Genomic DNA, 57,325 nt, shown 5'->3' with positions numbered 1-57,325 from the left:
TCTCCGCGGTACGGGCCTGGCCCTCCTCGTCGATGGTGAGCGCGATGAGGGCGGCCCCGTGCTCCCGGGCGAGGGCGGTGACCTTGGCGAAGCGCGAGTCGGGGCCGTCGCCGTCCTCGTAGTTCACGGAGTTGATCACCGCACGGCCGCCGAGCTTCTCCAGCCCGGCGCGGATGACCTCGACCTCGGTGGAGTCCAGCACGATCGGCAGCGTGGAGGCGGTGGCGAAGCGGCCGGCCAGCTCCTCCATGTCGGCCACGCCGTCCCGGCCGACGTAGTCCACGCACAGGTCGAGCATGTGCGCGCCCTCGCGGATCTGCTCCCGGGCCATCTCCACGCAGTCGTCCCAGCGGGCCTGCAGCATGGCCTCGCGGAACTTCTTCGACCCGTTGGCGTTGGTGCGCTCGCCGATGGCCAGGTAGGAGGTGTCCTGGCGGAAGGGGACGGTCTGGTACAGCGACGCCGCGCCCGGCTCGGGCTGCGGCCGGCGCTCGGCGGGCGCAAGGGCGCGGACCCGCTCGACGACCTGCCGCAGGTGCTCCGGCGTCGTACCGCAGCAGCCGCCGACCAGGGACAGGCCGTAGTCCCGGACGAAGTTCTCCTGGGCGTCGGCCAGGCCCTCGGGGTCGAGCGGGAAGTGGGCGCCGTCCTTGGTGAGGATCGGCAGGCCGGCGTTCGGCATGCACAGCAGCGGGATGCGCGAGTGGCGCGTCAGGTAGCGCAGGTGCTCGCTCATCTCGGCGGGGCCGGTGGAGCAGTTCAGCCCGATCATGTCGATGCCGAGCGGCTCCAGCGCGGTCAGCGCGGCGCCGATCTCGGAGCCGAGCAGCATGGTGCCGGTGGTCTCGAAGGCCATCGAGCACAGCAGGGGCACCTCGATGCCGGTCGCCTCCATGGCGCGCCGGGCGCCCACGATGGAGGCCTTCGACTGCAGCAGGTCCTGGGTGGTCTCCACGATCAGCGCGTCGGCGCCGCCCGCGAGCAGGCCCTCGGCGTTCTGCTGGAAGCCGTCGCGGATCGTGGTGAAGGGGACGTGGCCGAGGGTGGGCAGCTTGGTGCCCGGGCCGATCGAGCCCAGCACCCAGCGGGTGCGGCCGTCCCGGGCGGTGTGCGCGTCGGCGACCTCGCGGGCGATCCGGGCACCCGCCTCGGACAGCTCGTACACCCGGTGGGCGATGTCGTACTCGGCCATGGCCGCGTGGTTGGCGCCGAAGGTGTTGGTCTCGACGCAGTCCACGCCCGCGTCGAAGTACGCCTCGTGCACGGAGCGCACGATGTCCGGCCGGGTGACGTTGAGGACCTCGTTGCAGCCTTCGAGCTGCTGGAAGTCCTCCAGGGTGGGCTCCTGCGCCTGGAGCATCGTCCCCATCGCCCCGTCGGCCACCACCACGCGGGTGGCGAGCGCCTCGCGCAGATGCGCGACTCGGGCTGGGCGGGCGGGCGATGGCGTGTACGAGGCCATGGGTGTGCTCCCGGGTGTGCGACGGCTGTCGGCTTTGCGCCCTCCCTGCGGTGGGCGCACGCCGCAAGCGTATCCGCAGGGCGGCCCGGGGACAGGGGCGTCCCACGGTTCGGACGGGCGTCCGGGACGACCCGCGGGCGGGGCATATCGCCGCCATCCGGGACGGAAGCCCCCGGGGGCGGGGAGCGGGCGGGTGGCCGGTTTCGGGCCGGTGCCCCACCTCGGTGATCATGGTGAAGCCCTGCTGTCGGGTATCCCCTGGTCGGCAACGGCCGATAGTGTTCAGCAATGCCGAACGGGGAAAGTGCCGGTCGGCAGGTGAGGGAGGTTGCTCGATGGCACGGACCATCCAGTCGCTGGAGCGGGCGGCGGCGATGCTGCGGCTGCTCGCCGGCGGTGAGCGGCGGCTCGGGCTGTCCGACGTCGCCTCGGCCCTGGGCCTGGCGAAGGGTACCGCGCACGGCATCCTGCGCACACTGCAGCAGGAGGGCTTCGTCGAGCAGGATCCGGCCTCCGGCCGCTACCAGCTGGGCGCCGAGCTGCTGCGCCTGGGCAACAGCTACCTGGACGTCCACGAGCTGCGCGCCCGCGCCCTGGTCTGGGCGGACGACCTGGCCCGCTCCAGCGGCGAGAGCGTGTACCTGGGCGTGCTGCACCAGCAGGGCGTCCTGATCGTCCACCACGTCTTCCGGCCCGACGATAGCCGCCAGGTGCTGGAGGTCGGTGCGATGCAGCCGCTGCACAGCACGGCCCTGGGTAAGGTGCTGTGCGCCTACGACCCCGTGGCCCACGCCGAGGTGGCCGACGCCGAGCGCGAGGCCTTCACCCCGCGGACGGTCACGGCGCTGCCGGAGCTGGAGTCCGTACTGGACCTCACGCGCGCCCGCGGCTGGGCGGCGGACGTGGAGGAGACCTGGGCGGGGCTGGCCTCCATCGCCGCCCCCATCCACGACCGGCGGCGGATGCCGGTCGGCGCGGTCGGCATCACGGGTGCCGTCGAGCGGGTGTGCGAGGACGGCGAGCTGCGGGCGCGCCTGGTGGCCGCGGTGCGCGACTGCGCCCGCGCGGTCTCTCGCGACCTGGGCGCCGGGCGCTTCTAGATCCCGCTAGATCCCGCTTCGGGATCCCGCTGCCGATCCCGCGCTTCCCGGCGCTCTCGCGGGCGCCGTCCGGGGTGCTTCCGGGCCCGCGCGCGGTAGAGGGGGCCGGCTTCGGGGAAGGGGTACCGGCGGGTGTCGAGACCAGCTCGTTACCCGTCGGTATCCGAACGTAGATTTCCGGCCAGTTGGCCGAGAGTTTCCGGTCACACAAGCCTTGACGTGCCCTTAACCGTCCAGAAAACTGCCGTGCATCGGTCGGCATTGTCGAACACCTACCGACAATATTCGCTATGGTGTGCAGTGCCGCGGGACCGATCACCGCCCTCTCGGAGGGCGCGGACCACCGGAGGGACCCGGGGTTCGCCTTCCCCCTGGACGAAGGACAAAGGAGTCGCGGGTGTCCAGCTCCGACATCTTCACCGGCGAGACCATCGGTACCGCCGTACTGATCCTGCTCGGCGGCGGCGTATGCGCCGCCGTCACCCTGAAGCGTTCGAAGGCGCAGAACGCGGGCTGGCTGGCCATCACGTTCGGCTGGGGCTTCGCGGTGCTCGCCGGTGCCTACATCGGCACCAAGTCCGGCGCGCACCTGAACCCGGCCGTCACCATCGGCCTCGCCCTCGACGGCGCGGTCGACTGGAGCGACGTACCGCTCTACATCGGCTCCCAGCTGCTGGGCGCGATGATCGGCGCGACGCTGGTGTGGCTCGCCTACTACGGCCAGTTCAAGGCCCACCTGACCGACCCGGAGATCGTCGCGAGCCTCAACCCGCACGAGGGCATGGTCGACCAGACGGCCGAGCCGCAGGCCGGCCCGGTGCTGGGCATCTTCTCCACCGGCCCCGAGGTCCGCAACGCGGTCCAGAACCTGGTCACCGAGATCATCGCCACCGCGGCGCTGGTGCTCTTCATCCTCACCATGGGCCTGACGAAGGGCCTCGCCACCAGCGGCACGGGCACCCTCATGGTCGCCTTCGTCGTCGTCGGCATCGGCCTCTCCCTCGGCGGCCCCACCGGATACGCCATCAACCCCGCCCGCGACCTCGGTCCGCGCATCGTGCACGCACTGCTCCCGCTGCCCAACAAGGGCGGTTCGGACTGGGGCTATGCGTGGGTCCCCGTGGTCGGCCCGATCATCGGCGCCGCCCTCGCTGCAGGCATTCACAAGATCGCGTTCTGACCCCCGCCCGCCGAGACCACCACGACTTCAGGAGAGCCACCCCATGACCGACACCCACGGCCAGGGCCCGTTCATCGCGGCCATCGACCAGGGCACCACCTCCTCGCGCTGCATCGTCTTCGACCGCGACGGGCGCATCGTCTCCGTCGACCAGAAGGAGCACGAGCAGATCTTCCCCAAGCCGGGCTGGGTCGAGCACGACGCGATGGAGATCTGGACCAACGTCCAGGAGGTCGTCGCCGGCGCCGTCGAGAAGGCGGGCATCACCGCCGCCGACGTCAAGGCGATCGGCATCACCAACCAGCGTGAGACCACGCTGATGTGGGACAAGAACACCGGCCGGCCGGTGTACAACGCCATCGTCTGGCAGGACACCCGCACCGACTCCCTGTGCAAGGAGCTCGGCCGCAACGTCGGCCAGGACCGCTTCCGCCGCGAGACGGGCCTGCCGCTGGCCTCCTACTTCTCCGGCCCCAAGGTCCGCTGGCTGCTGGACAACGTCGAGGGCCTGCGCGAGAAGGCCGAGGCCGGCGACATCCTCTTCGGCACCATGGACTCCTGGGTCATCTGGAACCTGACCGGCGGCGTCGACGGCGGTGTCCACGTCACCGACGTCACCAACGCCTCGCGCACCATGCTGATGAACCTGCGCACCCTGGCCTGGGACGAGCGCATCCTGTCCTCCATGGAGATCCCGGCCGCCGTGCTGCCGGAGATCCGCTCCTCCGCCGAGGTCTACGGCACCGCCAAGGGCGGCGCCCTGGCCGGCGTGCCCGTCGCCTCCGCGCTCGGCGACCAGCAGGCGGCCCTCTTCGGCCAGACCTGCTACGACAAGGGCGAGGCCAAGTCCACCTACGGCACCGGCACGTTCATGCTCATGAACACCGGCGACGAGCCCGTCCAGTCCTACAACGGCCTGCTGACCACCGTCGGCTACCGCATCGGCGACCAGAAGCCGGTCTACGCCCTCGAGGGCTCCATCGCCGTCACCGGCTCCCTGGTGCAGTGGATGCGCGACCAGATGGGCCTGATCAAGAGCGCGGCCGAGATCGAGACGCTCGCCAGCTCCGTCGAGGACAACGGCGGCGCGTACTTCGTGCCGGCCTTCTCCGGCCTGTTCGCCCCCTACTGGCGCTCCGACGCGCGCGGTGTCATCGCGGGCCTGACCCGCTACGTCACCAAGGCGCACATCGCCCGCGCCGTGCTCGAGGCCACCGCCTGGCAGACCCGCGAGATCACCGACGCCATGACCAAGGACTCCGGCGTCGAGCTGACCGCCCTGAAGGTCGACGGCGGCATGACCTCCAACAACTTGCTGATGCAGACCCTCTCGGACTTCCTGGACGCACCCGTGGTGCGCCCGATGGTCGCCGAGACGACCTGCCTCGGCGCCGCCTACGCCGCCGGCCTGGCCGTCGGCTTCTGGCCGGACACCGACGCCCTGCGCGCCAACTGGCGCAGGGCCGCCGAGTGGACCCCCCGCATGGACGCGGCCACGCGTGACCGCGAGTACAAGAACTGGCTCAAGGCCGTCGAGCGGACCATGGGCTGGATCGACGACGAGAGCTGACGAGGAGCAACTCATGACTACCCCGCAGAGCGTCCCCACCCTGGGTACGCACCCGGCCGCCGGCGTCAACCCGGGTCGAGCCGAGACCCGGGAGAGACTGTCCAACGCTACGTACGACCTCCTGGTCATCGGCGGCGGCATCCTGGGCACCTCGGTCGCCTGGCACGCCGCGCAGTCCGGGCTGCGGGTCGCCATGGTGGACGCCGGCGACTTCGCCGGCGCCACCTCCTCCGCGTCCTCCAAGCTCGTCCACGGCGGTCTGCGCTACCTGCAGACCGGCGCGGTCAAGCTGGTCGCGGAGAACCACCACGAGCGCCGGGTGCTGGCCAAGGACGTGGCCCCGCACCTGGTCAACCCGCTCACCTTCTACCTGCCCGTCTACAAGGGCGGCCCGGTGGGCGCGGCCAAGCTCGGCGCCGGTGTGTTCGCCTACTCGGCGCTGTCCGCCTTCGGCGACGGCGTCGGCAAGGTCATCTCCCCGGCCCGCGCCAAGGCCGACAACCCCGGTCTGCGCACGGACAACCTCAAGGCCGTGGCGGTCTACTACGACCACCAGATGAACGACTCGCGCGTGGCCGTCATGACCGTGCGCGCCGCCGTCGAGTCCGGCGCGGTCGTCCTCAACCACGCCGAGGTCACCGGTCTGCGCTTCACCCACGGCAAGGTCACCGGCGCCGAGATCAAGGACCGCATCGACGGCACCGAGTTCGGCATCGACGCGCGCGTCGTCCTCAACGCCACCGGCCCGTGGGTGGACCACCTGCGCAAGCTGGAAGACAAGGGCGCCGCGCCGTCGATCCGCCTCTCCAAGGGCGCGCACATCGTGATGAAGCGCAAGTCGCCCTGGAAGGCCGCCATGGCCACCCCGATCGACAAGTACCGCATCACCTTCGCCCTGCCGTGGGAGGACCAGCTCCTGCTGGGCACCACCGACACCCAGTACGAGGGTGACCCGGCGGACGTGCGCGCCACCGAGGAGGACATCCAGCAGATCCTCGACGAGGCCGCGTTCTCCATCCAGGACGCCGACCTCGACCGCGACCTGATGACGTACGCCTTCGCCGGCCTGCGCGTGCTGCCCGGCGGCCCCGGCGACGTCGCCCAGGCCAAGCGCGAGACGGTCGTCAGCGAGGGCAAGGGCGGCATGCTGTCGGTCGCCGGCGGCAAGTGGACCACCTACCGCCACATCGGCCGCACCGTAATGAAGAAGCTCGCCCAGGTGCCGGGCAGCCCGCTCACCGAGGACATGGAGCCCGTCTCCAGCCTGGTGCGCCGCACCCCGCTGCCGGGCGTGGCCAACCCCAACGCGGTCGCCCACCGCCTGCTCGTCGACCGCGAGCCGGGCAGCCGCATGGACCCGCTGACCGCCCGTCACCTCGCCACCCACTACGGCTCGCTGTCCTTCGACATCGCCCGCATGGTCAACGAGAACCCCGAGCTCGGCGAGCGGATCCACCCCGACGGCCCGGAGATCTGGGCCCAGGTCGTCTACGCCCGCGACCACGAGTGGGCCGAGACGGTCGACGACGTGCTGCGCCGCCGCACCACCCTGACGATCCGCGGCCTGGACACGGAGGACGTCCGCACCCGCGTCAAGGACATCCTCGGCGACAAGCACTGACGCCCCGGACGCACTGACGCCCCGGCGGCCGGTGCCCTGACGAGGCAGTGAAGGGGAGGGACACCCCGAGCGTCCCTCCCCTTCCGCATGCCCGCACCACGCAACCGTCCCGCGCTCGAACACGTCCCTCGAAAAGAATGAGGGGGACGCGATGAAACGGTCGAACACCGGCCGCAGGGCACTGCTCAAACGGATCGCGCTGCGCCTGGCGGTCGCCGTGGCGCTGCTGGTGCTGGTGCCGGTCGTCACGGCCGGCAGCGCGCTGCGGGCCTCGTACGCCGGTTCGCCTGCGCAGGACGCCGTCACCCGGGGCAGGGACGCGCTCTGGCTCGGCCACGCCTGGGTGGACGGCCGCAAGTGCGACGCGGACCTCGCCGCGCTCAAGCAGAGGATCGCCGGCACCGGCATCCACGACCTGTACGTGCACGCAGGCCCCCTGGAGCACGACGGCAGCCTGCCGGCCTCCGCCTACCGGGGCGCCGGCTGGCTGCTGGCCGCCGTGCACCGCGAGCTGCCCGGGGTGCGGGTGCAGGCCTGGCTGGGCGACAAGCTGACCGGCCGCGGCCAGGGCGGCGGCCTGTGGCTGGGCTCGCCCACCGCCCGCGGGAAGGTCGTCGCCAGCGCCCGGCAGGTGATGCGTGCCGGCTTCGAGGGCGTGCACCTGGACGTCGAACCGGTGCGCACCGGGGACCGCGACTACCTCGCCCTGCTGGACGCCCTGCACCCGGCCGTACGGGCCGAGGGCGGAGTGCTGTCGGTGGCGGCCCAGCAGATCGACCCGCTGCCCTCGATGCACACGGCCTCCGGGGCGCTGGGCAGCCCCAAGTGGTGGACGCAGTCCTACTTCGGCCGGGTGGCCCGGCGCGTGGACCAGATCGCCGTCATGTCGTACGACACGGGGCTGCCGTGGGAGAACCTCTACGGTGGCTACGTGGCCCAGCAGACCCGGCTCGCCCTGCAGGTCACGCCCGCGGGCACCGACCTGCTGATGGGCGTGCCCTTCTACCACACCGACAACTGGGGCCATCAAAGTCGCGCGGAGACCGCGGCGGCCGCCGTGCGCGGCACCCGGCTGGGCTTGACCCGCGAGGACCGCCACCGCCGCACCTTCGGCCTCGCGCTGTACGTGGACTTCGCGGCCACCGAGGCGGACTGGCGCGCCTACCGGGCCGGATGGGGCATGCGTGGCTGAAAGTGCCTCCCCCTTGGGGGCTGCGAAGGGGGGTCGCCGAAGTCGTAGGCTTGGGGCACACGCAAGACGACGGCAATTGGCACGAACGGCAACCGGAAGTGGCGCGGCAACGGGCCGCCCGCCCCGGTCGGAAGGAGGCGCTGGGTGATCGAGCTTGAGGGGGTTCCCGAGCTGATCGACCCGGTCATGATCTGTGCCTTCGAGGGCTGGAACGACGCCGGTGACGCCGCCTCCGGCGCGGTGGCACACCTCGACCGGGAGTGGAAGGGCGAGGTCTTCGCCGCGCTCGACGCGGAGGACTACTACGACTTCCAGGTCAACCGGCCGACCGTCTGGCTGGACGGCGGAGTCCGCAGGATCACCTGGCCGACCACCCGGCTGTCCGTGGTGCGCGCCCAGGACGCCGGCGGCGGCAGCCCGCGCGACCTCGTCCTGGTGCGCGGTATCGAACCCAGCATGCGCTGGCGGTCGTTCTGCAACGAGATCCTGGGTTTCGCCCACGAGCTGGGCGTGGAGATGGTGGTGATCCTCGGTTCGCTGCTGGGGGACACCCCGCACACCCGGCCGGTGCCGGTCAGCGGTGTGACCTCCGACCCGGACCTGGCCCGCACCATGGATCTGGAGGAGTCCCGCTACGAGGGCCCGACCGGCATCGTCGGCATTCTCCAGGAGGCGTGCACGCACGCCGGGGTCCCGGCGGTGAGCCTGTGGGCCGCGGTGCCACACTACGTCTCCCAGCCGCCGAACCCGAAGGCGACCCTGGCCCTGCTCAACCGCCTGGAGGACCTGATCGACCTGCGCATCCCGCAGGGCGAGCTGCCCGAGGACGCGCGCGCCTGGCAGCGCGGCGTGGACCAGCTGGCGGCGGAGGACAGCGAGGTCGCCGAGTACGTCCAGTCGCTGGAGGAGGCCCGTGACACCGCGGACCTGCCCGAGGCGTCCGGCGAGGCCATCGCCCGCGAGTTCGAGCGGTACCTGCGCCGCCGGGACGGTCAGCCGGGGCAGCCGGGCCAGCCCGGGACGCCGGGCGGGCTGGCCGCCGAGCCGGGGCTGGGCGAGGGCGGCAAGGACTCCTCGTACCTGCGGGACACCGCCAGTGGCCGTACGCGGCCCTCGCGGCCGCCGGCCAAGGACGACGAGGGCGAGTCCGCGGGGCCCGAGGAGGGCCCGGAGGGGCGCGGCAAGGGCAGGGGCGAGGGCCGGGGCGAGGACTGACCGCACGGGCCCGCCCCGCGGCCGCGCAGAGCGTCGCAGGTGGTCCCGGTCGTGTGCAGATATCGACGGGACACGCCGAGGGGGGCCGCCGTACACTTGTCTGCCCGGTGAAGGCCGGTTCGTCACCCGATGCGGGTGGGGGGCCGGCCTTCTGGCCCCTCAGGAGGTGTGCGGATGACCAGCAGCATTCCCGCAGTGGACGCTCGCTCGACGACGCCCGCCCTGCAGGCCGTCCTGCTCGACATGGACGGCACGCTGGTCGACACCGAGGGCTTCTGGTGGGAGGTGGAGGTCGCCGTCTTCGAGGAGCTGGGGCATCAGCTGCTGGAGGAGTGGCGGGAAGTGGTCGTCGGCGGGCCGATGGCCCGCAGCGCCGCCTTCCTGATCAAGGCGACGGGCGCCCGGATCGCCCTGGCCGAGCTCAGCGCGCTGCTGAACACCCGTTTCTCCCAGATGATCGGGCGGGGCGTGCCGCTGATGCCGGGCGCCCGCCGGCTGCTGGCCGAGCTGGCCGCCCATGAGGTGCCCACGGCCCTGGTCTCGGCCTCCCACCGGCACATCATCGACCGCGTGCTGGCGACCCTGGGCCCCGAGCACTTCACGCTGACGGTGGCGGGCGACGAGATGACCCGCACCAAGCCGCACCCCGATCCCTACCTCCTGGCCGCCGCCCGGCTCGGGGCGGACCCGGCGCGGTGCGCGGTCATCGAGGACACGATGACCGGTGTCACCGCGGCGGAGGCGGCGGGCTGCCGGGTGGTGGCGGTGCCCTCGGTGGCACCGATCCCGCCGGCGGCCGGGCGCACCGTCGTCGGTTCGCTCGAGGAAGTGGATCTCTCTTTTCTCCGGGGTCTGATCACCGCCGGTTGATCCACAGTGGCGTGATCACTTGCGGGCTTGATCATCGAGCACCGCGGAGAAACTCTGGGCGTTTGAACGAGTGTTTTCCGTGACGAATGTGCTGGCTGAATTCCCGCGGCCGGTGAAGGTCCCCGCGGCGTGACGTTCGTCACCGCCCGTGGGGGCGGCGCGGCGGCTTGCGTGGGTCCGTGCGGGGTGTCACGGGGCTTCCGGCGGGCCCTTCTGTCCCAATTGATCATCCAGTGCCGGAATCGTTCCGCCGTCCGGATATCGGACATCCCTCGGGTGTTATCAGTGCGTGATATTGCATCAACTTCACCGTGTTCCGGATGCAGTGGCCATGCGCACTAATCTCTTCGCGAGAACTTCACGGCTGCCCGTTTGACCGACACTCCGCAATCGGTAGGGTCCGGGCACCGAACGCACCACAGGGAGAACCCCGACAATGAACCGCAAGACGCTGGTCCTGCCGACCGTGGCAGGCCTGCTGGCACCCGTACTCGTCGCCTGTGGCGGGACGGGGGCCGGCAAGGACAACGCCATCGTCATCGGAACGACCGACCGGTTCGAGGAGACCACGGACGCGCCCGCGCCCTTCGACCCCGCCGCCGCGTACGACATCGGCGCCTGGAACGTGCTCCACAGCACCTTCCAGACGCTGCTGCGGCTGCCGCGCTCGGGCACCGCGCCCGTCGCCGACGCCGCCGAGAAGTGCGCCTTCGGCGACCGCAACAGCGAGCAGTTCCGCTGCACCCTGCGCGAGGGACTGAAGTTCACCAACGGCCACGCGCTCACCGCCGAGGACGTCAAGTTCTCCATCGACCGCGCCCGGGCCATCAACTTCGAGAACGGCCCCGTCTCCCTGCTGAGCAACATCGACAAGGTGGAGACCCCCAGCGAGCGCGAGGTCGTCTTCCACCTCAAGTCGCCGGACGCCACCTTCCCGCAGAAGATAGCCACCCCGGCCGCCGCCATCGTCGACAGCGAGTCGTACGCCAAGGACAAGCTCGACAACGGCTTCAAGACCGTCGGCTCCGGCCCGTACAGCCTGAAGACCGACGTCAAGGACGACCGCGTCGTCAAGGCCACCCTGACGAAGAACCCGGACTACAAGGGCCCGCTGAAGCTGCAGAACGACAAGGTCGAGCTGCGCTTCTACGACGACTCCAAGGCCATGGAGAAGGCGCTGAAGTCCGGTGAGATCGACATGATGAACCGGGCCCTGCTGCCCGAGCAGATCAGCCGCCTGCGCGCCGGCAACGACAAGAGCATCCGCCTGCTGGAGTCGCCCGGCCAGGAGATCAGCTACCTGGCGTTCAACACCGACGACTCCTCGGTCAAGAACAAGGCCGTGCGCCAGGCCGTCGCCCAGCTGGTCGACCGCCAGGCGCTGACCCGTGACGACTACCACCGCACCAGCGAGCCGCTGTACTCCGTGGTGCCCGTGGGCCTCACGGGTCACCAGAACTCGTTCTCCAACAAGTACGGCGAGCCCAGCGCGGCCAAGGCGCGCGCCATCCTGCAGAGCGCGAACATCACCACCCCCGTGCCGCTGACGCTCACCTACACCACCGACCACTACGGCGAGACGACGGAGAAGTCGTTCAAGACGCTGCAGAAGCAGCTGAACGGCAGCGGCCTGTTCGACGCCAAGCTGCAGGGCGTGAAGTGGGCCGACTTCCGGCCGGAGGCCGCCAAGGGCAAGTACGCCGTCTACGGCATGGGCTGGTTCCCCGACTTCCCGGACCCCGACAACTACGTCGACCCCTTCGTCGGCAAGAACAACTTCCTCGGGTCCAGCTACAAGAACCCGAAGATCATCAACGACCTGATCCCCCAGTCGCGGCTGTCCTCGCAGCGCGACGCCGCCGCCCGCATCTTCCAGCAGGTGCAGGACATCGTCGCCGACGACGTCCCGGTGCTGCCGCTGTGGCAGGGCAAGCAGTACGTGGCGGTGGGGGAGAAGGTCACCGGGGCGGAGTGGGCACTCAACGCCGCCTCCGAGCTGCAGCCGTGGGAGCTCGGCAGCGGTTCCTGACCCCGTAACCCCCGCGTATCACCCGACACGCACCCAGCATCACCAGCACCACCGCACCACCAGCTCCACACGCTTTACAGCTCAACACCGTTCAAGACCGTCTCTTCAGCGAACAAAGAACTGTGAGGAACGTGCACGTGAGGAAACGTGACCAGTGGCTCGCCGCCCCGCTCACCGCGGGGCTCGCCGCCGCCCTGCTCAGCGGGTGCGGATCGGAGGACGGCAAGGCGGCCGGCACCGGGGAGTCGGTGGTCATGGGGATGTCGGACGAGGTGCTCGCCACCGACCCGGCCTCCGGTTACGACCCGGGATCCTGGCTGCTGTTCAACAACGTCTTCCAGTCGCTGATGAGCTTCCCCAAGGGCAGCACCACGCCCCAGCCGGACGCCGCCAAGCAGTGCAAGTTCAAGGACGAGGGCAGCACCGTCTACCAGTGCACCCTCCAGGACGGGCTGAAGTTCAGCAACGGCCACCCCCTCACCTCCGAGGACGTCGCCTTCTCCTTCCGCCGCACGCTGAAGATCAACGACAAGGACGGTCCGGCGGGTCCGATGCTCTCCTCCATCGGGGACATCCAGACGCCGGACAAGTCGACCGTCGTCTTCAAGCTCAAGCGCTCGGACGCCACCTTCCCCCAGAAGATCGCCTCCGGTGCCGGCTCGATCGTCGACCACACCGAGTACCCGGCCGACAAGCTGCGCACCGACGGCAAGGCGGTGGGCTCCGGCGTCTACACGCTGGCCTCCTTCGACAAGTCGAAGGCCGTCTTCAAGGTCAACGGCTCCTACAAGGGCCCGGCCACCGTGCAGAACAAGGGCATGACCCTCAAGTTCTTCCACGGCGACCAGGGCTCCTTGAAGTCCGCCGTGCAGAAGGGCGACGTCGACCTCGCCTACCGAGGCCTCGCCATGAAGGACCTCGCCGACCTGGAGACCACCTCCGGCGCCAAGGGCGCCCTGACGGTCGTCGAGGGCAACAGTGCCGAGGTCCAGCACCTGGTCTTCAACCTCAAGGACCCGGTCGTCGGCAAGGCCGGCGTGCGCAAGGCCATCGCCTACCTCATCGACCGCAGCGCCCTGGTGCGCGACGTCTACAAGCGCACCGCCGAGCCGCTGTACTCGGTGGTCCCCAGCGGCATCACCGGCCACAAGACGCCGTTCTTCGACATCTACGGCGACCGGCCGCAGCCCGCGAAGGCCGCCGACGCCCTGCACTCGGCGGGCATCAGCGGCAAGGTCAAGCTCACCCTGTGGGCCACCCCTGTCCGTTACGGCCCGGCCACCGTCGCGGAGTTCCAGGAGATAGCCAAGCAGCTCAACGCGAGCGGCCTGTTCGAGGCGGACGTCCAGACCGCCCCCATCGACCAGTACGAGAAGGACATCGCGGCCGGCAAGTACGCCGTCTACGTCAAGGGCTGGGTGCCCGACTTCCCGGACCCCGACAACTTCACCGCCCCGTTCTTCGGCGACGACAACGTCCTCGCCAACAACTACCAGTCGAAGGACATCTCGGCGATCCTGCCGGCCACCGCCGCCCAGGGCAGCCGCGCCGCCACCGTCGGCGACTTCGCCAAGCTGCAGACGACCGTCGCCCAGGACCTGCCGGTCCTCCCGCTGTGGCAGGGCAAGCAGTACGCGGTGGCCAACGAGAACGTCTCCGGCCTGCAGTGGACCCTCGACGCCTCGACCGTCTTCCGGTTCTGGGAGATCAGCAAGTCCAAGAAGGACTGAGCCGGGCCGGCACGCACCACGCCGGCACAGCGCGAAGGGCGGGCCCCCGACCGGGGGCCCGCCCTTCGCGCGTTCGCCGCTGCGCTCACTGCGCGCCGGGGCGCACCAGACCGCTCTCGTAGGCGTACACCGCCGCCTGCACCCGGTCGCGCAGCCCCAGCTTCGTCAGCACGTGCCCCACGTGGGTCTTGACCGTGGTCTCGCTCACGAACAGATCGGCGGCGATCTCCGCGTTCGACAGGCCGCGGGCCACCAGCTTGAGCACCTCGACCTCGCGCTCGGTGAGCGTGCCCAGGTTGTCCGGCAGCGGCTCCTCGCCCGAGGGCAGGTGACCGGCGTACTTGTCCAACAGCCGCCGCGTGATGCTCGGCGCCAGCATCGCCTCGCCGCCGGCCACCACCCGGATCGCCTGCACCAGCTCATGGGCGGGGGCGTCCTTGAGCAGGAAGCCGCTCGCGCCCGCGCGCAGCGCCTCCACCACGTACTCGTCCAGATCGAACGTGGTCAGCACCAGCACCTTCGCCGGGCCCTTGCGGTCCGGCCCGGTGATCTGGCGGGTGGCCTCCACACCGTCCATGCGGGGCATCCGGATGTCCATCAGCACCACGTCCGGCTGCAGCGCACGGACCTGGTCCAGCGCCTGCAGGCCGTCGCCGGCCTCGCCGACCACGACCAGATCCTGCTCGGCCTCCAGGATCATGCGGAAGCCGGTGCGCAGCAGCGGCTGGTCGTCGACCAATAGGACCCGGATCGCCACAGGAACACTCCTTCGCTAGACCGTGTCCATTCTGCCCTGACCGTCCTCGGCCGGGGCAGCCGGTCCGTCCTCGCCCGCCGGGCGCTGCGCCGGCAGCGGCAGCGGGTACGGCGGGGGAGTGCCGCCGAACTCCGGGCAGTGCGCCTGGTGGTCGCACCAGCCGCACAGCTTCGTCGGCCGAGGCCGCCAGTCGCCCGTCTCGGTCGCCAGCGAGATGGCCTCCCACAGGGCGCGCAGCTTGCGCTCCACCGCCAGCAGCTCCGCCTCGACCGGGTCGTACGTCAGCACGTCCCCGCTGCCCAGGTAGACCAGCTGCAGCCGGCGCGGCACCCGGCCGCCGGTGCGCCACATCACCAGCGCGTAGAACTTCATCTGGAACAGCGGCTCGTCCCGGTACTGCGGCCCGGGCGCCTTGCCCGTCTTGTAGTCGACGATCCGTACGTCGCCGCTCGGCGCCACGTCCACCCGGTCGACGATGCCGCGCAGCGTCAGCCCCGCCTCCCCGACGTCCGGCAGCACCGTCTCCACGTACAGCTCCCGCTCGGCGGGCTCCAGCCGGGTCGGGTCCTCCAGGGTGAACCACCGCTCGACCAGGCGGCCGGCCTCCGCCAGCCACCCGGCCAGCCGCTCGGGGTCGTGGGCGCCGTCCTCGCCGAGGAAGAGCTCCGCCAGCTCCGGCCGCGCCGCCAGCAGCTTCTCCCACTCGCCCGGCAGCAGACCCCGGGCCCGCTCCGGCGTCCGCTCGGCGGCCGGGGCATCGAACAGTCGTTCAAGCGCCGCGTGCACCACCGTGCCCCGCGTGGCCGCGGCGCTCGGCTTCTCCGGCAGCCGGTCGATCACCCGGAAGCGGTACAGCAGCGGGCACCGCATGAAATCGGCCGCGCGCGACGGCGACAGCGCGGCCTTGCGCCCGGTACGGGCGAGGGCGGCGGAAGGGTCGGTGGCGCTCTCCATGACAGAGAACCCTACGGCCCACCGGCGGCTGCAGTCCGCATACCATCGACCGTAGGCGTCCGAAGACTGCATGATGATCTTGAAAGCGCCCGGGACGGGCGGCGGGAGCCGGACGGAACGAGGGGACACCGTGGACAACAGCGGCCAGGGGCGCAACGGCGGCGAAGAAGCCGGCCGACCGGCCGGACCCGAGGACCCCAAACCACCCCGCCCCCGCGAGAGCGGCGGCGGCATCCTCATGGGCCGGCCCTTCGGTGTGCCCGTCTACGTCGCGCCCAGCTGGTTCCTGGTCGCCGCCCTGATCACCTGGGTCTTCGGCGGCCAGCTCGAACGCGTGCTGCCCGACCTCGGCGCGGTCCGCTACCTGGTCGCCCTCTTCTTCGCGGTTGCCTTCTACGCCTCCGTCCTCGTCCACGAGCTCGCCCACACCGTCGCCGCCCTCTGCTTCAAACTGCCGGTGCGCCGCATCAAGCTGCAGTTCTTCGGTGGCGTCTCCGAGATCGAGAAGGAGAGCGAGAGCCCCGGCCGCGAATTCGTCCTCGCCTTCGTCGGCCCCCTGCTCTCCCTCGCCCTCGCCGGCCTCTTCTACCTCGGCATGCGCGGCGTCGAGGCCGGCACCGTCCCCGGCGTGCTGCTCGGCGGCCTGATGATCTCCAACCTCCTCGTCGCCGCCTTCAACCTGCTGCCCGGCCTGCCGCTGGACGGCGGCCGCATGCTGCGCGCCGTCGTCTGGAAGATCAGCGGACGCCCCATGACCGGCACCGTCGCCGCCGCCTGGGTCGGCCGCGCCCTCGCCGTCGCCGTCCTCATAGGCCTGCCCCTGCTCACCCGCGGCGGCGACACCGAGAACCTCCGCGGCGTCGACGTGCTCACCGACGCCATGCTCGCCGCCATCCTCGCCGCGATCATCTGGACCGGCGCCGGCAACAGCCTGCGCATGGCCCGCCTGCGCGAACACCTGCCCGGACTGCGCGCCCGCACCCTGACCCGGCGCGCCGTGCCCGTCACCGCCGCCACACCGCTGTCGGAGGCCCTGCGCCGGGCCCACGAGGCGGGGGCCCGCGCGCTGGTCGTCGTCGACGGGCAGGGCACCCCCACCGCCATCGTCCGCGAGGCCGCCATCGGCGGCGTCCCCGAGCACCGGCGCCCGTGGGTGCAGTCCGGCTCCCTCGCCCAGGAGATCACCGACGGCATGCGCCTGCCGGCCGCCCTGGCGGGCGAGGACCTGCTCGACGCGCTGCGGACGGTGCCGGCGACGGAGTACCTGGTGGTGGAGGAGGGCGGCGAGATCTACGGCGTGCTGTCCACGACGGACGTCGAACGCGCCTTCGTAGCCGCAATGGCCCGCCCCTCGTCCTAGCCGGGGCGCCCCGTAGGGGCGCGGGGAACTGCGCGACAAGCCACGACGTGCCCGCAGTCGCCCCCCGGGGTGGCGTATCAGCTGCGGGCCGTCGCCGGCCGATCGCGCAGTTCCCCGCGCCCCTTCGGGGCGCCGTGGTGGCGCGTGACGACAATCCGCCGGACACGGGGCCCAGGGGCGGGGCGCGGCCCCGCGCTCCCTGGGGGCGCAGCCCCCGGGGCGGGGGCGCCGGGCCCGTAGGGCGGCTGTGTGGTCAGCTGCTCGCAGAGCACCCGGTAGGCTGGTCACATGTCCGAACCGACCGGTGCCGCCCGCCGTCGCGGGCCCTTCCAGGTCGGGGACCAGGTCCAGCTCACCGACCCCAAGGGGCGCCACTACACGTTCACTCTCGAGGCCGGGAAGAACTTCCACACCCACAAGGGTTCCTTCCCCCACGACGAGCTGATCGGCGCGCCCGAGGGCAGTGTTGTCCGCACCACGGGGAACGTCGCGTACCTCGCGCTGCGTCCCCTGCTCCCCGACTACGTCCTGTCCATGCCCCGCGGTGCCGCCGTGGTCTACCCGAAGGACGCGGGGCAGATCCTGGCCTTCGCCGACATCTTCCCCGGCGCGCGCGTCGTGGAGGCCGGCGTGGGCTCCGGCTCGCTGTCGAGCTTCCTGCTGCGCGCCATCGGCGACCAGGGCATGCTGCACTCCTACGAGCGCCGTGCCGACTTCGCCGAGATCGCCCAGGCAAATGTGGAGCGCTACTTCGGCGGCCCGCACCCCGCCTGGCAGCTGACCGTCGGCGATCTGCAGGACAACCTGTCGGACACCGACGTCGACCGCGTGATCCTCGACATGCTCGCCCCCTGGGAGTGCCTGGAGGCCGTCTCCAAGGCGCTGGTCCCCGGCGGCATCCTGTGCTGCTACGTGGCCACGACCACGCAGCTGGCGCGGACGGTGGAGTCCATCCGGGAGATCGGCTGCTTCGCCGAGCCGCAGCCCTGGGAATCCATGATCCGCAACTGGCACGTCGAGGGTCTGGCCGTGCGCCCCGACCATCGCATGATCGGCCACACCGGCTTCCTGGTCACCGCCCGTCGCCTGGCCGACGGCGTGGAGCCCCCGATGCGCCGCCGCCGGCCCGCCAAGGGCGCCTACGGCGAGGACTACGAGGGCCCGAACAAGGGCTGACGTCCACCACGGCACGCACGACACGCGCCGCCGCCGGGTACCGCGCACCGCGGAACTCGGCGGCGGCGCGCGTACGTTGGGCGGCATGCGGTCCGGGCCCGCTGCTTTCGCGCCGCGGGCCCGTGTGGCACGATGCGGAAGATTTCCGTCCTTGCAGAGTCCCACCTCGTCAGGAGTCAGCGCGCGTGCAGCCGTCGGCGTCCCTCCCGCACACCCGCTCCCGGCCCGTGCACTGGGTGGTCACCGCCGCCGCGGTGGCCTGCACCGTCCTCGGCGCCGCGTTGGTCGGACCCGCCGAGGACCGCGCCGAGCCCGTCGCGACCGCAAAGGCGCCCGCTGCGCCGGCGCCGCTGCCGGCTCCCGATCCGGCCGCCGCCCGCTACCCGCTGGAGTGCGGGCCGGCGGGCGTGGAGGTGACCGGCAGGGTCGCGGCCGACCTCGACCGGGACGGGCGGCCGGAGACGGCCGTGGCGGTGCGCTGCCACTCGGGGGCGGGCACCCCGCCCAGCGGTGTGTACGTCCTCGGGGCGCCGCAGACGCCCGGTGGCGCGCCCCGGGTGCTGGCCACCCTGGTGGACCCCCGGCAGCGGATGAGCGTGACGGGCCTGCAGGCGGCCGCGGGGACGGTTTCGGCCACCCTGCTCGGCTACTCCTCGGCCGGGGTGCCGCGCTGCTGCCCGGATCTGCGCCGGGCGGTCAAGTGGCACTGGCGCGGCGGGAAGTTCGTCCTGGGCGCCCTGCCGGCGCCCGAGGCGGCGTGAGCGGTCACCGACCGTCACACGCGACCGGTGCCCGGCTACGGAGCGTCGGGCCCGTACACCTCGACCTTGTCGGCGACGCGGCGGACGTGGATGCAGTCGCCGGGGCACTCCTTCGCCGAGTCGCGCACGTCGTTCAGCAGCGGCAGCGGGACGGGCGTGGTGGCACCCTTGTCCTGGAGCAGCTCGTCGTCGGGGCTCTTCACGTAGGCCAGCCCGTCGATGTCGAGCTCGAAGATCTCGGGGGCGTACTGCGCGCAGATGCCGTCACCGGTGCACAGGTCCTGGTCGATCCAGACCTCGAGCTCGTCGAGTCCGTCGTCCCGCACAGTCATCTCGCCTGCCGTTTCCTGCATTCGTGAACCAATTGGAGCCAGCCCTGACGGGTGTTGACCGAGTCGACGATACAACCGCCCGCTTTCCGATGTTGATGGGTGGGTATTCCCCTCACGTGAGGACGTGCGCAAGGGTGAAGATCGGACACACTCCTACCGGGTTTGTGATCTAGGGGTTTCAACCTGCACCGGCCCAGGTAGGGTCAGGAAGCGTCCAGCTCCCCTTGGAGGAGGTGAGGACCGTGGCAGCCCACGACGACGACATCAACCGCGGCATCCGGCCGGGGCGGGGGTCCGAAGACCCCGCGGGCCAGGTTGCCTATCTCGAGCAGGAGATCGCCGTCCTGCGACGCAAGCTCGCCGACTCTCCGCGTCACACGAGGATTCTCGAGGAGCGGATCGTCGAGCTCCAGACCAACCTGGCCGGCGTCTCCGCTCAGAACGAACGGCTCGCGAACACGCTCCGTGAGGCCCGCGACCAGATCGTGGCCCTCAAGGAGGAGGTCGACCGGCTCGCCCAGCCGCCGGCCGGCTTCGGCGTCTTCCTGACGGCCAACGAGGACGGCACCGCCGACGTCTTCACCGGGGGCCGCAAGCTCCGGGTGAACGTCAGCCCCAGCGTCGAGGCGGAGGACCTGCGCCCCGGCCAGGAGGTCATGCTCAACGAGGCGCTCAACGTGGTCGAGGCCATGGCGTTCGAGCGGCACGGCGACATCGTCACCCTCAAGGAGGTCCTCGAGGACGGCGAACGCGCCCTGGTGATAGGGCACACCGACGAGGAGCGGGTGGTGCGGCTCGCCGAGCCGCTCCTGGACATGACCATCCGCCCCGGCGACGCCCTGCTGCTGGAGCCCCGTTCCGGCTACGTCTACGAGGTCATCCCCAAGAGCGAGGTCGAGGAACTCGTCCTCGAAGAGGTCCCGGACATCGACTACAGCAAGATCGGCGGCCTGGGCAACCAGATCGAGCTGATCCGCGACGCGGTCGAGCTGCCGTACCTCTACCCGGACCTGTTCAAGGAGCACGAACTGCGGCCGCCCAAGGGCGTGCTGCTGTACGGGCCGCCCGGCTGCGGCAAGACGCTCATCGCCAAGGCCGTGGCCAACTCCCTTGCCAAGAAGGTCGCCGAGGTCACCGGCAAGCCCGCGGGGAAGAGCTTCTTCCTGAACATCAAGGGCCCCGAGCTGCTCAACAAGTACGTCGGCGAGACCGAGCGGCACATCCGGCTGATCTTCCAGCGCGCCCGGGAGAAGGCCAGCGAGGGCACGCCCGTGATCGTCTTCTTCGACGAGATGGACTCCCTCTTCCGCACCCGCGGCTCCGGGGTCAGCTCGGACGTGGAGAACACCATCGTCCCCCAGCTGCTCTCCGAGATCGACGGCGTGGAGGGCCTGGAGAACGTGATCGTGATCGGCGCCTCCAACCGGGAGGACATGATCGATCCGGCCATCCTGCGCCCCGGCCGGCTCGACGTGAAGATCAAGATCGAGCGCCCGGACGCCGAGGCCGCCAAGGACATCTTCTCGAAGTACCTGACCGAGACCCTGCCCCTGCACTCCGACGACCTCGCCGAGCACGGCGGGGACGCCAGGGCCACCATCGAGGGCATGATCCAGTCGGTCGTCGAGCAGATGTACGCCGAGTCCGAGGAGAACCGCTTCCTGGAGGTCACCTACGCCAACGGTGACAAGGAAGTCCTCTACTTCAAGGACTTCAACTCCGGCGCGATGATCCAGAACATCGTCGACCGGGCCAAGAAGATGGCGATCAAGGCGTTCCTGGACCACAACCAGAAGGGCCTGCGCGTCTCCCACCTGCTCGCCGCCTGCGTGGACGAGTTCAAGGAGAACGAGGACCTGCCGAACACCACCAACCCGGACGACTGGGCCCGCATCTCCGGAAAGAAGGGCGAGCGGATCGTCTTCATCCGCACCCTGGTCACCGGCAAGCAGGGCGCGGACACCGGCCGCTCCATCGACACCGTGGCCAGTACCGGCCAGTACCTGTAACACCGCCGTCCGGCTGCGGATGTCCCTGTTGCTCCTCCTTCCCCCGCCCCCGGTGGGGGAAGGGCCAGGGCGTCCGCAGCCGGACGTGTTTTGCCAGGGATCGTCACCGGGATCCCACCGGGGTCCCACCGGGATCGCCCCGGGCGATCCTCCCGCATGCTCCTGCACCACCTGCGGGACTCTGCGGCGCCGCCGCCGCGCGCCGTGCGAACCGCAGGAATGACTGTAATGATCTCCCCAGCGCCGCAAACCCGTTCTAGGCTCTTCGGTACCGCCGCAGAAGCGCCGTGGGGGGATCGGGGACCGTACACGGACCGGAAGCGCAGCGGTACTTGAGCGCCGACCCCACCGGGGGGCGCCGCCGGGCAAGGAGGGCCGCATGACCGTACGGCGAGTAATGGGCATCGAGACGGAGTACGGGATCTCCGTCCCCGGTCACCCGAACGCCAATGCCATGCTCACCTCGTCCCAGATCGTCAACGCCTACGCGGCCGCGATGCACCGGGCACGCCGTGCCCGCTGGGACTTCGAGGAGGAGAACCCGCTGCGGGACGCCCGCGGCTTCGACCTCGCCCGCGAGGCCGCGGACGCCAGCCAGCTCACCGACGAGGACATCGGCCTGGCCAATGTCATCCTCACCAACGGCGCCCGGCTCTACGTGGACCACGCCCACCCCGAGTACAGCTCGCCCGAGGTCACCAACCCCCGCGACGCCGTCCTGTGGGACAAGGCCGGCGAACGGATCATGGCCGAGGCCGCCGAGCGGGCCGCCCAGCTGCCCGGCGCCCAGCCCATCCACCTCTACAAGAACAACACCGACAACAAGGGCGCCTCCTACGGCACGCACGAGAACTATCTGATGAAGCGGGAGACCCCCTTCTCGGACATCGTGCGCCACCTGACCCCCTTCTTCGTCTCCCGCCAGGTCGTGGCCGGCGCCGGCCGGGTCGGCATCGGCCAGGACGGCCACGAGCACGGCTTCCAGATCAGCCAGCGGGCCGACTACTTCGAGGTCGAGGTGGGCCTGGAGACCACCCTCAAGCGGCCCATCATCAACACCCGCGACGAGCCGCACGCCGACGCCGAGAAGTACCGCCGGCTGCACGTGATCATCGGGGACGCCAACCTCTCCGAGATCTCCACCTACCTCAAGCTCGGCACCACCGCCCTGGTGCTCTCCATGATCGAGGACGGCTTCATCACCACCGACCTCGCCGTCGAGCAGCCCGTGCGCACCCTCCACCAGATCAGCCACGACCCCTCGCTGCGCCGCCTGGTCACGCTCCGCAGCGGCCGGACGCTCACGGCCGTACAACTGCAGATGGAGTACTACGAGCTGGCCCGCAAGTACGTCCAGGACCGCTTCGGGGCGGACGCCGACGAGCAGACCAAGGACGTGCTCGGCCGCTGGGAGGACGTCCTCGGCCGCCTGGAGCGCGACCCGATGAGCCTGGCCGGCGAGCTGGACTGGGTGGCCAAGCTGGAGCTGCTGGAGGGCTACCGCCGGCGCGACGGCCTGGAGTGGGACGCGGCCCGCCTGCACCTGGTGGACCTGCAGTACGCCGACGTGCGCGCCGACAAGGGCCTGTACAACCGCCTGGCGGCCCGGGGCAAGGTGCGGCGCCTGGTGGACGAGGCCGAGGTGGCCCGGGCCCGTACGGCCCCGCCGGAGGACACCCGCGCCTACTTCCGCGGCCGCTGCCTGGAGCAGTACGCCGACGACGTGGCCGCGGCCTCCTGGGACTCGGTGATCTTCGACCTCCCGGGCCGGGACTCCCTGCAGCGGGTCCCCACCCTGGAACCGCTGCGGGGCACCCGCAACCACGTCAAGGAGCTGCTGGACCGCTGCCGCACCGCCGAGGACCTGGTCCGGGTGCTCTCCGGCGGCTGAGCGGGGTCTGAGGACCGGGGGAAACGGGAATCATCCCGGTGGCTCCGGGACGTTGTAGGAAGTGCAGGGCCGATCCCGGGCCCTGCTTGTAGGGTCTGATCTTGAACGTCTCGTGTACGTGTACGTCGAAACCGAGCGGGGTGAGGGCTATGGCGACCAAGGACACCGGCGGCGGCCAGCAGAAGGCCACGCGTGCGACGGAGGAGGTCGAGGAGCAGGCGCAGGACGCGCAGGTCTCCGAGGACCTCAAGGAGCGCCAGGAGAAGCTGTCGGACGACGTGGACTCCGTGCTGGATGAAATCGATGATGTGCTCGAAGAGAACGCCGAGGACTTCGTTCGGTCCTTTGTGCAAAAGGGCGGACAGTAGAGCGGGCCTGCCGTCCCGTGCCCCCCACGGGGCACGGGACGGCCACCTTGCGACCCGGCGATAGGGTCCGTGCAGAAGAACTTCAAGATCTCTTCGAAGGATTCGTGTGGAAGCCAATTTCTCCAGTAACGGGCGCCTGCCGGCCGCCTTCCTGACGCCGGGCTCCTCGTCCTTCATGGACTTCCTCGCCCAGCACCAGCCGGAGCTGCTGCCCCGCAACCGCCAGCTGCCCGCCCAGGGGGTCATCGAGGCCCCGCACGGCACGACCATCGTCGCCGCGTCCTTCCCCGGCGGGGTCGTCCTCGCCGGTGACCGGCGGGCCACCATGGGCAACGTGATCGCGCAGCGCGACATCGAGAAGGTCTTCCCCGCCGACGAGTACTCGGCGGTGGGCATCGCCGGTACCGCCGGCCTGGCGGTGGAGATGGTCAAGCTCTTCCAGCTGGAACTGGAGCACTTCGAGAAGGTCGAAGGCGTCCAGCTCTCGCTGGAGGGCAAGGCCAACCGCCTGTCGACCATGATCCGCAGCAACCTCGGCATGGCCATGCAGGGCCTGGCCGTGGTGCCGCTGTTCGCCGGCTGGGACGTGGACCGGGAGAAGGGCCGCATCTTCTCCTACGACGTCACCGGCGGCCGCTCCGAGGAGCACGGCTACGCCGCCACGGGCTCCGGCTCGCTGTTCGCCCGCGGCGCGCTCAAGAAGCTCTACCGGGACGACCTCACCGAGCAGCAGGCCACCACGCTCGTCGTCCAGGCGCTCTACGACGCCGCCGACGACGACTCCGCCACCGGCGGTCCGGACCTCGCCCGCCGGATCTACCCGATCGTCACCGTGATCACCGACGAGGGCTACCGCAGGCTCACCGAGGGTCAGAGCGCCGACATCGTCCGCGCCGTCCACGAGCGGCGGCTCGAGGAACCGGACGGCCCGCGCGCCGCCCTGCTGTAGCCGCCGCGGTACCTTTCGTGATCGCTCCTCCACTGACAGAAAGGGACGGATAGCGGTGTCGACGCCGTTCTATGTCTCACCCCAGCAGGCCATGGCCGACCGCGCCGAGTACGCCCGCAAGGGCATCGCGCGCGGCCGCAGCGTCGTGGTGCTCCAGTACAACGACGGCGTCCTCTTCGTCGCCGAGAACCCGTCCCGGGCCCTGCACAAGGTCAGCGAGATCTACGACCGCATCGCCTTCGCGGCGGTCGGCAAGTACAACGAGTTCGAGAACCTGCGCATCGGCGGCGTCCGCTACGCCGACCTGCGCGGCTACACCTACGACCGGGGCGACGTCACCGCCCGCGGCCTGGCCAACGTCTACGCCCAGACCCTGGGCACCATCTTCTCCAGCGCCGGCGAGAAGCCGTACGAGGTGGAACTGATCGTCGCCGAGGTGGGGGCCGCCCCCGAGGACGACCAGATCTACCGCCTGCCGCACGACGGCTCCATCGTCGACGAGCACGGCTCGGTCGCGGTCGGCGGCAACGCCGACCAGATCAGCAACTACCTCGACCAGCGGCACCGCGACGGCATGACGCTCGCCGAGGCCCTGAAGCTGGCGGTCGAGTCGCTGGCGCGCGACACGAACGGCAGTGAGCGCACGCTCACCGCCGAGCAGCTGGAGGTCGCGGTCCTGGACCGCACGCGTCCCCAGACGCGCAAGTTCAAGCGCCTGCTGGGCCGCCAGCTCACGCGCCTGCTGGAGGGCGACGCGACGGCCGCGACGGCGGAGGCCGACGAGGAGGAGTAGCCGGGCCCGTCCGGTGGACCTCCGCCCCCGGCGCGCCGGGCCCGTCCGGTGGACCTCCGCCCCGTAGGGGCGCGGGGCAGTGTCGATCTGCGGCTCCGCCGCGTGGGCGCGCATCGACCCACTGGCCGCCCCCCCCGTGCGCGCCTGGCCCGTCCGGTGGGCCTTCGCCCCGTAGGGGCGCGGGGAACTGCGCGATCGGCCATCGACGGCCCGCAGTCGAGGTGCTTCCCAACCTGCGGGTGCGTCGTGGCTTGTCGCGCCCACGCGGCGGAGCCGCAGATCGACACTGCCCCGCGCCCCTGGCGGGGCGCTGCTAAGCGCCGGCCGCGCCCGACGACGCACGCGGCATCAGCCGCACCGGCAGCGTCTCCGGGGCCGCCGCGCGGCCCTCCAGCACCGCCACCAGCGCCCGCAGGCCCGCCTCGCCCACCCGCTCCGCGGGCAGCCGGACCGTCGTCAGCTCGGGCTCGACCGCCCGGGCCAGGGCCAGGTCGTCGAAGCCGGTCACCGAGACGTCGGCGGGCACCCGCAGCCCGAGCCGCCGGGCGGCCTTGCACGCGCCCGCCGCGAGCACGTCCCCGTCGCACACCAGGGCCGTCGGCCCCGCCGCGAGGGCGCACTCGGCGGCCGCCCGGCCCGCGTCGACCTCCAGGGGCGCCCGCTCGGTCCGTACGATCTCGGCGCCGGCCGCGCCCACGCGCTCGGCCAGGGCGCGCGCCCGTACCCGGAAGGTCCAGGAGTCCACGTCGGCCGCGATGTGGGCGAAGCGCCGGTGTCCCAGGGCCAGCAGGTGGTCGGCCACCTGGCGCATGCCGTCGGCGATGTCGGGGTTGACGGTCGCGGCGGCCTCCGGCCGGGAGGGGTCGCTGTCGAGCATGACCAGCGGCAGTCCGCCCTCGCGCAGGTCGGTCAGTGCCTCGGCCGCCATGGAGGAGGCGATCACCCCGTCCAGGGCGGCCCGCGCGGAGGCGAAGGGGTCGCGGGCCCTGCCGGTGCCCTCGGGGGAGGGGTAGAGCACCACGCCGATGCCGTGTTCGGCGGCGGCCCGTGCCGCCCCGGCGTGGACGCGGGCGAAGAATTCGTTGGTCAGGGCCGGCACCACCAGCAGGGCGGTGCGGGTGCGGCCCAGGCGCAGGTTGCGGGCGGCGAGGTTGGGCCGGTAGCCGAGCGCGCGGGCGGCGTCACGCACGGCCCCGGCGGTGCGCTCGGAGACCCGGCCGCGCCACTTGTCGCCCATCACCAGCGAGACGGTCGCCTGGGAGACCCCGGCGGCCCGTGCCACGTCCCGGCTGGTGGTGCGGGTGACCCCCGCCTGCCGGCCCTGTCCCGCGTCGACGTCCGTCACCGGTGCTGCGCCCCTCTCGCTGCTGCCGTGCCACCGCGCGGTTGGACCCGCGGGCTGGCGTCATGGTACGTATAACTAGCCTAGTTATACGTAAAACCAGAACGATCAAGACGGAAGGCGGACCATGGCGGTGGCGGGCGGCGGTTACGTCGACATGCTCAAGACGCGGCACGCGGCGCGACTGCTCACCGGCACCCTCGTGGGCCGGCTCCCGAACGCCACGGCGGCGCTCGCGATCGTGCTGTTCGTGCGCGCCGAGGGCGGCAGCTACACCCTCGCCAGCGTCCTGTCGGCCGTCTACGGCGTCGCCAACGCCGTCGGCCAGCCCCTGCTCGGCCGGGCCGTCGACCTGCACGGCCAGCCGCGGGTCCTGCTGCCCTCGGCCCTGCTGGCCGCGCTCGGCATGTCGGCCTTCGCCGCCGTCGGCCTGGAGCCGCTGCCCGTGGTCTACGCGGCCGTGATCGTCGCCGGCTTCTTCACGCCGCCCCTGGAGGGCGGCCTGCGGGCCCTGTGGCCGTCCGTCCTCAAGAGCCAGGACCGCATCCACGCCGCGTACTCCCTGGACGCCATCGCCCAGGAAGTGATGTACGTCGTCGGGCCGCTGCTGATCACCTGGCTCGTCTCCTGCTGGTCCGAGGCCGGCGCGCTGTACGTGATCAACGCGCTCGGCGCCCTGGGCGCGCTCGCCGTCGTCACCTCGCCGCCCTCGCGGCAGTGGCGCAGCGAGCCCCGTGACGCCCACTGGCTGGGCGCCCTGCGCTCGCGCGGCCTGCTGGTGCTGCTGGGCACCTTCTTCTTCATCGGCTCCGCACTCGGCTCCATCGCGGTGGCCGCCGTGGCCTACGGCGACGCCCACCACAACGGCGACGCCGCCGGCTGGATCCTCTCCGCGCTGGGCGTGGGCGCCCTGATCGGCGGCACCGTCTACGGCGCCCGCGAGTGGCCCGGCAGCCCCGAGCAGCGGCTGCGGGTGCTGGTCACCGGCCTCGCCGTGGGGTACGTCCCGCTGCTGCTGATGCCGGGCGTCTGGCCGATGGTCGTGCTCGCCGGTGTCGCCGGCATCTTCCTGGCACCCTGCCTGGCCTGCGCCTTCGTGGTGGTCGACCGGCACGCGCTGCGCGGCACCGTGACGGAGGCGTTCTCCTGGCTGGTCACCTCCTTCGGCGTGGGCGCGGCCATCGGCACCGCCGTCGCCGGCCCGGTGCTGCAGCACGCCGGGGTCCGCTCGGGCTTCCTGGTCGCCGTCGGCGGCGGGGCCGCGGCCCTGCTGATGCTGCTGTGCGCCCGACGCTCCCTGCAGGCCCCCGAGGTGCCCTCGACCGTCGTCGCACGGTCGGAAAATGATCGGAACGGTGCGGTCGAACCCGGTTTCAGCGCAGGGCATCAGGCGTAATGTTCAGGCATGGACCGCCGCATTTTCGGGCTGGAGAACGAGTACGGCGTCACGTGCACCTTCAGAGGACAGCGCCGACTGTCCCCTGACGAAGTGGCGCGGTACCTCTTCCGTCGTGTCGTTTCCTGGGGCCGCAGCAGCAACGTCTTCCTGCGCAACGGTGCCCGTCTCTACCTGGATGTGGGCTCGCACCCGGAATATGCCACTCCGGAGTGCGACAACGTGATCGAGCTGGTCACCCACGACAAGGCGGGCGAGCGCATCCTCGAAGGCCTCCTCGTCGACGCCGAACGCCGCCTGCACGAGGAAGGGATCGCGGGCGACGTCTATCTCTTCAAGAACAACACCGACTCCGCCGGGAACTCCTACGGCTGCCACGAGAACTACCTCGTCGCGCGGCACGGGGAGTTCTCGCGTCTGGCGGACATCCTCATCCCGTTCCTGGTCACCCGGCAGCTGCTGTGCGGCGCGGGCAAGGTGCTGCAGACCCCGCGCGGTGCGGTCTACTGCGTCAGCCAGCGCGCCGAGCACATCTGGGAGGGCGTCAGCTCCGCCACCACCCGCTCCCGGCCGATCATCAACACGCGCGACGAGCCGCACGCCGACGCCGAGCGCTACCGCCGGCTGCACGTGATCGTCGGCGACTCCAACATGTCCGAGACGACCATGCTGCTCAAGGTGGGCGCCACCGACCTGGTGCTGCGCATGATCGAGGCGGGCACCGTGATGCGCGACCTGACGCTGGAGAACCCGATCCGGGCCATCCGCGAGGTCAGCCACGACATCACCGGGCGCCGCAAGGTTCGCCTGGCCAGCGGCCGGGAGGCCTCCGCACTGGAGGTCCAGCAGGAGTACTACGAGAAGGCCGTCGACTTCTGCGAGCGCCGCGGCATCCGCACCGGCACCGTCGAGCGGGTGCTGGAGCTGTGGGGGCGCTCGCTGGAGGCCATCCGCGACGAGCAGCTCGACCGGATCGCCACCGAGATCGACTGGGTGATGAAGTACCAGCTCATCGAGCGCTACCGCACCAAGAACAACATCACCATGTCGCATCCGAGGGTGGCCCAGATAGACCTGGCGTACCACGACATCCACCGCCGCCGGGGGCTGTACTACCTGCTGGAGAAGCGCGGCCAGGCGGCGCGGGTGTGCAACGACGTCCGTATCTTCGAGGGCAAGTCGGTGCCCCCGCAGACCACCCGGGCCCGGCTGCGCGGCGACTTCATCCGCCGGGCCCAGGAGCAGCGCCGGGACTTCACGGTCGACTGGGTGCACCTGAAGCTCAACGACCAGGCCCAGCGCACGGTGCTGTGCAAGGACCCGTTCCGCTCCGTCGACGACCGGGTGGAGAAGCTCATCGCCGGAATGTGAGAGTCCATCGGCGGTGAAAGGGCACGCGTGTGCGCCGGGTCCACCGGACCCGGCGCACATCCGTGTCGGACGGGGTTGATCGGCGGCGGGCAGGCCGTAGAGTGACGGCACATTGCCCGACCGACCCCTATCAGCCCGAGTTGGACTTCATGAACCACACGAAGAACGCGCGTCGCCTCGCCGCGGCGTTGGCCGTCCCCGTCCTGCTGCTGACCGCCGCGGCGTGCGGGTCGGAGGAGAAGTCCTCCGACGCCAAGGTGACGGTCCAGGGGAAGTTCGGGGAGAAGCCCGAGATCTCCGTGCCCAAGGACGCCAAGCCGTCCGACAAGATGGTCGTCACGGTCCTCACCGAGGGCTCGGGAGCGACGGCGGAGAAGACCTCCTTCGTCCGGCTGGACTTCGCCGGGCAGACCATGAAGGACAACAAGCCCCTCGGCGGCACCTGGGCCACCCAGGAGAAGTCCGGTGCGAGCGCGAGCGCGAGCGCCGCTGCCGGTCCGCGCCGCCAGCTGGTGACGCAGCTGGGCCAGCCCAGCCAGGAGATGCCCGCCAAGGTGCTGGAGGCCGTGGTCGGCAAGAAGGCCGGTTCGCGCATCGAGGTCGAGGGCACCGCCAAGGCGCTCATCGGTGACCAGCTCAACCCGCAGTCCGGGGTCAGCCCCGAGGACGGCCTGGTGTGGGTCATCGACGTCGTCGGCGCCCAGAAGGTGGACACCAAGAGCGAGGCCAAGGGCGAGCAGGCCAAGCCCGAGGCCGGCATGCCGGAGGTCAAGGCGGAGCCGCAGAAGGCCGCGACCATCACCATCCCCTCGGGCGAGAAGCCGCCCACGGACCTCAAGGAGCAGGTGCTGATCAAGGGCACCGGCCCGGAGATCAAGGCCGGGGACGGCCTGATCGCCCAGTACACGGGTGTGAAGTGGGAGGACGGCAAGAAGTTCGACTCCTCCTGGGACCACGCGGGTGCCACCGCCTTCCAGATCGGCACCGGCTCGGTGGTGCAGGGCTGGGACAAGGGCCTGGTCGGCAAGCACGTGGGGGACAGGGTCGAGCTGGTGATCCCGCCGAAGTTCGGCTACGAGGGCCAGCCGCAGAGCGGCCTGGACAAGAACACCCTCGTCTTCGTGGTCGACATCGTCGGCAAGGTCTGAGTCGGCACGGTCTGAGACAGCAAGGTCCGAGTCGACGGGTCCGAGTCGGCAGGGTCCGAGGCGGCAGGGCAGGGGCAGGGCCCGACGCCACGCCGCCGGGCCGTCGCAGGGTTTCGGCCTTCCGATCGGTATCTGCCAGAATTGCGCGGTTGCCAGCAAGATTCCTTCGTAGGAGCACATTCGTGAACATCGACAAGCCCGAGATCGACTTCCCCGAGGGCCCGGTTCCGGCCGACCTGGAGATCACCGAGATCTGGGAGGGCGACGGTGCGGTCGCCAAGGCCGGCGACTTCGTCAAGGTCCACTACGTGGGCGTGGCCTGGTCCACCGGTGAGGAGTTCGACGCCAGCTGGAACCGCGGCAAGCCGCTGGAGTTCAAGCTGGGCGCCGGCCAGGTCATCGAGGGCTGGGACAAGGGCATCCAGGGGATGAAGGTCGGCGGCCGCCGCAAGCTGGTCATCCCCGCCCACCTCGCCTACGGCGACCACGGCGCCGGCGGCGGCGTGATCGCCCCGGGCGAGACGCTGATCTTCGTTTGCGACCTGATGGGCGTCTGAGGACACCACTGACGAAGGCCGAGGGCCCGTGCCTGCCTGGCACGGGCCCTCGGCTTTTGTCGTACGAGCCGCGAGCGGTACGGTCAACGGTTGAGAGAACAAGTAGAGAGGGCGTCGATGGCGATTGCCAAGGCCGAGCGGTTGATGAGCCTGGCGCTGTGCCTGCTGGGCGCGCGCCGCCCGCTCACCAAGGCGGAGTTGCGCGGCTCGATCGAGGCGTACATCCTCGCCGGCGGCGAGGCCGCCGGGGGCGGGGCCGCGGGCGACGACGCCTTCAACCGGATGTTCGAGCGGGACAAGGACGACCTGCGCGAGCTGGGTCTGATCATCGACACCGTCGAGGGCCTCGACGGCGAGATCGGCTACCTCGCCCGCCGCGACAGCAACCGCCTGCCCGCCATCACCCTCGACGTCGAGGAGGCCGCCGCCCTGGGGCTGGCCGCCAAGGTGTGGCAGCAGGCCCGGCTGGCCGGCGCCGCCAGCGGCGCGCTGCAGAAGCTGCGCGCGGCCGGCATGCCGCTGGCCGAGGACCCGGTGGGCGCCGGCGCGCTGGAGACCCGCATTCCGGTGCACGAGGCGGCGTTCGAGCCGCTGATGCTCGCCGCCCGGGACCGCCGCGTCGTCGTCTTCGACTACCGCAAGGCCAATTCCGCCCGCCCCGAGCAGCGGCAGGTCGAGCCGTGGGCGCTGGAGTGCTGGCGCGGCCACTGGTACCTGGCCGGCTACGACCGCGACCGGGGGGCCGAGCGCGTCTTCCGGCTCTCGCGCATCACCGGCCGGGTGCGCTCGCGCGCCCTGGCCTTCACCGCGCCGGTGCCCGACCACGTCACCGTCCGCAGCACCGTCGAGGCGTGGGCGGGGGAGACGGCCACCGGCACCGCCCGCATCAAGGTGCGCGCCGGCCACGGCTACCCGCTGCGCGAGCGCGCCACCGCCACCCGCGAGCTGGGCGACGGCTGGGACGAACTGGAGATCCCCTACGGGCACGGCCTGGACGCCTGGCTGGTGGAGTTCGGGCCCGACGTGATCGTGCTGGAACCCGCCGAGCTGCGCTCGGACGTGATCGACCGGCTGCGCGCCGTCGCCAAGGGCTGAGAGGAACGGGACGAACCCTGATGGCCGGAAACGCCATTGACCAGACGCGCCGGATGCTGTCCCTGGTCACCTACTTGAGGGAACGCCCCGGCGCCCGCGTCGCCGACGTGGCCCGCGCCTTCGGCATCACCGAGGACGAGCTGATCGGCGACCTGGACGTGCTGCCCATGTGCGGCACCAGCTTCCGCGGCGGCGACCTGCTGGACATCGACACCGACGGCGACCGCATCTGGTGGCACAACCCCGACGCCTCGGGCACCTCCGCCGGCGAGCCGCTGCGGCTGGCCGCCGACGAGGCCACCGCGCTGCTGGTGGCCGCCCGGGCCGTGGCCACCCTGCCGGGGTTGCGCGAGAGCGACCGGCAGGCGCTACTGCGAGCCACCGCCAAGGTGGAGGCCGCCGCCGGCGAGGCGGCGGGCGCCAGCTCCCGGCTGTCGGTGAGCTTCGAGTCCGAGGGCGGCGTCTTCGCCGACATCGACCGGGCCATCTCCGAGCGCCGCCGGGTGTGGATCCGCTACTACTCGCCGGCGCGCGACGAGCTGACCGAGCGCGAGGTGGACCCGATCCGGCTGTTCGTCGTGGGCCACACCTACATGGAGGCGTGGTGCCGGCTGTCCGAGGCCAGGCGCACCTTCCGCCTCGACCGGGTGGCGGAGATCCGGCTGCTGGAGGAGCGCTCCGACCCGCCGCCGGTGGAGCTGCGCGATCTGTCCGAGGGGCTGGTCCAGCCGGCCGCCGAGGACCCCGAGGTCGTCGTCGAGGTGGGCCCGGGCGGCCGCTGGGTCGCCGAGTACTACCCGCACGACAGCGCCGAGGAGCTGCCCGACGGCGGCCTGCGGATCACGCTGCGCACCCCCGACCCGGCCTCCCTGCGGCGCCTGGCGCTGCGCCTGGGCCGCGACGGGCGGATCGTCTCGCCCGAGGCGCTGGCCGGCAGCGCCCGGGAGGCCGCCCGCGAGGCGCTGGTGGCATACGGAGAGTGACGGTGAGCCGGACTGTGCCGGGGACAGCTGTGCCAGGGGAAGGAACAGGTCAGATGAGGGACGCGACGGCAGCGGCCGCGGTCTTCAAGGCGGCGTGCCCCGACTGCCGGGGCCGGTTCGAGCTGGGTGCGGGCGCGCTGCGGCTGGCGATCGGGGCCAGCGACCGGACCACGTTCTACTCCTTCACCTGCCCCGAGTGCGGCTCCGCGGTCCGCAAGCCCGCCGGCGAGCGGATCGTCGAGCTGCTCGTGGGCGGCGGGGTGCGGACCCTGCGGCTGCACGTCACCGCGTGACCGCTTTCCGGCCGTTTCCGTCTGTTCCCGATCCCCCTCGATAGGCTCGTTCCATGTTCTGGCCCATGCTCGCCATCGCCCTCGGCTTCTGCGGACTCGCCGTGCTGGCGGTCCTCACCGCCCGCGTCTTCGTGGAGACCCGGCGGCTCGCCCGGCAGGTGGCGCAGGCCACACGGAACATCACCCGGGCCGCGGAGGAACTGGAGCGGTCGGCCGCGCCGCTGGCCGCGCAGGGCGGGCGCAGCGTGCCCGGTGAGTAGCCGGTGAGCAACCGCAGAGCCGGGTCGCGGCCGGCCGCCGGTACGCTGGTCGGACCGGCCCTGTGGCGAGGCGGAGGGCCGCGACCGGGAGTATGCACAGGGATTGCCGAGCGTTTACCCCTGCGCGTTACGATCCCTGCCGTACGACTGAGCGACAAATGTCCGATCAGTCGGCCGGCCCCACCAACATCCCGCTTCGGTGAGAAGGTACACGCTTATGTTCGGACGGCTCGGAGCGCCCGAGATCATCCTTCTGCTCGTCGTCATCGTCCTGCTGTTCGGTGCGAAGAAGCTCCCCGACATGGCGCGCTCGCTCGGCAAGTCGGCCCGCATCCTCAAGAGCGAGGCCAAGGCGATGAAGGCCGAGAGCACGGACACCGCCGCCGCCCCCGCCGACCCGCCGGCCGGCGAGTCCGCCCCGCGTACGATCAAGGCGGCCCCCGGTGACGTCACTTCCCGCCCGGTGAGCGAGCCCACCGACCGTACGACCCAGCGCTGACCCAGGACAGACCGAGACGGACGCCGTCGGCGCCCGTCAGCCGCACGAGATAGGGACGTGGGTTGCTCAAGTCTGCCCGCAAGAAGGAGAAGGACCCCGAGGGGCGGATGCCGCTCGCGGAGCACCTGCGCGAGCTGCGCAACCGGCTGGCCAAGGCCGTGCTGGGCATCGTCGTGGTCGCCGTCGTCGCGGCGTTCTACAACAAGCAGATCATGGACTTCCTGGCGAGCCCCGTGCCCCAGTGCCCCAGTCGTGATCTGTCCCAGAGCCACGGCGGCAACTGCGCCGTGCTCCTGTTCGGCAACCTGATGTCGCCCTTCACGACCATCGTGAAGGTCTGCCTCCTGGTGGGCGTCACCTTCTCCGCCCCCATCTGGCTCTACCAGCTGTGGGCGTTCCTCGCCCCCGGCCTGCACAAGAACGAGAAGAAGTACACGGTCGCCTTCGTCTCGACGGCGGTCCCGCTTTTCCTCGCCGGCGCCTACCTGGCGTACCTGATCATGCCCACCAGCATGAAGGTGCTGCTGAGTGTCACGCCCGACTCCGCGGCCAACACGCTCGCGCTCGACGACATCCTGGACTTCAGCGTCCGCATGATCCTCGTCTTCGGCCTGGCCTTCGAGCTGCCGCTGCTGCTGGTCATGCTGAACCTCGTCGGCATACTGAGCGGCCGGAGCATGGCCAAGGCCTGGCGCGGCGTCGTCATGGGCGTCTTCGTCTTCGGCGCGGTCGCCACCCCCAGCACCGACCCCTTCGGGATGTGCATCCTGGCCGTCCCGATCATCATCCTGTACTTCGGTGCGGTCGGCTTCTCCATGCTCAACGACAAGCGCCGCGAGGCCCGCAACCCCGACCGGCTGCTCTCCGACGACGAGGCGGCCCCGCTCGACCTGACCCCGCACTCCATCGAGTCCGAGCCGATGGAGAGCTCGCCGGGCCAGTCCCGGCAGCCCGCGGGCTACGACGACGCCACATAAGCACTCCGCGGGACAGTGATCCCTCGGGTCACCCGGCGGACCCTACCTACCGGTAGGGTCCGCCGGGTGACCAGCGACATCACGCTCTTCGTCAACCCCACCGCCGGCCGCGGCCGCGGCGCCCGCGCCGCCCTGCCCGCCGCCCGGGCCCTGCGCGAGGCCGGTTTCCATGTGCGCACCGTCGTGGGCCACGACGCCCCCGACGCCCTGGCCAGGGCCAAGGAGGCGGTCCACGGCGGAACCGGCGCACTGATCGCCGTCGGTGGGGACGGCATGGTCTCCCTCGCCCTGCAGGCCGTCGCCGGCACCCCCACCCCGCTCGGCGTCGTCGCCGTGGGCACCGGCAACGACTTCGCCCGCGCCGCCGGCCTGCCGGTACGCGACCCGGCCGCCGCCGGCCGCCTGGTCGCCGCCTCCCTCAAGGGCGACGGCGGCCGCCCCGTCGATCTCGGCCGGGTCGGCGCCACCTGGTTCGGCACCGTCCTCGCCTCCGGCTTCGACTCCCGCGTCAACGACCGCGGCAACCGCATGCGCTTCCCCACCGGCCGGCTGCGCTACGACGCCGCCCTGCTCGCCGAGCTCGCCGCACTGCGCCCCATCCCGTACCGCATCCGCCTCGACGACGGCCCCGAGCAGCAGCTGGAGGCCACCCTCGTCGCCGTGGGCAACGGCGCCTCCTACGGCGGCGGCATGCGCATCTGCGCCGGGGCCCGCATCGACGACGGGCTCTTCGACATCACCGTCGTCGGCCCCTGCAGCCGCTCCACGCTGCTGCGGGTCTTCCCCCGGGTCTACCGCGGCACCCACCTCGGCCACCGCAGCGTCACCGTCCACCGGGCCTCGCGCGTGACCCTGACCGCCGAGGGCATCACCGGCTACGCCGACGGCGAACCCCTCGGCCCGCTGCCACTGACCGCGAGGATCGTCCCGGCGGCCGTCCGGCTGCTGGGAGCCCGCTAAAGATCGGTGGCTGTCACAGGCGGCCGGTAGGCTCGTCATCAAGATGACCGAGGACATGTCCCCTGCTGAGCGCTACGCCCTCTCCCGGCAGCGCGCCGCCGAGCAGGCCACCGCACTCGCCCCCTTCCGCGAGATGTACGACTTCGAGCTGGACCCCTTCCAGATAGAGGCCTGCAAGGCCCTCGAAGCCGGTAAGGGGGTGCTGGTCGCCGCGCCGACCGGCTCCGGCAAGACCATCGTCGGCGAATTCGCCGTCCACCTGGCCCTGACCCAGGGCCGCAAGTGCTTCTACACGACGCCGATCAAGGCCCTGTCGAACCAGAAGTACAACGACCTCGTGGCCCGCTACGGGCCCGCCAAGGTCGGCCTGCTCACCGGTGACAACAGCGTCAACGCCGATGCGCCGGTGATCGTGATGACCACCGAGGTCCTGCGCAACATGCTCTACGCGGGATCCCAGACCCTGGTCGGTCTCGGCTACGTGGTCATGGACGAGGTGCACTACCTCTCCGACCGCTTCCGCGGCGCGGTGTGGGAGGAGGTCATCATCCACCTCCCCGAATCCGTCACCCTGGTCTCGCTGTCCGCCACCGTCTCCAACGCCGAGGAGTTCGGCGACTGGCTCGACACCGTACGCGGCGACACCGAGGTGATCGTCTCCGAGCACCGGCCCGTGCCGCTGTGGCAGCACGTCCTCGCCGGCCGCCGGATGTACGACCTGTTCCAGGAGAAGACCGGCCCCGACGGCGGCCGCGGCCGCCGCGAGGTCAACCCCGACCTGGTGCGCCTGGCCCGCATGGAGAACGGCCGCCCCTTCGCCGCCGGCCGCCGCGCCCGCGCCCTGCGCGACGCCGACCGCGAACGCGAGCGCCGCCAGCGCACCCGCATCTGGACGCCCAGCCGCGTCGAGGTCATCGAGCGGCTCGACGCCGAGGGCCTGCTGCCCGCCATCACCTTCATCTTCAGCCGCGCCGGCTGCGAGGCCGCCGTCCAGCAGTGCCTGTACGCCGGACTGCGCCTGAACGACACCGAGGCCCGCGCCAAGGTGCGCGCCATCGTCGAGGAGCGCACCGCCGCCATCCCCGACGAGGACCTGCACGTCCTCGGCTACTTCGAGTGGCTGGAGGGCCTGGAGCGCGGCATCGCCGCCCACCACGCGGGCATGCTGCCGACCTTCAAGGAGGTCGTCGAGGAGCTGTTCGTCAAGGGCCTCGTCAAGGCCGTCTTCGCCACCGAGACCCTCGCCCTCGGCATCAACATGCCCGCACGCTCGGTCGTGCTGGAAAAGCTCGTGAAGTGGAACGGCGAGCAGCACGCCGACATCACCCCCGGCGAATACACCCAGCTCACCGGCCGCGCCGGGCGGCGCGGCATCGACGTCGAGGGCCACGCCGTCGTCCTGTGGCAGCGCGCCATGGACCCGGCCGCCCTCGCCGGCCTCGCCGGCACCCGCACCTACCCGCTGCGCTCCAGCTTCAAGCCGTCCTACAACATGGCGGTCAACCTCGTCTCCCAGTACGGCCGGCACCGCTCCCGCGAGCTGCTGGAGACCTCCTTCGCCCAGTTCCAGGCCGACAAGTCGGTCGTCGGCATCTCCCGGCAGGTGCAGCGCAACGAGGAGGGCCTCGCCGGCTACCGCGAAGCCGTCGAATGCCACCTCGGCGACTTCCACGAGTACGCCCGGCTGCGCCGTGAGCTCAAGGAACGCGAGAACGAGCTCGCCAAGCAGGGCGCCGCCCAGCGCCGCGCCCAGGCGGCCGCCGCACTGGAGCGCCTCAAGCCCGGCGACGTCATCCACGTGCCCACCGGCAAGTACGCGGGCCTCGCCCTCGTGCTCGACCCCGGGGTCGCCCCCGGCCGCACCGACCGCCAGCGCGGCTTCGACCACTACGACGGGCCCCGCCCCCTCGTCCTGACCGCCGAACGCCAGGTCAAGCGGCTCGCCCCCATCGACTTCCCGGTCCCCGTCGAACCCATCGAGCGCATGCGCATCCCGCGCTCCTTCAATGCCCGCAGCCCCCAGTCGCGCCGCGACCTCGCCTCCGCCCTGCGCACCAAGGCCGGGCACATCGTCCCCGACCGGCACCGCAAGCAGCGCGCCGCGGCCGCCGACGACACCGAGATCACCCGGCTGCGCGCCGAGATCCGCCGCCACCCCTGCCACGGCTGCGACGAGCGCGAGGACCACGCCCGCTGGGCCGAGCGCTACCAGCGGCTGCAGCGCGACACCCAGCAGCTGCAACGGCGCATCGAAGGCCGCACCAACACCATCGCGCGCACCTTCGACCGGATCTGCGCCCTCCTGACCGAACTGGGCTACCTGCGCGGCGACGAAGTCACCCAGGACGGCCGCCGCCTCGCCCGCCTCTACGGCGAACTCGACCTGCTCGCCTCCGAATGCCTGCGCGAAGGCGTCTGGGAAGGCCTCCAGCCCGCCGAACTCGCCGCCTGCGCCTCCGCCCTCGTCTACGAGGCACGCGTCGCCGACGACGCCGCCCCGCCCAAACTCCCCGGCGGCCCCGCCAAGGACGCCCTCGGCGAAATGGTCCGCATCTGGGGACGGCTCGACGCGCTGGAGGAAGCACACCGCATCAACCAGGCCGAAGGCGTCGGCCAGCGCGAACCCGACCTCGGCTTCGCCTGGCCCGCCTACCGGTGGGCCTCCGGCCACGGCCTCGACGAGGTCCTGCGCGAAATCGACATGCCGGCGGGTGACTTCGTGCGGTGGTCCAAGCAACTCATCGACGTGCTCGGACAGATCGCGGCGGCGGCACCGGAGGGCAGCGGGGTTGCGCGGAACGCGCGGCGGGCGGTCGACGGGTTGCTGCGCGGGGTCGTGGCGTACTCGTCGGTGGGCTGAGGCCGTTGGCCCTGCGGGCGGCTGTGCCCCGGTCCCGCCCTTTCTCCGTTTCCCGGGGGCAAGCCCCCGGACCCCCGGACCGGGCTTCGCCCGGTGTCCTCAAACGCCGGACGGGCTGCAATGCAGCCCGTCCGGCGTTTGAGGACCGGGGTCCGTGGCGGAGCCCCGGGAAACGATCACCTCCGGCGGCGCACCACCAGGTACGTCGCTATGGCGGTCAGGGCCGCCGACAGTGCCGCCGTGGCGGCGACGGCGACGGCCAGTTGGGCCGTCGTCACGCCCCCGGCGGCCTCGTCGTCCGCCTCGTCCTCGTCCGGCGCCGTCTCGCTCGTACGGTCCACCGCCTCCCCGTACCCGCGCGGGCTCGCGCAGAACTCGCGGTTGGCGGCGTCCATTTCGGGTGTGACCGTCAGGTCCAGCGAGTCCAGGGGCTCCTTCTCGCCGTCCCGTTTCAGCTCCACCACGTACGTGCCGGGCGCGATGTCGCACAGGACCATGCCGGCCACGTCCGTGTAGTGCGAGCCGTCCTTGCCCTCGTGGAAGCGTTTCGGCTTCAGCAGCAGCGGTTTGGCGAACGCCGGTGATTCGACCGTGAGGGGGCCGTCGACCTCCTCCAGGGTCACGTGCAGGACCGTCTCGCGGCCCCGCTGGGCGGGGCCGTCGGTGGAAAGGGCGGAGCCCGATGCGAGGGCTGCCACGGCGGCGAGGGTTGCCGGTATGGTCACCACCGCCGTCAGGCCGCGGCTTCCTGCTCGGCCTCCACCTGCTGGTTCCACTCGCGCTTGGAGGCCTGCCAGCCGTCCTCGTCGTGGCCGCGCCGCCAGTAGCCGGAGATGGACAGGCGTTCGCGCGGCACACCGCGCTCCATGCGCAGATGCCGGCGCAGTTCCTTGACGAAGCCGGCCTCGCCGTGGACGAAGACGTGCGCGTCGCCCGCGGGGAAGTCCATCGTGCGCACCGCCCGCACCAGGGCTTCGCCCACCGGTGCGCCGTCGCGGTGCAGCCAGGTGACCGTGATGCCGTCGGGCAGGTCGAGGGGCTGTTCCTCGATGGCGTCGGCGACCTCCACCAGGGCCCGGACGCGGGCTCCGGCCGGCATGCGTTCCAGCGTGGCGGCGATCGCCGGCAGGGCGCTCTCGTCGCCGGCCAGCAGGTGCCAGTCCGCGGCGGGATCGGGGGCGTAGGCGCCGCCGGGGCCGAGGAAGAGCACCTCCTCGCCGGGCTGTGCCTGCAGCGCCCAGGGGCCGGCCAGGCCCTCGTCGCCGTGGACGACGAAGTCGATCACCAGCTCGCGTGCCGTGTCGTCGAAGGAGCGCACGGTGTAGGTGCGGGTGCGCGGCCACTGATCGCGCGGGAAGTCGCGGCGCACGGTCTCCATGTCGAGCGGTTCGGGGTAGGCGACCCCGGGGACGGGGAAGAGCAGCTTGACGTAGTGGTCGGTGTATTCGCCGGCGCCGAAGCCGGCGAGGGCCTCGCCGCCCAGGACGACGCGGACCATGTGCGGCGTCAGCCGCTCGGTGCGCACCACGTGGGCCCGGTGGACGTGTGCTTTCTTGCGTGCGGGACGCTCTGCCACGGCTGTCTCCCCTGATCCCCTGAAAAGCCGGATATAAGTTAGGTCTACCTAACCTAACATTGTTCGAGAGTCGTCAGCAGTCGCTGCAGCGAGCCCCCCAGTCCCCAGCGCTCCGCCAGCTCGCCCACGGCCCGCCCGTCGCGCGGCGCGGCCGGCAGCGCCGCGTCGAAGGGCGCCAGCGGCACGTCGGAGGCCACCCGCACCACCTTGGGCGCCACCGCGAGGTACGGCGCGGCCTCCGTCAGCCGCTTGCGCTGCGCCGGGGTCAGCTTCGCCGCGGGGTCGCCGGCCGCGGCGAGGATGCCCGTCAGGTCGCCGAAGGAGGCCAGCAGCTTGGCCGCCGTCTTCTCGCCGATGCCGGGCACGCCCGGCAGGCCGTCGCTGGGGTCGCCGCGCAGCAGGGCGAGGTCGGCGTAGCCGGGGCCGTCCACGCCGTACTTCTCGCGCAGCAGCGCCTCGTCCACCGTCTGCAGGGTGCCCACACCCTTGACCGGGTAGAGCACCCGCACGCCGCGCCGGTCGTCGACGAGCTGGAAGAGGTCGCGGTCGCCGGTGACGATGTCGACCGGCCCGGTCGCCCGTGCCGCGAGGGTGCCGATCACGTCGTCCGCCTCGTACCCCACGGCCCCCACGCGCGCGATGCCGATCGCGTCCAGCACGGCGTCGATGACCGGGACCTGCGGGGAGAGCGTGTCGGGCGTCTCCTCCTCGTCCGGGCCGCCCTCGACCTCCTGCGCCACGCGGTGCGCCTTGTAGGAGGGGATCAGCTCGACCCGCCACTGGGGGCGCCAGTCGAAGTCCATGCAGGCGACGAGGTCGTCGGGCCGGCGGTCGGCCACCAGGCGGGCGATGAAGTCGAGCAGGCCGCGCACCGCGTTCACGGGCGTGCCGTCGGGGGCCTTCACCGACTCCGGAACGCCGAAATAGGCGCGGAAGTACAGCGAGGCGGTGTCCAGGAGCATCAGGCGTCGCGTCACGGATCGATGATGCCGCACGCCACCGACAACCGGAGTCCGCCGTGTGAGGTGGCTCACGGTTCCGTTTGCCCTGAATGACCCGGGGCAGGCGCGAGGCCGGAGTGGCTCGTGCGACCGGGGGGACCGCTGGAGTCTGAGTTCGATCCGAGAGGTTTATGTGTCCAGGCTGAAGGCCGAGCACCTGTACAAGGTGTTCGGCAGACGACCCGAAGCCGCCGTCCGCCGACTCGAGGGCGGCGCCGACCGGGACGAGCTGCGCGCCGACGGCGCCACCGCAGCCGTCATCGACGCGTCCTTCGAGGTCGAGGCCGGCCAGATCTTCGTGGTGATGGGGCTCTCCGGCTCCGGCAAGTCCACGCTGCTGCGCATGCTCAACGGCCTGCTGGACCCGACGGCCGGCAGCGTCCTGTACGACGGTCAGGACCTGACCTCGCTCTCGCCGCGCGAGCTGCGCGAGGTGCGCTCGCGCCACATCAGCATGGTCTTCCAGCACTTCGCCCTCTTCCCGCACCGCAGCGTGCTGGAGAACGCCGCCTACGGCCTGGAGGTGCGCGGCATGGCCCGCGAGGAGCGCGAGGCCCGTGCCGCCGAGGCACTGGAGCTGGCCGGCCTGGGGGGCTGGGAGAGCTCCTGGCCCGACGAGCTGTCCGGCGGCATGCAGCAGCGCGTGGGCCTGGCCCGCGCGCTGGCCACCGACGCCGACCTGCTGCTGATGGACGAGTCCTTCAGCGCCCTGGACCCCCTGATCCGCCGCGACATGCAGGACCAGCTGCTGGACCTGCAGAAGCGGCTGAAGAAGACCATCGTCTTCATCACCCACGACCTCAACGAGGCCATGCGCCTGGGCGACCGCATCGCGGTGATGCGCGACGGGCGCATCGTGCAGAACGGCACGGCCGAGGACATCCTCGTGCGGCCCGCCAACGACTACGTGGCCTCCTTCATCCAGGACGTCGACCGTTCCCGCGTGCTGACCGCCGGTTCCATCATGGAGCCGACCGCCGGCCGGCCCGGCGAGGCGGCCGCCACCGTCACCGCCGGCACGCCCGTCGCCGAGCTGTTCACCGCCCTCTCCCACGGTGAGGCGCCCGTCGCCGTCACCGGCGAGGACGGCACGCCCGCCGGCGTCGTCACCCGCGACGGTCTGCTGGCCGCCCTGGGCGACCAGCCGCGGCCGCAGCCGGGGGCCGCCACGCCTGCCGCGCCCCGCGAGCAGCAGGAGGTGACGGCCGGTGCCTAGGATCAACCTCGGCGGCTGGGCGGAGAGCGCCGTCGGCTGGCTGCAGAACCACTTCTCGTGGCTCTTCGACGCCGTCAACACCGTACTGACCGGCATGTACGACGGGGTCAACGCCGTCCTCGGCGCCCCCCAGCCCCTGCTGACGGCCGGCATCCTCGCCGTCCTCGCCTGGTGGCTGCGCGGCCTGCTCGCCGCCGTCCTCGCCTTCGCCGGACTCGCCCTGATCGACTCCTTCGGCCTGTGGCACGAGGCGACCGCCACCCTCTCGCTCGTGCTCGTCGCCAGCGTCATCACGCTGGCCGTGGCCGTGCCGCTGGGCATCTGGGCGGCCCGCGACCGCCGGGTCGGCGGGGTGCTGCGGCCCGTCCTGGACGTCATGCAGACGATGCCCGCCTTCGTCTACCTGATCCCGGGCGTGATGTTCTTCTCCATCGGGCCGATCCCCGGCCTGATCGCCACCATCGTCTTCTCCATGCCGCCGGGCGTGCGGATGACGGAGCTGGGCATCCGCCAGGTCGACGGCGAACTCGTCGAGGCGGCCACGGCGTTCGGCACCACGCCGCGCCACACGCTCCTGCGCGTCCAGCTGCCGCTGGCCGTGCCCACCATCATGGCGGGCGTCAACCAGGTCATCATGCTGGCCCTGTCCATGGTCGTCATCGCCGGCATGGCGGGCGCCGGCGGCCTGGGCGAGGCCGTGTACGCGGCCGTGACCCAGGTCGACATCGGCGGCGGCGTCGAGTCCGGTCTGGCCGTCGTGGTCCTGGCCATGTACCTGGACCGGATGACCGGCGCGCTGGGCACCCGGGTCTCCCGCCTGGGCCGCCGCGCCTCCGCCAAGGCCGCCGCCACCGCGCGCGGCCCGGTCGCCTCCCGCGTCCTGGCCCACCGCCCGGGCACCGCCGTGGCCGCCGTCGGCGTCGTCGTCCTCGCGCTCGTCGCGGGCGGCATGCACATCGTCGAGGGCGGCGACAAGCAGGCCGTGGCCGCCGGCGCGAACGTCGGCCGGGGCCAGAAGGTCCGGCTCGGCTACTTCCCCTGGGACGAGGCCGTGGCCGCCACCTACCTGTGGCAGAACGTCCTGGAGGCGCGCGGCTACAAGCCCGAGGTCAAGCAGCTCGACCCGGGCCCGCTCTACACCGCCCTCGCGCAGGGCCAGATGGACGTGCAGTTCGACTCCTGGCTGCCCACCACGCACCAGCAGTACATGGAGCGCTACGGCGACAAGCTCAGCGACCTCGGCACCTGGTACGGGCCCACGTCGCTGGAGCTGACCGTGCCCTCCTACGTCAAGGACGTGAACTCCCTGGCCGATCTCAAGGGCAGGAGCAAGGAGTTCGGCGGGAAGATCGTGGGCATCGAGTCCAGCGCCGGCATGATGGGCAAGCTCAACGACAAGGTTCTCAAGGAATACGGCCTGGAGGGGGAGTACAAGGTCGTCTCGTCCTCCACCTCCACGATGCTCGCCGAGCTCGACCGGGCCCTGAAGAAGAAGGAGCCCGTCGTCACCACCCTGTGGTCGCCGCACTGGGCCTACGGCACCTACGACCTGAAGAAGCTCAAGGACCCCAAGGGCGCCTGGGGCCAGGGCGAGCAGATCCACGCCGTCGGCAAGAAGGACTTCGCCAAGGACTTCCCGCGCATCGCGCAGTGGGTGAAGGACTTCAAGATGTCCGAGAAGGACCTCTCCTCCCTGGAGGCCGAGATCCAAAAGGGCGGCAAGGGCAAGGAGAAGCAGTCCGCCGGCCGCTGGCTCGACGCCCACCCGGGCCTGCTGGACAAGATGGCACCGGCCGGCGCCTGACGCACCGGGCGAACGGGCGTACGGTGGGGCGGTGAGCTCGTCGAGCAACCGCCCCGCCGTACGCCGCGTCGTCTCCCTGGTGCCCTCGCTGACCGAGGCCGTGGCCACCACGGCCCCCGGGCTGCTCGTGGGCGCCACCGACTGGTGCGAACACCCCGCCGGCCTCGACGTGGTGCGCGTCGGCGGCACCAAGAACCCCGACGTCGCCCGCATCGTCGCGCTCGCCCCCGACCTCGTCCTCGCCAACGAGGAGGAGAACCGAGCCCCCGACCTCGGCGCCCTGCGCGCCGCCGGCCTCGACGTCCTGGTCACCGAAATCCGCACCCTGGAGCAGGCGTTCACCGAGCTGGAACGGGTCCTGGTGCGCGGCTGCGGGCTCGCCCGGCCCGCCTGGCTCGACGAGGCCCGCGAGGCCTGGCACGCCGTACGGCCCGCCGGGCCGCCGACGCCGGCCGTCGTGCCCATCTGGCGCCGCCCCTGGATGGTGCTGGGCCGGGACACCTTCGCCGGCGACGTCCTCGCCCGCCTCGGCGTCGGACACGTTTACGCCGGCCACGCCGAGCGCTACCCGCGCCTGCCCCTGGACGAGCTCAACGCCTGCGGCGCCGAGCTCGTCGTCCTGCCCGACGAGCCGTACCGCTTCGGCGCCGACGACGGCCCGGAGTGCTTCCCCGGGCTGCCGTCGGCGCTCGTCAGCGGCCGTCACCTCACGTGGTACGGGCCATCTCTCGCAGCGGCGCCGCGGGTGCTGGGCGCGGCGCTGCGAGCAGCCGTCCGCTGACCAGCCCGGCCGCGGTACGCACCCCGGCGACCGCCCAGGCGCCCACCAGCAGCGCGTACAGCCCCACCGCCAGCCAGGTCAGGGCGGTCAGGCCGGTGCGGTGGGCGAGCGCGGCGCTGCCCGTCACGCAGGTGCCGACGGGGAAGGTGAAGGCCCACCAGGTCATCGTGAAGCCCATGCCCCGGCGGGCGGCCCGGACGACCATGGCGGCGGCCAGCGCCAGCCACAGCAGGGCGAAGCCGATGACGGGCATGCCGTAGAGCACGGCGAAGCCGGCCATGGCGTGCGCGTACGGCTCGGCGACGACGCCCGGCGCGGCGGCGGCGACGGCGTTCACGGCGGTCGTGGACTGGCCCAGCGGGCCCAGGACCAGGAAGAGGGCCGGCGTCAGCGCGAGCGGCAGCGGGCCGTGGTGGACGAGCCGGGCGAAGATCAGCGGCAGGATCAGCAGCGTCGCCAGCAGGCTCATGCCGAACAGCCCGTAGCAGCCCAGCAGCAGCGCCTCGCGCCACTGGCCGGCGGGCAGGTGCGCCACGAGCGCAGGCCCCAGCGCGGCGGAGACCATGGGCGCGACGACCGGCAGCAGCCACACGGGGGAGGCGTCACCGGCGGCGATCTTGTGCCGGGTCACCATCAGGTACGGGATCGCGGCCGCGGCGCCCAGGCCGACGACGGTGCCGGCCGTCCACAGCACGGCGTCCGCGGCGACGGCCGCGCTCTCGCCGATGACGGCCGTGCCCACCGAGAGCGTGCTGCCGCCCACCGCGAGCAGGGCCATGGCCAGGCAGCCGTAGAAGGGGGCGACGGCTGCATCGCCCAGGTGCCGCCTGGCCTGGTCGGGGTGGTGCGCCCAGTGCAGGGCGCGGGCGGTCAGCAGGGCGAGCAGCAGCAGTGCGGCCAGGGCCCACACCGCCTCGCACGCGCCCCGCAGCCCGGGCACGGTCACCGGCAGGGCCGCACCGGCCGAGGCGACGATCGCGGTGCCCATGACGGTGGCGTACCAGTTGGGGCCGAGGTGACGTATGGGGCTGGTCGGGCTGGCGGAGGCTTCGGCGCTCATGGTTCCACGATGATCGGTGCGAGAAGGTGCCGGTAGAGAGTACGCGGCTATGAGCTCATAAACTGGCTTTATGAGCGCGCCCCCGCCGACACCGCTGTCGCACCGGGTCCCCGACCTGGCCGCCCTGGAACTGCTGCTGGCCGTCGCCCGCCTCGGCAGCCTGGGCCGGGCGGCCCGCGAGCTCGGCATCACCCAGCCCGCCGCGAGCGGCCGGGTGCGCGCCCTCGAACGCCTCCTCGGCGTCGCCCTCGTCGACCGCTCCCCGCGCGGTTCGCGCCTGACCGAGGCCGGCGTCCTGGTCACCGACTGGGCCCGGCGCATCGTCGAGGCCGCCGAGGCCTTCGACGCCGGCGCCCGCGCCCTGCGCGAGCGCCGCGACGCCCGGCTGCGCGTCGCGGCCAGCATGACGATCGCCGAGTACCTGCTGCCCGGCTGGCTGATAGCGCTGCGCACCCGGCGCCCGGACACGGCCGTCTCCCTGCACACCGGCAACTCGGCGGCCGTGGCCGAGCGCCTGCTGGCGGGCGAGGCCGACCTCGGCTTCGTCGAGGGCCTGGACGTGCCGCCCGGCCTGGACGGCGCGGTGGTGGCCCGCGACCGGCTGGTCGTGGTCACCGCGCCCGAGCACCCCTGGGCCCGCCGCCGCACCCCCCTGCCCGCCGCCGAACTGGCCGCGGCGCCGCTGATCCTGCGCGAGCGCGGCTCGGGCACGCGCCAGGTCCTCGACGCGGCCCTCGCCGCCCACGACGGCGCCACCGCCCCCCTGCTCGAACTCGCCTCCACCACCGCCGTCAAGGCCGCCGTGGTGAGCGGCGCGGGCCCCTCCGTCCTCAGCGAGCTCGCGGTGAGCGAGGAGCTCGCCGCCCACCGCCTGGTCGAGGTCCCGGTGGCCGGCATCCGCCTGCACCGCACCCTGCGTGCGGTCTGGCCCGCGGGCCACCGCCCGGCCGGGCCGGCCCGGGAGCTGCTGGGGCTGACCGCCGGTCAGGACTGACCGGCCGCCGCCCCGACCAGCGCCTTCGCCAGCCGCAGGTCGTCGCGGGCCTCCGGGTGCCACTGGACGCCGAGCGCAAAGGCGCGGTCCTGGTACTCGACGGCCTCCACGGTGCCGTCGTCGGCGTGCGCCGAGACGACGAGGTCCTTGCCGACGTCGGCGACCGACTGGTGGTGGTGCGTGGCCACGTCCAGGCGGGCGGGCAGCAGGGAGGCGGTGAGGGTGCCGGGGACGGGGACGACGGCGTGGTCGTGGAAGACGCCGGGGGCCGGGTTGTGACCGGTGTGGCCGACCTCGTCCGGCAGGTGCTGGCACAGGGTGCCGCCCGCCCGGACGTTCATCAGCTGCATGCCGCGGCAGATGCCCAGCACGGGTACGTCGGCCTCCAGAGCCGCCTCCAGCAGGGCCAGCTCCCAGCGGTCGCGCTCGGGCACCGGGGTGCCCGTGCGCGGATGCGCCACGGCGTCGTACAGGGCCGGGTCCACATCGTCGCCGCCCGCCAGGACCAGGCCGTCCACCGCGTCGAGGAGGCCCGCGGCGTGCGCGGGGTCGTCGGGCGGCAGCATGAGCACCGCACCGCCGGCGCGCTGGACGTGCGTGGTGTACAGGGCCGGGAGCAGGGCTGCGGGGCAGTCCCAGGCTCCCCAGCGGGCACGGGTGAGATAGGTGGTGATGCCGATCAGGGGGCGCGTCCGGCGCATCAGTCGTCCTTCCGCTTCAGTTCCGCCTCCGCCGCCGCGAGCGCGGCGAACTCCTCCTCCGGTGCGTTCGCCACCAGGTGGTGCCGGCTGTAGAGGCCGAAGTACGCGGCGGCGACCGCGTAGACGGCCAGCGCGATCAGTGCCGCGGTCACGTCCACCAGGAACGTCGCCACCAGGGCCGCGCACGCCAGGACGAGCGCGACCGAGGAGGTGAGCGTCCCACCCGGGGTACGGTACGGCCGCGCGAGCCCCGGTTCACGGCGGCGCAGCACGATGTGCGACAGCGACATCAGCGCGTACGAGATGGTGGCGCCGAAGACGGCCACGTTGAGCATGCGCGCCCCGTCGCCCGTGGCCGCCGCGAGGGCGAAGCCGATCGCGCCGGGCACCAGCAGGCCGAGCCAGGGGGCCTTGCGGCGGCTGGTGAGGGACAGGAAGCGCGGCAGGTAGCCGGCGCGGGAGAGGGCGAAGAGCTGGCGGGAGCCGGCGTAGATGAGGGAGAAGAAGGACGCCACGAGGCCCGCCAGGCCCGCGTAGTTGACGATCCGGCCGAGCACGGTGGCATCCCCGTCCGGCTGCACGGCGGTGACCAGGGGGTTGCCCGCGTCCCGCAGGGCGTCGGCGCCGCCCGCGCCGGTGGCGGCGAGGAAGGCGAGAAGGGCCAGGAGCAGCAGGATGCCCATCGAGGTGGCCATCGCCCTCGGCAGCGTCCTGGCCGGGTCGCGGGTCTCCTCGGCGGCCAGCGGCACGCCCTCGACGCCGAGGAAGAACCACATGCCGAAGGGGAACGCCGCCCAGATGCCGAGCAGCCCGAACGGCAGCCAGGAGGAGGACGCGAAGGCGTGCGGGTCGGCCGGGATGTCGTTCAGGTGCCCGGCGTCGAAGTGGGCGAACGCGCCGACGGCGAAGACGAGCAGCGCCGCCACCGCCACTCCGGTGACCACGAAGCTGAAGCGCAGGGCCTCGCCCACGCCCCACAGGTGGATGCCGATGAACACGACGAAGCAGGCCAGGTACACCGGCCAGGAGGAGGTGAGTCCGAAAAGGTGCAGCGACTCGACGTAGTCGCCGATGAACAGGGAGATCGCCGCGGGGGCGAGGACGTACTCGATGAGGATCGCGGTACCCGTCAGGAAGCCGCCCCAGGGGCCCAGCGCCCGCCGGGCGAAGCCGTAGCCGCCGCCCGCCGTGGGCAGGACGGCGGCGAGCTCGGCGAGGGAGAAGACCATGCACGTGTACATCAGGCCCATCAGGACCGCGGCTGCGGCGAGTCCGCCGAACCCGCCCTCGGCCAGGCCGAAGTTCCAGCCGGAGTAGTCGCCGGAGACGACGTAGGCGACGCCCAGGCCGGTCAGCAGGAGGGGGCCCGCGCTGCCCCGGCGCAGCGAGCGCTTCTCCAGATAGGAATCGTCGGGGCCGCCGGGGGCCGGTGGTGCGCCGGGGGACTGGGTGCGTTCGGGCATGGGCCGCTCCTGCCTGCCGCGGGCGGGGTAAAGGTAATGCGCCATACCTTTGCCTCGCTGAGGGCGGTTGGGCAACCCCCTTGCGGTTAAACCCGCGTAACTGCAGGCGCGTTATGCCAGAAATCCCCGCAACAGGGCTGCCGTTCCGCAGCAGTGCTCGCGCATCACCTCGCGCGCCCCGTCCGCGTCGCCGTCCAGCACCGCCTCGACCAGGGCCGTGTGCTGCTGCTGCGAGTGCTCCAGGTTGCGCACGAGCAGCGGGATGCAGTCGAGCAGGTCGTTGACCGAGGCGCGGACGGCGGCGTACTGCGCGGCCAGCGACGGGGAGCCCGACAGCTCGGCCAGTGTCAGGTGCAGCAGCGTGTCACGGCGCCGGTAGTCCGCCAGCGGCGCGTCGTGCGTCGCGGCGAGCGCCGTGCGCAGCCGCTCGGCGTGCTCCCCGGACAGGCCGTGCGCGGCGCACAGCCCGGCGGCCCCCACCTCCAGCACCTCACGGAAGCGCAGCGTGTCCTCCAGGTCGGTGCCCGCAAGGCGCCGCCGCAGCTCCTCCTCGCCCGCCGTCGCGGGCCGGGCCAGCACGAACGTCCCGCCGTAGCGGCCGCGCCGGCTCTCCACCAGGCCCTGCTCCTGCAGCACCTTCAGCACCTCGCGCAGCGTCACCCGGCTCACGCGCAGCCGGTCGGCCAACTCGCGCTCGGCCGGCAGTCGTTCGCCCTGGGCGACCAGGCCGAGGCGCATGACCTGGAGTATCTGCTCCAGGGCCTCCTCGAAGCCGTTGCCGGCCCGCACCGGGCGCAGTACGGGCGACAGCCGGTCCGCAGCCGAAGATCCCTGCGATGTGCTTCCGTTCATCCCTCCCCCTTCCCAACCAATGGTCTGCAGCCCTACCTTAAGACCTCCGGTCGTACCCGACAGGAGGCCCCGCTGTGGCAGACCGCATACCCCCGCTCCCGGTCGACGAGCTGCGCCGGCTCGTGGACTCGGGGGAGATCGACACCGTCGTGCTCGCCTTCACGGACATGCAGGGGCGGCTGCAGGGCAAGCGGTTCGCCGCCCGGTTCTTCCTCGACGACGTCCTCGGGCACGGCACCGAGGGCTGCAACTACCTGCTCGCCGTGGACGTCGACCTCAACACCGTGGACGGCTACGCCATGTCGTCCTGGGAGCGCGGCTACGGCGACTTCGCCCTGCACGGCGACACGGCCACCTTGCGCCGCACCCCCTGGAACCCCGGCACCGCGATGATGACCGCCGACCTCGCCTGGCACGACGGCTCGCCCGTGCTCGCCTCCCCGCGGCAGATCCTGCGCCGCCAGCTGGACCGGCTGGCCGAGCACGGCTGGAGCGCGTACGTGGGCACGGAGCTGGAGTTCATCGTCTTCCGCGACACCTACGAGGACGCCTGGAACCGCGGCTACCGCGACCTGACCCCCGCCAACCAGTACAACTGCGACTACTCCGTCCTCGGCACCGGCCGCGTCGAGCCCCTGCTGCGCCGCATCCGCAACGAGATGGGCGCCGCCGGCATGACGGTGGAGTCGGCCAAGGGCGAGTGCAACCTCGGCCAGCACGAGATCGCCTTCCGCTACGACGAGGCCCTCACCACCTGCGACCAGCACGTCGTCTACAAGACGGGCGCCAAGGAGATCGCCGCCCAGGAGGGCATGGCCCTGACCTTCATGGCGAAGTTCAACGAGCGCGAGGGCAACTCCTGCCACATCCACCTCTCGCTGCGCGACGAGGCGGGCCGCCCCGTGCTCGCCGACGCGTCCGACCCGTACGGCATGTCCCCGGTGATGCAGCACTTCCTGGCCGGACAGCTCGCCGCCCTGCGCGACTTCACCCTCCTCTACGCCCCCAACATCAACTCCTACAAGCGCTTCCGGCCCGGCTCCTTCGCCCCCACCGCCGTCGCCTGGGGCCCGGACAACCGCACCTGCGCCCTGCGGGTCGTCGGCCACGGCCCCTCCCACCGCTTCGAGAACCGGCTCCCCGGCGGCGACGTCAACCCCTACCTCGCCGTCGCCGGCATGGTCGCCGCCGGACTGTACGGCGTCGAGCACGAGCTGGAGCTCCCCCACCCCAGCACCGGCAACGCCTACACCGGCGACGCCCCGCACGTGCCCGGCACGCTGCGCGAGGCCGCCGAGCTGTGGGAGGCCAGCCCGCTGGCCCGGGCCGCCTTCGGCGACGAGGTGGTCGAGCACTACCTGAACATGGCCCGTGTCGAGCAGCAGGCGTACGACACGGCTGTCACGGACTGGGAGCGCTTCCGCTCCTTCGAGCGCATGTGAGGCTGCGCGTGCACGAGTACGAGAACGAGCACCACGTCATCAACCCCGCCACCGAGGAGCTCGTCGCCACCGTCCCCGCCACCTCCCGCGAGGACGTCGACACCGCGGTCCGGCGGGCCGCCGCCGCCCAGCAGCGCTGGGCGGCCCTGCCCCCCGGCGACCGGGCCCGGCAACTGCGCCGCTTCGCCGCCGCCGTCGACGAGCACCTGGAGGAGCTCGCCCACCTGGAGATGCGCGAGGCCGGTCACCCGATCGGCAACGCCCGTTGGGAGGCGGGCAACGCCCGCGACCTGCTGGAGTTCGCCGCAGGCGGCATCGAGCGGCTCACCGGCAGCCAGATCCCCGTCGCCGGCGGCCTCGACGTCACCTTCCACGAACCCCTCGGCGTCGTCGCGGTCATCGCCCCCTGGAACTTCCCGATGCCCATCGCCGCCTGGGGCCTGGCCCCCGCCCTCGCCGCCGGCAACGCCGTCGTCGTCAAACCCGCCGAGACCACCCCGCTGACCGCCCTGCGCCTGGCGGAGCTGGCCCTGGCGGCCGGCCTGCCGGAGGGCCTGTTCCAGGTGCTGCCCGGGGCCGGGCCCGTGGCGGGCGACGCCCTGGTGCGCCACCCCGGCGTGGCCAAGGTCGTCTTCACCGGCTCCACCGCCGTCGGCAAGCGCATCATGGCCGCCTGCGCGGAGGACGTGAAACGGGTGACCCTCGAACTCGGCGGCAAGAGCCCCAACATCGTCTTCGCCGACGCCGACCTGGAGCGCGCCGCGGCCGCCGCACCGGGCTCCTTCCTCGACAACACCGGCCAGGACTGCTGCGCCCGCAGCCGCATCCTCGTCCAGCGCGACGTGTACGACCGCTTCCTTCAGCTGCTGGAACCGGCCGTGAAGTCCTTCGTCGTGGGCGACCCCGCCGACCCCGCCACACAGATGGGCCCGCTGATCTCCGCCGCGCACCGCGAGCGCGTCCGCTCCTACGTGCCGGAGTCCGCACCCGCGGCTATCCGCGGCGAAGCGCCCACCGGCAAGGGCTACTGGTACCCCGCGACCGTGCTGGAGGCCGACCCCCAGGACCGCGTCGCCCGCGAGGAGGTCTTCGGTCCCGTCGCCGTCGTCATCCCCTTCGAGGACGAGGCCGAGGCCGTACGGCTGGCGAACGACACCGCCTACGGGCTCTCCGGCTCGCTGTGGACCCGCGACGTCTCCCGCGCCCTGCGGATGTCCCGGGCCGTCGCCGCCGGCAACCTCTCCGTCAACTCCCACTCCAGCGTCCGCTACTGGACCCCCTTCGGCGGCTTCAAGCAGTCCGGCCTCGGCCGTGAGCTGGGCCCGGGGGCGCTGGCCGCCTTCACCGAGACCAAGAACGTCTTCATCAGCACCCAGGAGGACTGAGTGACCGACCGGACCGCAGTGTGCCGCCGCCTGGTGGGCCGTACCGCCGTCGTCACCGGAGCCGGCAGCGGCATCGGCCTGGCCACGGCGCGACGGCTCGCCTCCGAGGGCGCCCACGTCGTGTGCGCCGACATCGACGACAGCGCCGGCAAGGCCGCCGCGCAGGAGACCGGGGGACTGTTCGTCAAGGTCGACGTCACCGACCCCGAGCAGGTGGAGGCCCTCTTCCGGGCCGCCCACGACACATACGGCTCCGTCGACGTCGCCTTCAACAACGCCGGCATCTCCCCGCCCGACGACGACTCGATCCTGGAGACCGGACTGGAGGCGTGGAAGCGCGTCCAGGAGGTCAACCTCACCTCCGTCTACCTGTGCTGCAAGGCCGTGCTGCCCTACATGCGCCGCCAGGGCAGGGGCTCCATCATCAACACCGCGTCCTTCGTCGCCGTGATGGGCGCGGCCACCTCCCAGATCAGCTACACCGCCTCCAAGGGCGGCGTGCTCGCGATGTCGCGGGAGCTGGGCGTGCAGTTCGCCCGCGAGGGCATCCGCGTCAACGCCCTGTGCCCGGGGCCGGTGAACACCCCGCTGCTGAAGGAGCTGTTCGCCAAGGACCCCGAGCGGGCCGCGCGCCGCCTGGTGCACGTGCCGGTGGGCCGGTTCGCCGAGCCGGAGGAGATCGCCGCGGCGGTCGCGTTCCTCGCCAGCGACGACGCGTCCTTCGTCAACGCCGCCGAGTTCCTCGTCGACGGAGGCATCGCGGGGGCGTACGTCACCCCGCTGTAGGGTCCATGATCACAGAGTCGGGACCGGAAGGCCGCAGCCGCCGCTCCGGTCCCGGCGCCGAACCGCCGTCCATGCACCGAAGAGAGCACATGCGCAAGAAGTCCGCCATAGCCGCCGGTCTCGCCGTCGCCGCCGCCCTCATGGCCCCCGTCCCCGCCACCGCGGCGCCCGCCCGTCACACCCCGCGCGCCACCTGCCCGCAGCTGGATGCGAACCTCCCCTGGGCCGGCGACAACCGCGCCAGGCTGCAGAAGATGATCGACGAGCGCGGCACCTGCTCCGGCAAGGGCGGCCCCCGCCCCGTCGCCGCCTTCGACTGGGACAACACCGTCGTCAAGAACGACATCACCGACGCCACGCTCGCCTGGGCGCTCAAGCACGACAAGATCCTGCGGCCCAAGCACTGGAGCGACACCAGCGCCTGGCTCACCCCCGCCGCCGACAAAGCGCTGACCAAGGCCTGCGGCACCGCCGTGCCCGTCGGCCGGCCGCTGCCGACCTCCACGAACACCGCCTGCACGGACGAGATCTTCGAGATCCGTGAGAAGTCGCAGACCATGGCCGGCGAGCCGGCCTTCGCGGGCGAGTGGAACCACCGCCGTACGGTCCCGGCCTACGCCTGGATCCCGCAGCTGTTCGCCGGCCACACCCCGGCCGCGCTGACGTCCTTCGCCCGCCAGGCGCGCGCCGAGCAGCTCGCCGCGCCCATCGGCACCAAGCAGACGGTCGGCACCCACACCATCGCCGGCTACATCCGCTACTACGACCAGCAGAAGAACCTCATCGCCACGCTGAAGAAGGCCGGCTTCGACGTCTACATCGTCTCCGCCTCCTCCGAGCCGATCGCCGAGGCCTGGTCGAGCGGCGTGGGCCTGGACCGCAAGCACACCATCGGCATCCGCACCATCACCGAGCACGGCAGGCTCACCGCCCGCATCAAGGGCTGCGGCGGCGTCGAGACCGGCCGCGGTGACGCCCTGCCGTACATGGACGGCAAGCGCTGCATGATCAACCAGGAGATCTTCAAGATCAAGGGCGCCGCCGCCTGGCAGCAGCAGGACGTCGACCACCGCATCGCGCTCGGCGCCGGCGACGCCGACACCGACGTGACGTTCGTGAACGACGCCACCGGCGCCCACGTGGCCATCAACCGCAACAAGTCCGAGCTGATGTGCCGCGCGTACGACGACGCCGACGGCCGCTGGGTCGCCAACCCCATGTTCATCGACCCGATGCCGCGCAAGTCCGGCAGCTACCCCTGCTCCACGACCGGCGCCACGGCCGAGGACGGCACGCACGTGCCCGTACGGCGCGCCGACGGCAGCGTGATCCCCGACCAGGTGGACAAGGCCGCCTGACGAGGCGTCAGTGAGGCCGGTGGACATCGGTACCACCGGCCCCCACGGCCCCCGCGCCCCCTTGCGTCACAGCGTCGGGCTCGGCGAAGCTCCGCTCATGACCGACACCATGCAGGCCGCACGACTCGACCTGAGGACCGGCACCTTCGCCGTCGAGGACGTCCCCGTGCCCGAGCCCGGCCCGGGCCAGGTCCGGATCGAGGTCAAGGCCGCCGGCATCTGCCTGTCCGACGTCCACCTCATCGACGGCAGCCTCACCCCGGTGCACGCCACTGCGGACAAGGTCACCCTCGGACACGAGACCGCCGGCGTCATCGACGCCCTCGGCCCCGACGTGCCCGGCCCCTGGACCGTGGGCCAACGCGTGCTGCTCCAGGCCGGCGAGCGCTGCGGCTCCTGCACCGCCTGCGCACGCTTCGAGCCCTGCCCGGCCGTCCGCACCCGCGGCGTCGACTACGACGGAGGCTGGGCCCACTACGCGCTCGCCTCCGCCCACACCCTCGTCGCCCTCCCCGACGACCTGCCCTTCGCCCAGGCCGCCGTCATCCCCGACGCCGTCTCCACCCCCTGGGCCGCCATCACCACCACCGGACAGGTACGCCCCGGCCGCCCGGCCGGCGTCTGGGGCGTCGGCGGACTCGGCACCCACGCCGTCCAACTCCTGCGCCTCGCCGGCGCCGCACCCGTCGTCGCCGTCGACCCGCTGGCCTCCGCCCGCGACCGCGCCCTCGCCGCCGGCGCCGACCTCGCCCTCGACCCCGCCGACCCCGCCCTGCGCGAGCACGTCCTGGCGGCCACCGCGGGCCGCGGACTCGACCTCGCCCTCGACTTCGCCGGCGTCGCGGCCGTCCGCGACCAGGCCGTGCGCTGCCTGAACCACGGCGGCCGGCTCGTCCTCGTCGGCCTGGGCCGCGAACCGCTGACCGTCACCAACGGCATCGCCTTCAGCTACCGCGAACAACAGGTCCTCGGCCACTACGGCTCCGCCCCCGGTCACGTCGAGGAACTCGTCGCCCTCGCCCGCCTGCACCGGCTGGACCTGCGCGACTCCATCAGCGCCACCCTGCCGCTCGCCGAAGCGGCGCAGGGCGTCGAGCGGCTGCGCACGAAGACGGGCGACCCGGTGCGGATCGTACTGGTGCCGTAAGGGGATTCACAGGAAGGTGTGGCCCTCGCCCCGATACGTGGGCACCGTCCGCACCACCCGGTCGCCCTCCACCAGGTGCAGCGCGGCGAAGCGCTCGCACAACTCGCCCGCCTTCGCGTGCCGGAACCACACCTTGTCACCGATCAGCAGGTCGTCGGCGGGCGTCCCCACCAACGGGGTCTGCACCTCGCCCGCCCCCTCCCGCGCCACCAGCCGCAGCCCCTCGGGCAGGTACGGCACCGGCAACCGGTCCCGGCCCGCCGCCCCCGACGCCGGGTAGCCCCCGCCCAGCACCGTCACCACACCCACCCCGGGGCGGCGCACCACCGGCAGGGCGAACAGGGCGGCCGGGCGGCCCCGGAAGGAGGAGAAGTCGTCGAACAGCCGCGGCACGAACAGGCCGGAACCCGCAGCCACCTCCGTCACCACGGCCTCCGCCGCCGTGTACTGCACGCTGCCCGTACCACCACCGTTGACGAACTCCAGCTCCGCGACCTCCCGTACCGCCCGCACCGCCCGCGCCCGCAAGGACGCCAGCCGGTCACGCGCCACGGACTGCATCAACCGCACCGCCCGCGACCGCAGCGGATGCCCCGCCACCGCATCCCCCACCCCGGCCACGTGCGCCTCGTAGGCCATCAGCCCCACCAGACGGAACCCCGGCCGGCGGGCCACCGCCCCCGCCAGCTCCGCCAGCCG

General features: G+C 72.0%; 51 protein-coding genes (2 of these 51 cut by a window edge). 38 read left to right on the top strand and 13 right to left on the bottom strand.

Annotated elements, in window-relative coordinates; translation table 11 throughout:
- Positions 1 to 1,462 carry the beginning of a methionine synthase gene (gene metH, locus AB0K17_RS15205; RefSeq protein WP_365983174.1) on the bottom strand. It extends 2,048 nt beyond the left edge of the window, so only the first 1,462 of its 3,510 coding nucleotides appear in the window; its start codon is at positions 1,460 to 1,462; the stop codon falls past the left edge of the window.
- 335 nt (positions 1,463 to 1,797) lie between these two features.
- On the opposite strand from metH, the gene AB0K17_RS15200 reads away from it, so the two are divergent.
- The 9 genes from AB0K17_RS15200 (at position 1,798) to AB0K17_RS15160 (ending at position 13,969) form a co-directional block, all read left to right on the top strand.
- Entirely contained in the window at positions 1,798 to 2,562 is a 765-nt protein-coding gene (locus AB0K17_RS15200; RefSeq protein WP_344434273.1) for an IclR family transcriptional regulator, read from the top strand.
- A gap of 397 nt (positions 2,563 to 2,959) precedes the next feature.
- On the top strand, positions 2,960 to 3,742 hold the full coding sequence (locus tag AB0K17_RS15195) for an MIP/aquaporin family protein (protein WP_365966378.1): 783 nt from the start codon (positions 2,960 to 2,962) through the stop codon (positions 3,740 to 3,742).
- 43 nt (positions 3,743 to 3,785) lie between these two features.
- The gene (gene glpK, locus AB0K17_RS15190; RefSeq protein ID WP_365966379.1) at positions 3,786 to 5,312 is read left to right on the top strand and encodes a glycerol kinase GlpK; all 1,527 of its coding nucleotides are present in this window, start codon (positions 3,786 to 3,788) and stop codon (positions 5,310 to 5,312) included.
- A gap of 13 nt (positions 5,313 to 5,325) precedes the next feature.
- Positions 5,326 to 6,933 (top strand): glycerol-3-phosphate dehydrogenase/oxidase, encoded by a 1,608-nt coding sequence (locus AB0K17_RS15185; RefSeq protein WP_365966380.1) that lies wholly within the window; start codon positions 5,326 to 5,328, stop codon positions 6,931 to 6,933.
- Positions 6,934 to 7,084: 151 nt separating this feature from the next.
- On the top strand, positions 7,085 to 8,125 hold the full coding sequence (locus tag AB0K17_RS15180) for a glycosyl hydrolase family 18 protein (RefSeq protein WP_365966381.1): 1,041 nt from the start codon (positions 7,085 to 7,087) through the stop codon (positions 8,123 to 8,125).
- Between the two features lie 144 nt (positions 8,126 to 8,269).
- Positions 8,270 to 9,340, top strand: coding sequence for a PAC2 family protein (locus AB0K17_RS15175; RefSeq protein WP_365966382.1), 1,071 nt, complete (start codon positions 8,270 to 8,272; stop codon positions 9,338 to 9,340).
- 174 nt (positions 9,341 to 9,514) lie between these two features.
- A complete protein-coding gene (locus AB0K17_RS15170; protein ID WP_365983173.1) occupies positions 9,515 to 10,210 on the top strand; it encodes an HAD family phosphatase in 696 nt (231 codons plus the stop codon).
- Between the two features lie 436 nt (positions 10,211 to 10,646).
- Positions 10,647 to 12,239 carry an ABC transporter substrate-binding protein gene (locus AB0K17_RS15165; protein ID WP_365966384.1) on the top strand — a complete coding sequence of 531 codons (1,593 nt, stop codon included), beginning with the start codon at positions 10,647 to 10,649 and terminating at the stop codon, positions 12,237 to 12,239.
- A 137-nt stretch (positions 12,240 to 12,376) separates the two neighbouring features.
- Positions 12,377 to 13,969, top strand: a complete 1,593-nt coding sequence (locus tag AB0K17_RS15160) for an ABC transporter substrate-binding protein (protein WP_365983172.1) — start codon at positions 12,377 to 12,379, stop codon at positions 13,967 to 13,969.
- Positions 13,970 to 14,054: 85 nt separating this feature from the next.
- Here AB0K17_RS15160 and AB0K17_RS15155 read toward each other — a convergent pair whose 3' ends face one another.
- Positions 14,055 to 14,726, bottom strand: a complete 672-nt coding sequence (locus AB0K17_RS15155; protein ID WP_344434263.1) for a response regulator transcription factor — start codon at positions 14,724 to 14,726, stop codon at positions 14,055 to 14,057.
- Between the two features lie 15 nt (positions 14,727 to 14,741).
- Complete coding sequence (locus AB0K17_RS15150; RefSeq protein WP_365966385.1) at positions 14,742 to 15,680, bottom strand: PD-(D/E)XK nuclease family protein; 939 nt, start codon at positions 15,678 to 15,680, stop codon at positions 14,742 to 14,744.
- Between the two features lie 130 nt (positions 15,681 to 15,810).
- Here AB0K17_RS15150 and AB0K17_RS15145 point away from each other — a divergent pair, with 130 nt between their 5' ends.
- The 3 genes from AB0K17_RS15145 to AB0K17_RS15135 all read left to right on the top strand — a co-directional run bounded on the left by AB0K17_RS15145 (position 15,811) and on the right by AB0K17_RS15135 (position 18,977).
- A complete protein-coding gene (locus tag AB0K17_RS15145) occupies positions 15,811 to 17,040 on the top strand; it encodes a site-2 protease family protein (protein WP_365966386.1) in 1,230 nt (409 codons plus the stop codon).
- A gap of 288 nt (positions 17,041 to 17,328) precedes the next feature.
- The gene (locus AB0K17_RS15140; protein WP_344434260.1) at positions 17,329 to 18,216 is read left to right on the top strand and encodes a tRNA (adenine-N1)-methyltransferase; all 888 of its coding nucleotides are present in this window, start codon (positions 17,329 to 17,331) and stop codon (positions 18,214 to 18,216) included.
- A 185-nt stretch (positions 18,217 to 18,401) separates the two neighbouring features.
- The gene (locus AB0K17_RS15135; RefSeq protein WP_365966387.1) at positions 18,402 to 18,977 is read left to right on the top strand and encodes a hypothetical protein; all 576 of its coding nucleotides are present in this window, start codon (positions 18,402 to 18,404) and stop codon (positions 18,975 to 18,977) included.
- A gap of 35 nt (positions 18,978 to 19,012) precedes the next feature.
- Here AB0K17_RS15135 and AB0K17_RS15130 read toward each other — a convergent pair whose 3' ends face one another.
- A complete protein-coding gene (locus tag AB0K17_RS15130; protein ID WP_344434258.1) occupies positions 19,013 to 19,309 on the bottom strand; it encodes a ferredoxin in 297 nt (98 codons plus the stop codon).
- 242 nt (positions 19,310 to 19,551) lie between these two features.
- Here AB0K17_RS15130 and arc point away from each other — a divergent pair, with 242 nt between their 5' ends.
- The 5 genes from arc (at position 19,552) to prcA (ending at position 25,319) form a co-directional block, all read left to right on the top strand.
- Positions 19,552 to 21,318 (top strand): proteasome ATPase, encoded by a 1,767-nt coding sequence (gene arc / locus AB0K17_RS15125; RefSeq protein WP_365966388.1) that lies wholly within the window; start codon positions 19,552 to 19,554, stop codon positions 21,316 to 21,318.
- 379 nt (positions 21,319 to 21,697) lie between these two features.
- Positions 21,698 to 23,209 carry a depupylase/deamidase Dop gene (dop, locus tag AB0K17_RS15120; RefSeq protein WP_365966389.1) on the top strand — a complete coding sequence of 504 codons (1,512 nt, stop codon included), beginning with the start codon at positions 21,698 to 21,700 and terminating at the stop codon, positions 23,207 to 23,209.
- Positions 23,210 to 23,358: 149 nt separating this feature from the next.
- Positions 23,359 to 23,577: a ubiquitin-like protein Pup gene (locus AB0K17_RS15115; protein ID WP_126913432.1), complete on the top strand. Its 219-nt coding sequence runs from the start codon at positions 23,359 to 23,361 to the stop codon at positions 23,575 to 23,577.
- Between the two features lie 106 nt (positions 23,578 to 23,683).
- On the top strand, positions 23,684 to 24,526 hold the full coding sequence (gene prcB, locus AB0K17_RS15110; RefSeq protein WP_365966390.1) for a proteasome subunit beta: 843 nt from the start codon (positions 23,684 to 23,686) through the stop codon (positions 24,524 to 24,526).
- 55 nt (positions 24,527 to 24,581) lie between these two features.
- Positions 24,582 to 25,319, top strand: coding sequence for a proteasome subunit alpha (gene prcA / locus AB0K17_RS15105; RefSeq protein WP_365983171.1), 738 nt, complete (start codon positions 24,582 to 24,584; stop codon positions 25,317 to 25,319).
- Between the two features lie 313 nt (positions 25,320 to 25,632).
- On the opposite strand, the gene AB0K17_RS15100 is transcribed toward prcA, so the two are convergent.
- On the bottom strand, positions 25,633 to 26,664 hold the full coding sequence (locus tag AB0K17_RS15100; protein ID WP_365983170.1) for a LacI family DNA-binding transcriptional regulator: 1,032 nt from the start codon (positions 26,662 to 26,664) through the stop codon (positions 25,633 to 25,635).
- A gap of 124 nt (positions 26,665 to 26,788) precedes the next feature.
- On the opposite strand from AB0K17_RS15100, the gene AB0K17_RS15095 reads away from it, so the two are divergent.
- From AB0K17_RS15095 to AB0K17_RS15040, 12 genes are all read left to right on the top strand, one after another.
- Positions 26,789 to 28,057, top strand: coding sequence for an MFS transporter (locus AB0K17_RS15095; RefSeq protein WP_365966393.1), 1,269 nt, complete (start codon positions 26,789 to 26,791; stop codon positions 28,055 to 28,057).
- Between the two features lie 9 nt (positions 28,058 to 28,066).
- Entirely contained in the window at positions 28,067 to 29,428 is a 1,362-nt protein-coding gene (pafA, locus tag AB0K17_RS15090) for a Pup--protein ligase (protein ID WP_344434250.1), read from the top strand.
- 149 nt (positions 29,429 to 29,577) lie between these two features.
- Entirely contained in the window at positions 29,578 to 30,576 is a 999-nt protein-coding gene (locus AB0K17_RS15085; RefSeq protein ID WP_365983169.1) for an FKBP-type peptidyl-prolyl cis-trans isomerase, read from the top strand.
- 182 nt (positions 30,577 to 30,758) lie between these two features.
- Complete coding sequence (locus AB0K17_RS15080; protein WP_365966395.1) at positions 30,759 to 31,133, top strand: FKBP-type peptidyl-prolyl cis-trans isomerase; 375 nt, start codon at positions 30,759 to 30,761, stop codon at positions 31,131 to 31,133.
- Between the two features lie 117 nt (positions 31,134 to 31,250).
- A complete protein-coding gene (locus tag AB0K17_RS15075; RefSeq protein ID WP_365983168.1) occupies positions 31,251 to 32,228 on the top strand; it encodes a WYL domain-containing protein in 978 nt (325 codons plus the stop codon).
- A 20-nt stretch (positions 32,229 to 32,248) separates the two neighbouring features.
- On the top strand, positions 32,249 to 33,211 hold the full coding sequence (locus AB0K17_RS15070) for a WYL domain-containing protein (protein WP_365966397.1): 963 nt from the start codon (positions 32,249 to 32,251) through the stop codon (positions 33,209 to 33,211).
- Positions 33,212 to 33,264: 53 nt separating this feature from the next.
- A complete protein-coding gene (locus AB0K17_RS15065) occupies positions 33,265 to 33,504 on the top strand; it encodes a hypothetical protein (protein WP_365966398.1) in 240 nt (79 codons plus the stop codon).
- Positions 33,505 to 33,557: 53 nt separating this feature from the next.
- The gene (locus AB0K17_RS15060) at positions 33,558 to 33,764 is read left to right on the top strand and encodes a hypothetical protein (protein WP_365966399.1); all 207 of its coding nucleotides are present in this window, start codon (positions 33,558 to 33,560) and stop codon (positions 33,762 to 33,764) included.
- Positions 33,765 to 33,981: 217 nt separating this feature from the next.
- The gene (gene tatA / locus AB0K17_RS15055; protein WP_344434241.1) at positions 33,982 to 34,263 is read left to right on the top strand and encodes a Sec-independent protein translocase subunit TatA; all 282 of its coding nucleotides are present in this window, start codon (positions 33,982 to 33,984) and stop codon (positions 34,261 to 34,263) included.
- Between the two features lie 107 nt (positions 34,264 to 34,370).
- Entirely contained in the window at positions 34,371 to 35,240 is an 870-nt protein-coding gene (gene tatC / locus AB0K17_RS15050; RefSeq protein ID WP_365983191.1) for a twin-arginine translocase subunit TatC, read from the top strand.
- 66 nt (positions 35,241 to 35,306) lie between these two features.
- Entirely contained in the window at positions 35,307 to 36,200 is an 894-nt protein-coding gene (locus tag AB0K17_RS15045) for a diacylglycerol kinase (RefSeq protein WP_365966400.1), read from the top strand.
- A gap of 43 nt (positions 36,201 to 36,243) precedes the next feature.
- Positions 36,244 to 39,060 (top strand): DEAD/DEAH box helicase, encoded by a 2,817-nt coding sequence (locus AB0K17_RS15040; RefSeq protein WP_365983167.1) that lies wholly within the window; start codon positions 36,244 to 36,246, stop codon positions 39,058 to 39,060.
- A gap of 176 nt (positions 39,061 to 39,236) precedes the next feature.
- Here the strand turns inward: AB0K17_RS15040 and AB0K17_RS15035 are convergent, their stop codons facing one another.
- From AB0K17_RS15035 to AB0K17_RS15025, 3 genes are read right to left on the bottom strand one after another with little or no spacing between them, the layout of a single operon-like run.
- Positions 39,237 to 39,758, bottom strand: a complete 522-nt coding sequence (locus AB0K17_RS15035) for a hypothetical protein (protein WP_365983166.1) — start codon at positions 39,756 to 39,758, stop codon at positions 39,237 to 39,239.
- Between the two features lie 35 nt (positions 39,759 to 39,793).
- The gene (locus AB0K17_RS15030) at positions 39,794 to 40,636 is read right to left on the bottom strand and encodes a siderophore-interacting protein (RefSeq protein ID WP_365983165.1); all 843 of its coding nucleotides are present in this window, start codon (positions 40,634 to 40,636) and stop codon (positions 39,794 to 39,796) included.
- Between the two features lie 53 nt (positions 40,637 to 40,689).
- Positions 40,690 to 41,613: a 5'-3' exonuclease gene (locus tag AB0K17_RS15025; RefSeq protein WP_365983164.1), complete on the bottom strand. Its 924-nt coding sequence runs from the start codon at positions 41,611 to 41,613 to the stop codon at positions 40,690 to 40,692.
- Positions 41,614 to 41,770: 157 nt separating this feature from the next.
- Between AB0K17_RS15025 and AB0K17_RS15020 the strand changes: the two genes are divergently transcribed.
- The 3 genes from AB0K17_RS15020 to AB0K17_RS15010 are packed head-to-tail and all read left to right on the top strand — an operon-like array spanning position 41,771 to position 45,438.
- A complete protein-coding gene (locus tag AB0K17_RS15020) occupies positions 41,771 to 42,853 on the top strand; it encodes a betaine/proline/choline family ABC transporter ATP-binding protein (protein WP_365983163.1) in 1,083 nt (360 codons plus the stop codon).
- On the top strand, positions 42,846 to 44,657 hold the full coding sequence (locus AB0K17_RS15015; RefSeq protein ID WP_365983162.1) for an ABC transporter permease/substrate binding protein: 1,812 nt from the start codon (positions 42,846 to 42,848) through the stop codon (positions 44,655 to 44,657). Before AB0K17_RS15020 ends, AB0K17_RS15015 begins: the two co-directional genes overlap by 8 nt.
- A gap of 31 nt (positions 44,658 to 44,688) precedes the next feature.
- On the top strand, positions 44,689 to 45,438 hold the full coding sequence (locus tag AB0K17_RS15010; protein WP_365983161.1) for a helical backbone metal receptor: 750 nt from the start codon (positions 44,689 to 44,691) through the stop codon (positions 45,436 to 45,438).
- Here AB0K17_RS15010 and AB0K17_RS15005 read toward each other — a convergent pair.
- Positions 45,365 to 46,498 (bottom strand): TDT family transporter, encoded by a 1,134-nt coding sequence (locus tag AB0K17_RS15005; protein WP_365983160.1) that lies wholly within the window; start codon positions 46,496 to 46,498, stop codon positions 45,365 to 45,367. The genes AB0K17_RS15010 and AB0K17_RS15005 overlap by 74 nt on opposite strands.
- A gap of 70 nt (positions 46,499 to 46,568) precedes the next feature.
- Between AB0K17_RS15005 and AB0K17_RS15000 the strand changes: the two genes are divergently transcribed.
- A complete protein-coding gene (locus tag AB0K17_RS15000; protein ID WP_365983159.1) occupies positions 46,569 to 47,492 on the top strand; it encodes a LysR family transcriptional regulator in 924 nt (307 codons plus the stop codon).
- On the opposite strand, the gene AB0K17_RS14995 is transcribed toward AB0K17_RS15000, so the two are convergent.
- From AB0K17_RS14995 to AB0K17_RS14985, 3 genes are all read right to left on the bottom strand, one after another.
- Positions 47,483 to 48,193: a gamma-glutamyl-gamma-aminobutyrate hydrolase family protein gene (locus tag AB0K17_RS14995; RefSeq protein WP_365983158.1), complete on the bottom strand. Its 711-nt coding sequence runs from the start codon at positions 48,191 to 48,193 to the stop codon at positions 47,483 to 47,485. The genes AB0K17_RS15000 and AB0K17_RS14995 overlap by 10 nt on opposite strands.
- Positions 48,193 to 49,656 (bottom strand): ethanolamine permease, encoded by a 1,464-nt coding sequence (eat, locus tag AB0K17_RS14990; RefSeq protein ID WP_365983157.1) that lies wholly within the window; start codon positions 49,654 to 49,656, stop codon positions 48,193 to 48,195. Before eat ends, AB0K17_RS14995 begins: the two co-directional genes overlap by 1 nt.
- A gap of 111 nt (positions 49,657 to 49,767) precedes the next feature.
- On the bottom strand, positions 49,768 to 50,508 hold the full coding sequence (locus tag AB0K17_RS14985; RefSeq protein ID WP_365966412.1) for an FCD domain-containing protein: 741 nt from the start codon (positions 50,506 to 50,508) through the stop codon (positions 49,768 to 49,770).
- A 74-nt stretch (positions 50,509 to 50,582) separates the two neighbouring features.
- On the opposite strand from AB0K17_RS14985, the gene AB0K17_RS14980 reads away from it, so the two are divergent.
- From AB0K17_RS14980 to AB0K17_RS14960, 5 genes are all read left to right on the top strand, one after another.
- Complete coding sequence (locus AB0K17_RS14980; RefSeq protein WP_365966413.1) at positions 50,583 to 51,950, top strand: glutamine synthetase family protein; 1,368 nt, start codon at positions 50,583 to 50,585, stop codon at positions 51,948 to 51,950.
- 8 nt (positions 51,951 to 51,958) lie between these two features.
- Entirely contained in the window at positions 51,959 to 53,335 is a 1,377-nt protein-coding gene (locus AB0K17_RS14975; protein ID WP_365983156.1) for an aldehyde dehydrogenase family protein, read from the top strand.
- Positions 53,336 to 54,121, top strand: coding sequence for a 3-oxoacyl-ACP reductase (locus tag AB0K17_RS14970; RefSeq protein ID WP_344434225.1), 786 nt, complete (start codon positions 53,336 to 53,338; stop codon positions 54,119 to 54,121). It abuts the gene before it with no gap.
- Between the two features lie 89 nt (positions 54,122 to 54,210).
- A complete protein-coding gene (locus AB0K17_RS14965; RefSeq protein ID WP_365966415.1) occupies positions 54,211 to 55,479 on the top strand; it encodes a haloacid dehalogenase-like hydrolase in 1,269 nt (422 codons plus the stop codon).
- Positions 55,480 to 55,576: 97 nt separating this feature from the next.
- Positions 55,577 to 56,626: a zinc-binding dehydrogenase gene (locus tag AB0K17_RS14960; RefSeq protein ID WP_365983155.1), complete on the top strand. Its 1,050-nt coding sequence runs from the start codon at positions 55,577 to 55,579 to the stop codon at positions 56,624 to 56,626.
- Positions 56,627 to 56,632: 6 nt separating this feature from the next.
- On the opposite strand, the gene AB0K17_RS14955 is transcribed toward AB0K17_RS14960, so the two are convergent.
- On the bottom strand, positions 56,633 to 57,325 hold the 3' portion of the coding sequence (locus tag AB0K17_RS14955; RefSeq protein ID WP_365983190.1) for an alanine racemase. It continues 504 nt past the right edge of the window; the window shows 693 of its 1,197 coding nt (coding positions 505-1,197); its start codon lies beyond the right edge, outside the window — the gene reads right to left on this strand; it ends in the stop codon at positions 56,633 to 56,635.

Origin of the sequence: Streptomyces sp. NPDC049585 (assembly GCF_040675615.1) — a bacterium.
Classification (GTDB): domain Bacteria; phylum Actinomycetota; class Actinomycetes; order Streptomycetales; family Streptomycetaceae; genus Streptomyces; species Streptomyces luteosporeus.
Note: the sequence above shows the minus strand (reverse complement) of the source record. Positions and strands in the feature narration are given on the sequence as shown.

What these genes read in the sequence shown, in the direction of transcription:
- AB0K17_RS15200 (WP_344434273.1), top strand. Translation starts at nt 1,798, where the DNA reads ATGGCACGGACCATCCAGTCGCTGGAGCGGGCGGCGGCGATGCTGCGG.
- glpK (WP_365966379.1), top strand. Translation starts at nt 3,786, where the DNA reads ATGACCGACACCCACGGCCAGGGCCCGTTCATCGCGGCCATCGACCAG.
- AB0K17_RS15185 (WP_365966380.1), top strand. Translation starts at nt 5,326, where the DNA reads ATGACTACCCCGCAGAGCGTCCCCACCCTGGGTACGCACCCGGCCGCC.
- AB0K17_RS15180 (WP_365966381.1), top strand. Translation starts at nt 7,085, where the DNA reads ATGAAACGGTCGAACACCGGCCGCAGGGCACTGCTCAAACGGATCGCG.
- AB0K17_RS15170 (WP_365983173.1), top strand. Translation starts at nt 9,515, where the DNA reads ATGACCAGCAGCATTCCCGCAGTGGACGCTCGCTCGACGACGCCCGCC.
- AB0K17_RS15165 (WP_365966384.1), top strand. Translation starts at nt 10,647, where the DNA reads ATGAACCGCAAGACGCTGGTCCTGCCGACCGTGGCAGGCCTGCTGGCA.
- AB0K17_RS15150 (WP_365966385.1), bottom strand. Translation starts at nt 15,680, where the DNA reads ATGGAGAGCGCCACCGACCCTTCCGCCGCCCTCGCCCGTACCGGGCGC.
- AB0K17_RS15140 (WP_344434260.1), top strand. Translation starts at nt 17,329, where the DNA reads ATGTCCGAACCGACCGGTGCCGCCCGCCGTCGCGGGCCCTTCCAGGTC.
- AB0K17_RS15130 (WP_344434258.1), bottom strand. Translation starts at nt 19,309, where the DNA reads ATGACTGTGCGGGACGACGGACTCGACGAGCTCGAGGTCTGGATCGAC.
- dop (WP_365966389.1), top strand. Translation starts at nt 21,698, where the DNA reads ATGACCGTACGGCGAGTAATGGGCATCGAGACGGAGTACGGGATCTCC.
- AB0K17_RS15115 (WP_126913432.1), top strand. Translation starts at nt 23,359, where the DNA reads ATGGCGACCAAGGACACCGGCGGCGGCCAGCAGAAGGCCACGCGTGCG.
- AB0K17_RS15095 (WP_365966393.1), top strand. Translation starts at nt 26,789, where the DNA reads ATGGCGGTGGCGGGCGGCGGTTACGTCGACATGCTCAAGACGCGGCAC.
- pafA (WP_344434250.1), top strand. Translation starts at nt 28,067, where the DNA reads ATGGACCGCCGCATTTTCGGGCTGGAGAACGAGTACGGCGTCACGTGC.
- AB0K17_RS15085 (WP_365983169.1), top strand. Translation starts at nt 29,578, where the DNA reads ATGAACCACACGAAGAACGCGCGTCGCCTCGCCGCGGCGTTGGCCGTC.
- AB0K17_RS15075 (WP_365983168.1), top strand. Translation starts at nt 31,251, where the DNA reads ATGGCGATTGCCAAGGCCGAGCGGTTGATGAGCCTGGCGCTGTGCCTG.
- AB0K17_RS15070 (WP_365966397.1), top strand. Translation starts at nt 32,249, where the DNA reads ATGGCCGGAAACGCCATTGACCAGACGCGCCGGATGCTGTCCCTGGTC.
- AB0K17_RS15065 (WP_365966398.1), top strand. Translation starts at nt 33,265, where the DNA reads ATGAGGGACGCGACGGCAGCGGCCGCGGTCTTCAAGGCGGCGTGCCCC.
- AB0K17_RS15060 (WP_365966399.1), top strand. Translation starts at nt 33,558, where the DNA reads ATGTTCTGGCCCATGCTCGCCATCGCCCTCGGCTTCTGCGGACTCGCC.
- tatA (WP_344434241.1), top strand. Translation starts at nt 33,982, where the DNA reads ATGTTCGGACGGCTCGGAGCGCCCGAGATCATCCTTCTGCTCGTCGTC.
- tatC (WP_365983191.1), top strand. Translation starts at nt 34,371, where the DNA reads ATGCCGCTCGCGGAGCACCTGCGCGAGCTGCGCAACCGGCTGGCCAAG.
- AB0K17_RS15040 (WP_365983167.1), top strand. Translation starts at nt 36,244, where the DNA reads ATGACCGAGGACATGTCCCCTGCTGAGCGCTACGCCCTCTCCCGGCAG.
- AB0K17_RS15005 (WP_365983160.1), bottom strand. Translation starts at nt 46,498, where the DNA reads ATGAGCGCCGAAGCCTCCGCCAGCCCGACCAGCCCCATACGTCACCTC.
- AB0K17_RS15000 (WP_365983159.1), top strand. Translation starts at nt 46,569, where the DNA reads ATGAGCGCGCCCCCGCCGACACCGCTGTCGCACCGGGTCCCCGACCTG.
- AB0K17_RS14995 (WP_365983158.1), bottom strand. Translation starts at nt 48,193, where the DNA reads ATGCGCCGGACGCGCCCCCTGATCGGCATCACCACCTATCTCACCCGT.
- eat (WP_365983157.1), bottom strand. Translation starts at nt 49,656, where the DNA reads ATGCCCGAACGCACCCAGTCCCCCGGCGCACCACCGGCCCCCGGCGGC.
- AB0K17_RS14985 (WP_365966412.1), bottom strand. Translation starts at nt 50,508, where the DNA reads ATGAACGGAAGCACATCGCAGGGATCTTCGGCTGCGGACCGGCTGTCG.
- AB0K17_RS14965 (WP_365966415.1), top strand. Translation starts at nt 54,211, where the DNA reads ATGCGCAAGAAGTCCGCCATAGCCGCCGGTCTCGCCGTCGCCGCCGCC.
- AB0K17_RS14960 (WP_365983155.1), top strand. Translation starts at nt 55,577, where the DNA reads ATGACCGACACCATGCAGGCCGCACGACTCGACCTGAGGACCGGCACC.